The organism is Janthinobacterium sp. GW456P, assembly GCF_002127655.1.
Lineage (GTDB): Bacteria > Pseudomonadota > Gammaproteobacteria > Burkholderiales > Burkholderiaceae_D > Janthinobacterium.
The window spans coordinates 95,645-152,508 of the sequence record NZ_NEHB01000013.1 but is presented as its reverse complement, the minus strand read 5'-3'; the positions used below and the strand labels follow the sequence as shown (position 1 = coordinate 152,508).

The following is a 56,864-nucleotide window of genomic DNA, read 5'->3' as shown; positions in this document are numbered from 1 at the left end:
CGTCGCATTGATGCCGGCCGTGGCAGAGCCGTAGCCTGCGGCCGGGAAGGTGGCGGACTGGCTCAGCACCGATTTGCTGCTGGTCATGCTCGACATGGCGCTCTGGAAGGCCGAGATGGCCGACTTCAGGTTGCCCAGCGCCGTGCTGGTATTACTGGCCAGCGTGTTCTGCGCTTGCAGGGCTGCCTTCTGCGCAGCGACAGCCTTGGTCGCCAGTTTTTCGGCCGTTGGGATCGGATCGTATTGCGGTGCAGTAATTACGCTTGCCATGCCTGACTCCTGAATAAAGGGATATACCGGTACAAGGCGACCCCTATTCCCGTTTTGTGAAGTTTTCCTGAAAGAAACTTACACCAAGCTCATTTTACCTGCCCGCGGAACCAGAATTGCGTCGCCAGCTCGTCTTGCCGCTTGGCATCGACACGTTGTTGCTCATTTGCAACATATTTTTGTTTTTGCGTCAGCACCTGGTCCAGCACTTCGCGCTTGGCCCAGGCCGTATTGAGCGCGCGTTGCGAAACGGCCATGTTGGCTTCGTGCAAATGCAGGTCGGTACGGTGCTGGTCGGCCATCTGCATGACGGCTTGCTTGAAGTTGCCGCAGTTGACGGACAGGGCCAGGGGCAGGGCGCCGCTGGGGCCGCTATCCGTGTACAGGCCCGTCAGGCGCTCCAGGTTTTTCTGGTAGCGCTCGCGCACGGCCGTCTGCGCCGCCATTTCGCCTTGCAGGCGTTCCACTTCGGTGCTGCGCAGGCCGACCAGGGTGGTCAGGTTGCGGATGGTATGCGCGTCGCTCACGTATGCTCCTAAGCCATGATCTGTTCAAGTTGTTCGATGCACGGCCCCATCGGCGCCTCTTCCTTCGTGCCCTGGCACAGGAAGGCTTCGATGGGCGCGTGCAACTGCACGGCGCGGTCGGTGATCGGGTCGGCGCCGGGCACGTAGGCGCCCAGCGGGATCAGGTCGCGCACGCGCGCATGGCGCGCCATCGATGCTTTCAGCGCGCGCGCCGCCTGCATGTGGGGGGGCGTGATCACCTGCGCCATGCAGCGGCTGATCGAGGCGGCGATATCGATGGCGGGGTAGTGGCCCCGCTCGGCCAGTTCGCGCGTGAGCACGATGTGGCCGTCGAGAATCGCGCGCGCCGTGTCGACCACGGGGTCTTGCTGGTCGTCGCCTTCGGCCAGCACCGTGTAGATGGCGCTCATGCTGCCGTCAGGGTGGGTGCCGTTGCCGGCGCTTTCCACCAGTTGCGGCAAGTTCGAGAAGACGGACGGCGGGTAGCCGCGCGTGGCCGGCGGTTCGCCCAGGGCCAGCGCCACTTCGCGCAAGGCCATCGCATAGCGCGTGAGCGAGTCGACCAGCAGCAGCACGTGCTTGCCCTGGTCGCGGTAATGGGCGGCGATCGAATGGCACAGTTCGGTGGCCATGATGCGCATCAAGGGCGATTCGTCGGCCGGCGCGATCACCAGCACGGCTTTTTTCAAGCCTTCGGCGCCCAGCGATTTTTCCACGAATTCGCGCACTTCGCGGCCCCGTTCGCCGATCAGGCCGACGACGACCACATCGGCCACGGTCTGGCGCGTGATCAGGCCCAGCAGCACGCTCTTGCCCACGCCGGAGCCGGCCATCAGGCCCACGCGCTGGCCCTTGCCCAGGGTCAGCATGCTGTTAATCGCCCGCACGCCCACGTCCAGCGGTTCGACCACCGGTTGTTTCTTCAGCGGGTTGATCTTCGGCGGCGTGACTTCCAGGACGTGTTCGCCGCCGAGGCGGCCCAGGTCGTCGATCGGTTCGCCCAGGCCATTGACCATGCGGCCCAGCCACGACGGGCCGATCTGCAGGCTGGCCTTGTCGGGCAGGGGTAGCACCCGCGCGCCCGTGGTCAGGCCCGTGGCCTTCTTGAACGGCATCAGATAGGAGAGTTTTTCGCGGAAACCGACGACTTGCGCATCAAGCCATTCGCCATTGACTGTTTCAATTTGACAACGCTGGCCCGTGTGCAGGCGGCAGCCGGCGCTTTCCAGCAGCAGGCCGGAGGCGCCGACCAGGCGGCCGGTCGGCGTCGCGACCGGGATATCGCCGATCTCGAAGCTGCGCAGCGTGTCGGCGATCATGCAGGCGCGCCCTGGTCCGCGTGTTCGGCGGCCAGCGCCAGGTGGCTGCTGACCTGCTCCATGCAGGCCGACAGGCGCTGATGGCAGCCGGCGTCGACTTCATTGTCGCCGGCCTTGATGCGGCATTCGCCCGCGTCGAGGCGCGCGTCGGCGATCAGGTTCCAGCGCTTGGCGCGCTTCGGATCGAGTTCGCTGATGCGTTTGAGTTCTTCCGGATTGAGGAAGACGTCGATTTCCTCGCGCGTGGGCGGCATCGAGGCCAGGGTTTCGTCGACCAGGGCCAGCAATTGCACCGGCTGCAGCGCCAGTTCCGCGCGGATCACCTGGCGCGCCACCTTGGCCACCAGGTCGACCACTTCCTTGCGCTGCGCTTCGCGGTAATCGGCGCGTACTTTTTTCAGGTCGCGCAAGATGGCGTCGACGGGGCGCGCCAGGCGGTCCAGCGCCACCAGCGTTTCATTGCGGCCTTCTTCGCGGCCCTGCGCCATGCCGTCGCTGCGGCCGGCGTCGTAGCCGTCCTGCTGGCCTTGCACCAGGCCCACTTCATAGCCGTCGCGCTGGCCCTGCTCGAAACCTTCCGAGACGGACGCCTGCCACTGGCCATCCGTGTCCTCGTTGGAGGCACGCTGGCCGGCGGCGATGAATTGCGACAGCGGCGGGAAACGATACGAGCGGAAGTGTTTCATTCGATCACCGCTTCGGCAAACAACTGCACTTCGATCTCGCCCGCGTCGGCGAGGCCCTTGACGGTGGCCATGATTTCCTGGCGCGTCTGTTCGATGCGCGACAGGGGCACGGGGCCGGAGCGGCGCATCATGTCTTCGAAGCTCTGCGCCTGGCGGCGCGGCATGGTTTTCAGCACGGCGTCGCGGATCGACGGTTCCGCACCCTTCAGTGCGATCGCCCACTGTTCCATCGGCACGTCTTCCAGGATGCGCGTGAGCGTGACATCGCTCTGCGTGGCCAGGATCAGGAAGTCGTACATGCTCAGTTCGATTTCCGACACGACGTCCGGGTCGTGCGCGCGCAGCAGTTCGACCAGCGCGGCGCGGTTGCCCGGCATGCGGTTGAGAATCTCGGCCGCCTGGCGGATGCCTTCCACGCTGGTGCTTTGCGTGTCGAGCGCGCCCAGGCAGCGGCCCACCAGTTCGTCGAGCTCGACCAGCAGGTCGCGGTCGATCTCGTCCAGGCGCGCCAGGTTCAGCAAGACCAGGTCGCGGCCTTCGACGGGCAGGGCGTCGAGGATCTGGCCGGCCAGCGCGGGCGGCAGGAAGGCCAGGAACACGGCTTGCATCTGCACGTGCTCGTTGACGATGTATTCGGCCAGCCATTTTGGCGAGGCCCATTGCAGGCGCGCCATTTTGGGACGGATGGCGTCGCCGTAAATATTGTTCAGGACGCTGTTGGCGATATCGCTGCCCAGCGCCATGTCCAGCGAGCGTTTCAGGTAGCTGCGCGAGGCGCCATGCACGCCACTTTGCTGGCGGTAGTCGTCGAAGAAGGTCTGCATGGCCGTTTTCACGGATTCGACCTTGATGCCGCTCATGCGCGACATCACTTGCGTGACTTCCAGCAATTCTTCGCGCGATAGGCAGCGCAACACATTGGCGGCCTGTTCTTCGCCGATGCTCAGCAGCACGATGGCGGCCTGTTCCACGGGATTCAGGCTGGCGCTTTCGTATTCGGCGCCGTCGGGGAGATTACTGTTGTTGAGTTCGGCCATTTTTCTGCATCCATTGTTTGACGACTTCGGCGACACGCTCGGGTTCTTTTTCCGCCAGCACTTTCAGGTGGTCGACCATCACGTCGACCGCCGAGCCTGGTGGCGGCAAGTCATAATTTTCCAGCAGCGGCACGACCGGCATGGCGTTGCCGGCGGCGGCTTCGCCCTCGAGCGCCAGCGGGCTGCCATTCACGCCCAAGGCCGGCGCGCTGGCGGCGGCCACGCCATTGGCGGCGGCGTTGCTGCCGCCCAGCGCCAGGGCCGGATCGAGCTGTTTCAGTGCTGGCGGCGCCAGGCGCGTGGTCAGCAGGCGCAGCAGCGGGCGCAGGATCAGGAAGTAGCCGAGCACGGCGCCCAGGGCGTACAGCAGCCAGCTGCTGAAATCGACGACGGTGTCGCGCTCTTCCCACCATTGCGCCACGGGCGGTTTGGCAGGGAAGGCCAGCGCCGTCAGGCTCAGGCTGTCGCCGCGCTGGGTGTTGATGCCCAGGCCGCTGTTCAGCATTTTTTCGATATTGCCCAGTTCGGCTGGTGTCCAGCCCGTTTTCGGGTTCGGTGCGGCGGCGCTGTTGAGGACGACGGCGACGCTGAGTTTTTCCAGGCGGCCACGGCTGCGCTTGATCTGCGTGATGCTGCGGTCATATGCGTACTGGCGCGTGGTGGCGTTCTTGCGGGCCGTGCCATCGTCGGACGGCTTCGGCGCGCCATCGGCGGGTGCGGCGCCGGCGGCATCGGCCGGTGCCGGCACGGCGGCCGCTGGCGGACGGTTCGACAGGCTGCCGGGAATGCCGGCCACGGTGCGGTTGCGTTCCTGCTCTTCGCGCATCGCTTCGCTCGTCACTTTCGGGGCTTCGCCGTATTTTTCCAGCGTTTCGTTCACGCGGTCGTTGTTCACGGCGGCCGTCACGCTGAGCTTGAAGTTGTCTTCGCCGATGACGGGACCGAGCAAGCCCGTGACGTTGCGGCGGATTTCATCCTGGAAGCGTTTTGCACCCTCATTGCCGGCGGCCGAGGCGTCGAAGCCGTCCGTCAGGTCGACGTGCGAGGAGAGCAGGTTGCCGCCCTGGTCGACCAGGCTCACGCGCGTGGGCGCCAGGCTGGCGACGCTGCCGGCCACCATGTTGATGACGGCGGCGATCTGTTCCGGCGCCAGGGTGCGGCCCGGTTTCAGCGCCACGACGATGGAGGCTGACGATTTGTCGCCGTCGCTGGCGACAAACGACGTCGACTTGGCAATCGACAGATGGACGCGCGCCGAAGCGATCGCGTCCATCGTCATGATGCTTTGCGCCAGTTCGCCTTCCAGGCCGCGGCGGAAGCGCACGTCCTGCACGAATTGCGACACGCCCAGCGGGTCATTCTTGTCCATCAGTTCCAGGCCGGCCGGCAGCTGCGCCGTCACGCCCTTCGAGGCGAGCAGCATGCGTACCTTGCCCAGCATGGCGTCGGGCACCAGCACCTGGCCGCTGTCCGGATGCAAGCGGTAGGGGATGTGCTCGGCGTCCAGCGTGGCCATCATGTCCGTCACGGCCACTTTTTCGCGCGCGCCAAACACCGGCTTGTAGTTGGCCTGGTCGCGCCAGGCATACATGGTCACCATGGCGGTGATGCCGATGGCCAGCACGACGATGGGAACCAGGTTTTTCAGCAGGGCGGGCGGGATGGCGGGCTGGGCGCCAGGGCGCCAGCGCGCAAATGCGGACTTCATGGTGGTAATCACTTGGGGTAACTTTCGCTGGGAGGCTGGGCGTGGATCAGGACGTGAAGATTACAGAGGCAGTTTGATGAGTTCGTCGACCGCGCCCATGACCTTGTTGCGCACTTGCATCAACATGGAAAAGGACAGGCTCGCTTCCTGGCTGGCCAGCATGGCGCCGACCATGTCGTCGCTCTTGCCGCTGTCGACGTCGCTCATTTTTTGTGCAGCCATGCGGTCATCGCCGTTGACCTTGCCGATGGCGTCTTTCATGCTTTGCGCAAACGAGAAGCCGGATTGTTCCGGTGCGCCGAACTGGGCGGCCGGCGCGATGCTGGCGCCCAGGGCGCGCGCGTCATTGCTCAGTGCTGCCAGATCGGCCTTGATCAGACCTGCGAGTTCGTTGCTCATCTTGCCCTCTACTTTCAATATGCGGTGACGTATCAATCAGAAATTACTGGTGTTGCCATTCCGGCAGGCATTACATCCAATGCCATCTTGCCCGGCCCAATTGACAGAGCCCATCAGTTTTATCAGTTGCCACACCATCCGCTCAAGCAGATTCAAACAAACCCGGCAGAACCGCGCCGAATGATTTACATGGCCATGACAACTAATAATTATCTGATAAAAGTTTCTTCTGGTGGCAATAAGAGGGGCTGGAAACTGCCATAAAAACCGGAATCAGGTAAGCGGAATGGCGCACTGCAAATCACTTTTTTCTCGCTATAAGCTTACCTCGGGGCAACTATAAAGTAAAGAGAGGATTGCCTCAAGGAATATTGATACATGGCAATATTTTGCTTTTTCATGTATTGTTCAGCACCGTAGTCATCCAGCATGCGATACGATGCGCAATCGTTTGCTCGCCGGCCGGTTGGCAAGGCCAAGATGATGCTGTATTTAATTTCGGGCGATCCGTATAATTTGTTCTGCCACCGCAATACCGACATGACCACTACATGACAATCATTACCAAGACAGATCAAACTGTGCGCCATCAAGTCCTCGATTCCTGTCTGCTTGGACGTCCTGTCCATTTGCTGCATGTATTCGGCGCCCAGCTGCGCGACGACCTGGCCGTGGCCCTGCGCCAGCCGATGAGCCGGCGCTACTGGGGCAATTTCCAGATCGATGCCGTGACCTTGTCGCGCGTGGAGAGCGAGGACAGCGCGAATCGCTGGCTGAGTTTTTCCACGCCGGCTGGTCAGCCGGGCTTTGCGCTCGAACGGCAGATCCTCTTGAGCGTGCTGAACTATCGCTACGGTAGTGCCGGCGCCAAGGGCGCGCGGCCCGATCCGGCGCAAGTGCGCGTGACGGCCACGGAAGAGCGCCTCGCTGTGGTGCTGGGACAACAGTTGGTGAACAGTTTGTTCACGCGCATCCACAAGAATTTGCAAACTCTGGGCAAGAGCAGCGACATCGACACCAGTGCCGAGGTGGCCGTGCAGTCCGGCGTGCACCCGGCGCGCGGCAGCTGGATCGTCACGGTGTCGCTCAGCGACGTCGAGGCGGGGCAGAGCGGCCAGTTCTGGTTCTCGCTGGACAAGCGCCTGATGGCCGATGTGCTGCGCGGCCTGCTGCCCGAACGCGCGCAAGCGAAGAAAGCCTTGCGTGGCAGCGTGCGCCCGCTCGCTTCGCGCCTGCAAGTGACCCTGGAAGGCCGGCTCGTCAGCAAGCAGATGCAGCTGGGCGCCTTGTTCGACCTGCGCGTGGGCGACGTGATTCCCGTCAGTCTGAGCCGTACTGACGTCATGCTAGACGATTCCCGTTTATTTACAGCGGCTGTTTCCGAACACAAGGGCAAGCTCTGTTTAACCTCATTTGAAGATGTCGAATAATATGAATATGACCGATACCAACCAGAGCGAAACCCTGCTGGAAGACCTGGGCGATGACATGATCATCGACCAGGGCGACGTCGCCGACGTGGCCAGCACCCGCGCGCGCCGCGACATTCCGCAAATGATGCGCAAGATTCCCGTCACCCTGACCCTGGAAGTGGGCTCGGCCCGCATTTCACTGGAAGAGTTGATGGCCATCGGCCCGGAAAGCGTGATTGAACTCGACATGCTGGCCGGCGAACCGCTGGTGATCAAGGTCAATGGCACGCCGATCGGCCGTGCCGAAGTGGTGGTGGCCGGCGAGAACTATGGCCTGAAAGTCATCGACCTCGACGGCCTCAATCTCGACCTGATGACAGCATGAAGCTGGCGGTACCCGGCTTGAGCCGGCGCCGCGGCGCGCTGGCTGCCGCGCTGGCTGTCCCTGTTCTGATGCTGTGCTGCGGCGCCGCCGGCGCGCAGGACCTGCTCGCCGGCGTGGTGCCGGGCGCGAAAACCGACCTGTCGGTGAAGATGCAGATCCTCGTCGTCATGACCCTGCTCGGGCTGCTGCCCGTGATGGTCATGATGATGACCAGCTTTACCCGCTTCGTCATCGTGCTGTCCCTGCTGCGCCAGGCCCTGGGCCTGCAGCAGGGCTTGCCCAACCGTATCGTCACCGGCATCGCCCTGATTCTCACCTTGCTGGTCATGCGTCCCATCGGCGACCAGGTGTGGAAAGACGCGTTCGTGCCCTATGACCGCGACCAGATCGGCATGCAGGAAGCGCTGAAGATCGCCGAAGTGCCGATTTCGCGCTTCATGCTGGCGCAGACGAGCAAGGCCGCGCTGGCGCAGATCGCGCACCTGGCCGGCGAACCGTCGAGCATGCGTCCGCAAGACCACAGTTTCACGGTCAAGCTGGCCGCGTTCGTGTTGTCCGAACTCAAGACAGCGTTCCAGATCGGCTGCATGCTGTTCATCCCCTTCCTCATCATCGACCTGGTGGTGGCGTCCGTGCTGATGGCCATGGGCATGATGATGCTCTCGCCGCTCGTCATCTCGCTGCCGTTCAAGCTGCTGCTGTTCGTGCTGGTCGACGGCTGGACGCTGACCGTCAACACCTTAGTTACCAGCATACAGGGCTATTGACCGATGTTTACCCCTGAAGTCGCCGTCGACCTGATCATCGAAGCGCTGCATGTCGTCATGCTGCTGGTGGTGATCCTGGTCGTGCCAGGTTTGCTCATGGGCTTGCTGGTCGCGCTGGTGCAGGCGGCCACCTCGATCAATGAACAGACCATGAGTTTCCTGCCGCGCCTGCTGGTCACCCTGCTGGCCCTGATCCTGGCCGGACGCTGGATGGCCGGTTACCTGATGGATTATTGCGTGTCCATTTTTCAGCGCGCGGCCACCCTGGTCGGATAGCGCCGCGCGCCATGGATCAGATTTTCAATCAGGTGCTGCCGTTTCTGCTGGCCGTGTGGTGGCCGTTCTGCCGCATCCTGGCCATGCTCAGCGCTTCGCCCGTGATCGGCGACGCCATGGTGCCCGTCCCCGTGCGGGTGCTGCTGTCGCTGGTGCTGGCGATCCTGATGCTGCCCGTCATGCAGGCCTCGGGCGTGTCGCAGGACTTGTTGAAGATCGATCCGTTTTCCCTGCACGCCCTTGTCGCCACCCTCGAGCAGGCCGTCATCGGCTTCGTCCTGGGCCTGGCTTTCCACTTCGCCATGTCCGTCATGTCGGTGCTCGGTTACCTCGTGTCGAGCCAGGTGGGCTTTTCCATGGCCGTCATGAACGATCCGCTCAACGGCACCTCGTCGGACGTGATCACGGGGATGCTCACCATCATGTGCATGATCGTGTTTTTCGCCATCGACGGCCACCTTGTGCTGACGGGCGTGATCGGCGCCAGTTTCAAGGCCTGGCCCGTGGGGCAGGGCTACGGGCCGCTGCTGCTGCAGACGGTGGCGTATAACGTGGCGTGGATCTTCGCCGCCGCCATGCTGCTGGCCTTGCCCATCGTTTTTTCCACCATGGTGGTGCAGCTGGGCTTTGGCTTCCTGAACCGCGTGGCGCCGTCGCTGAACCTGTTTTCGCTGGGCTTTTCCATGATCACCATGTTCGGCCTGCTGATGCTGGGACAGATCGTGCGCTTTATCCCGGAGCACTACATCGCCATGACGAACCGCGTGCTCGACATGATCGCCGAACAGATGCGGGTGGCCCATGGATAGCGCACGTACCAACAAGCTACTGCGCAGTCCACTTCCGGGCATCCGTTGCTCGCTGTACCTCCGTACAGCTGCGCTACTCAACCCGGCATTGAACTTGCTCGCTACGCTTGTGGGGCACGTGCGGAAAGGTGCGGCCCATGGCGGATAGCAGCACGGGCGACAAGACAGAAAAGGCGTCAGCGCAGAAGCTGAAGAAATCGCGCCAGGAAGGGCAGGTGGTGCGTTCGCGCGACCTGTCGACGGCGCTGGGCATTCTGATCAGCATGAAGGTCTTCATTTACCTGCTGCCCGGCTATCTGGTGAGCTTTCGCGAGCTGTTCGCCATGGCCTTCATGCCGCTCGACAGCAAGGGTGCGCTGGACAATGCCATGTCGATGGCGTTTACCACGTCCGTGGGCTTGCTGATCAAGATGATCGTGCCGCTGTTCTGCGTGCCCTTGTTCGTTGTGCTCGGCTCATTGGTCCCTGGCGGCTGGGTCATCAGCACGAAGAACTGGATGCCGAAGATGGAGCGCCTGAGTCCGGCCAAGAACCTGGGCCGCCTGGTGTCGCCCAAGCATGGCTTTGAATTCGGCTTGTCGATCGCCAAGGCCGCCGTGCTGGGCATGGTGCTCGTGCATGTGAGCCGCTCCAGCCTGACACAGTACGTGGATCTGCAGCACCGGCCCCTGCAGCAAGCCATGCTCGACGGCTCGGCGCTGATGCTCGACGGCCTGATGGCCCTCATTTCCGTTTTCGTCCTGTTTGCCATCATCGACGTGCCGGCGCAGGCGTTTTTCTTTGCCCGCAACCAGCGCATGAGCAAGCAGGACGTCAAGGAAGAACATAAAAGCAGCGAAGGGCGGCCCGAAGTGCGCCAGCGCATCCGCCAGCTGCAGCAGCAGATCGGCCGGCGCAGCGTGCGCAAGACCGTGCCCGACGCCGACGTGGTGATCGTCAACCCCGAGCATTACGCCGTCGCGCTCAAGTATGACCAGGACCGCGCCGAGGCGCCGTTTGTCGTTGCCAAGGGCGTCGACGAGATGGCGCTGTATATCCGGCAGGTAGCGAAGGAACACAACATCGAAACGCTGGAGTTGCCGCCGCTGGCGCGCGCCATCTACAACACCAGCCAGGTGCAGCAGCAGATTCCCGTGCAGCTGTACCAGGCCGTGTCGCAGGTGCTCAACTACATCCTGCAGCTGAAAGCATTCCGTACTGGGCAGCGCGCCGCCCAGCCCCCATTTCCCACCGAGGTGGTCGTGCCATCTCATTTGAGCGAGGTAGTACCTTCATGAATTTCCTGAACCGGTTGGTTGCCGAAATGCGCCGCCACAAGTTCGCCACGCCGCTGTTCCTGCTGGTGATCCTGGCGATGATCATCCTGCCGCTGCCGCCCGTGCTGCTCGATATCTTGTTCACTTTCAATATCGTGCTGGCACTGATCGTCATCCTCGTCAGCGTGTCTGCCAAGCGGCCGCTCGATTTCTCCGTCTTCCCGACGGTGATCCTGGCGACCACCATGCTCAGGCTGACCCTCAATGTGGCGTCCACGCGCGTGGTACTGCTGCACGGCCATACAGGCGCCGATGCTGCCGGTAAGGTGATCGAGGCGTTTGGTAACGTGGTCATCGGCGGCAACTTCGTCGTCGGTATCGTGGTCTTCGTGATCTTGATGATCATCAACTTCGCCGTCGTCACCAAGGGCGCCGAGCGTATTTCCGAAGTGTCCGCGCGTTTTACCCTCGATGCCTTGCCGGGCAAGCAGATGGCGATCGACGCCGACCTGAATGCCGGCCTGATCAACCAGGAAAAAGCCCAGATCCGCCGCAAGGACGTGGCCGCCGAAGCCGATTTCTATGGCGCCATGGACGGCGCGTCGAAGTTCGTGCGCGGCGACGCCGTCGCCAGTATCCTGATTTTGATCATCAACATGGTCGGCGGCGTGGCCATCGGCTCGCTGATGCACGACCTGTCGTTCGGCGACGCCTTCCGTCAGTACGCACTGCTGACCATCGGCGATGGCCTGGTGGCGCAGATTCCGGCGCTGCTGCTGTCAGCCGCCGCCGCCATCCTGGTGACCCGCATCAGCGATTCGGGCGATTTCGAGCAGCAAGTGGCCGGCCAGGTATTGACGTCGCCGACGGTGATCTTCAGTGCGGCCGGCATGATGGTGGCACTGGCCCTGATTCCGGGCATGCCGTGGTTCATGTTCATGACCTTTGCCGCCGTGCTGGCCTTTGTTGCCTGGCGCCTGAGCAAGCGCGTGAAGGGGCCCGACGCGGCCGGCATGGCAGCCATCGAGGCGGCCTTGCGCGACGACAAGCCTGCCGAACTGGAATGGCAGCAACTGCCCGCCGTGCAGCCCTTGATGGTGATGCTCGGCTACAAGCTGGTCGGCATGGTGGATAAAACCCAGGGCGAACCTTTGACCAAGCGCGTCAAGGGCGTGCGCCAGAGCCTGTCCGAAGCGATGGGTTTGCTGCTGCCGAATATCGGCGTGCGCGACGATCTGGCCCTGAAACCGTCGCAGTACGCGATCGTGCTGTCGGGCACCGTGGTGGCGCAGGCGGAAGTGCAGGCCGACCGCCTGATGGCGATCCCGTCGCCGAACGTGTACGGCCAGCTCGACGGCATTCCCGGCATCGAACCGGCCTACGGCATGCCCGTCACGTGGATCGAGCCGAGTGAAAAGGCGCATGCGCTGGGCCTCGGTTACCAGGTCATCGAGGCGCCCAGCGTGATCGCCACGCACTTGTCGAAAATGGTGCGCGAATACCTGCCGGAACTGTTCCGCCACGAAGACGTGTCGAACCTGATGGAGCGCCTGACGGCCCTGTCGCCGAAGCTGGCCGGCGCGCTGGACAAGGCGCTGACGCACACGCAGATGCTGCGCGTGTTCCGCGTCTTGTTGGCGGAAAATGTGTCACTGAAGGATATCGTGCCCATCGCCACCACCTTGCTCGACAGTTCGGAAACCACCAAGGATCCGATCCTGCTGGCGGCCGAGGTGCGCTGCGCGTTGCGGCGCCAGATCGTTAGCGGCCTGTTCGGCCAGAAGATGGAAATGCAGGCATTCAACCTGGGTGGCGAACTGGAAAACATGCTGCTCGGTTCCTTGAACCAGGCGCGCCAGGCGGGCAAGGTGACCTTGGATAACTATCCGATCGACCCGCATCTGCTGTCGCAGCTGCAAGTGAACATGCCGGTGGCACGCGAGCAGATGAAGCAGCAGGCGACGCCGCCGCTGCTGCTGGTGCTGCCGCAGATCCGTCCGCTGCTGGCCCGCTACGCGCGCCTGTTCGCGCCGGGCCTGCACGTGCTGTCATACAACGAAATTCCGGAAAACCGCGAAGTGAGCATCATCGGCACGGTGGGATAAAATGCAGGAACGATAAAAAAAACGGCGCTTCAGGCGCCGTTTTTTTATGTTGTATTAATCCTGTTACATCAATCCTGCTCGTCGATGGGCGGCAGCAGCTCGTGCTCCTGGCCGTCGGCCAGCAGCAGCACGGTGCCGCCCTGGGCCGCGTCTTCCTCGTCGCCATAGTCGTAACCGAGCGGCGCCGCCACTTCCTTCGAGATAAAGATGGCCTCCTCTTCGGCTTCGGCCGCGGCAGCCGCGGGTGCATCGGGATCGGCCGCCGCCTCCGCTTCCGGCTGCGTCAGCAGCAGGGCCACTTCGGCCATGGCGCGGAACAGGGGCAGGGACAGCGCAGCGGCGCCCGCCTGCATCGGGTAATTGCCGTGCATGCGCTGTGCATGCAGCTGGCGGTTCAGGCGGCAGCGCACCAGGCGCAGGCCCGCGCGCCGCACGGCGTCGGCGATCTCGGGCAGGGCCAGGCGCAGATGGCGCAGCGCGGCTTCCTCGTCGGCGGCCAGTTCCAGCAGCACGCCGTCGCCGGACGGCTCCATCTGGATCACGACCCGGCCGATGCCGATGATGATCAGCTCGACGCGCAGCGCCACCTTGCCGCGCCGCCTCGGCGTTGTCTCTTCGTCTTCGTCGCTGGCCAGCACGCGCAGCAGCAGGCGTTGGCCGCCCCAGCCATACACGGCAAAGCGCCACGCTTCGCTGTCGACCGTCAGCGGCGGACGGGCGCCTTCGCGCAGCAGCGCCGGTTGCTGCTCGGCCATGAAGAGGTTGCCCGGCACGTGCTGGCCGCGCGCTTGTTCCTGCAGGGCCGCATATTGTTCGCCATAGGTCCTGATCATTACGCGCCACGAGGCGGCCAGCTGCGCCGCGTCGGGCGGCTGCCAGACCAGCTGGCGCGTGAAGAACAGCTGATTGACCTGCATGGCGCTGCTGTCGCGCGGCAAGGCGCCACCCGTGCCGTCGGCGTTGGGCTTGATGAGGGACGCCAGGCTGTCCTGGCCCTGCTGCTGCAGCTGGGCGGGCAGGGTGCCGGCGTCGGGCGCGGGCGCCATGTAGGGGCCGATCGGCACCAGCGGCTGCACCACGCCCGGTACCATCGGCGTGGCGGGGCTGACGTCGAAGCGCTGGGTAATCAGGGGAACCGGGTTGCCCGATGAAATGCGGTCTATCGCCATGCCACTATGTCCAGAAGAAAGTCTATAAAAGCCGGTGCATCAGCCAGCATCAGCCATCATGGCTGCAACAGCGACAGTATCATTTTCTGCATGCTCTGGCTTTGCTTGAGCATCGCCGTGCTGGCCTGCAGCAGCATTTGCGCCGACACCATGTTGGCGCTTTCCGCCGCGTAATCGACATCCATGATGCGGCCGATGGCGGCCTTGGTATTGGTGACCATGTTGGCCAGGTTGTTGTGCACGTGGTCGAGGCGGTTGGCCGCCGCGCCCAGGGCCGAGCGCACGCCGCCGACTTGGTCGAGCGCCGCCGCCAGCTGGTCGATCATGCTGTTGGCGCCGCCATTCGTGCCAATTTCGCTGCCTGCCGTGCCGGCGGCGGCAAAGTTGGCGGAAATGGCTTTCAGTAAGGTATCCAGGCTGCCCATCTTGCCTGACACGTCGAACTGCATGGTTTCGCTGCTGCTGGCGCCGATCTGGAAGGTCATCGCCTCCGACAAGGTGCCCTTGCCGGTGCCACCGTTGCCCAGCAGCAGGTTGCCGCCGTAGGTGGTGTTGGTCATGACGTTGTACAGCTCGAGTCCCAGCGCATCGTATTCGGACTGCATGGCGTCGCGGTCGGTCTGGTTGGACGAAGCGTCGGCCGCCTGCGTGGCCAGGTCTTTCATGCGTACCAGCATGCTTGTCACTTCGCCAAACGCGCCTTCGGCCGTCTGCAGCATCGAGGTGCTGTTCTGCGTGTTGCGCATGGCCACCGTCATGCCGCTCACCTGGGCACTGAGGCGCGTGGCGATCTGCAAGCCAGCGGCGTCGTCCATGGCCGAGTTGATGCGAAAGCCGGTGGCGAGACGCTGCATCGATGTTGCCAGCCGGCTTTGCGCACTGGCGGCGGCGCTTTGGGCGTACATTGCGGCGATATTGGTGTGAATGCTCAGCACGTGGCTGCTCCGGTGGGCGGTGAGGGTGAGTCGGGTCTATCTTGTATAGGCGACTGCGCCGCCAGCATTGTTAAATCGAAAGGCAATATAGTCAAATAGATACGTTTTTCGCATAAAAAAAGCCAGACCGCAGTCTGGCTTTGTTTGCTGGCCGCAAGCGGCCGGGCCAAAATTATTGCAGCAAGGACATGACCATCGAGGACATGCTGTTGCTTTGTTTCAGCATCGCGGTGCCGGCTTGCAGCAGCATTTGCGACGAGGTCATGTTCGAGCTTTCGGTGGCGAAGTCGACGTCCATGATGCGGCCGGTCGCGGCCTTGGTGTTGGTGGCGATGTTCGACAGGTTGCTGTTGACGTGGTCGAGGCGGTTGGCGGCGGCGCCCAGGGAGGAGCGGATCGTACCGACATTGTCGATGGCATTTTTCAGCAGGTCGATCGTGGCGTTTGCCGTGCCGGTCAGTTCCGTGCCGACGCCGGCGCTGGCTGCCTTGAAGTTGTTGGCGGACAGGCCTTTCAGTGCGCCGTCCAGCGTGACCATGCCTGCTTGCACGGTGAAGTCCATGGTTTCCGACTTGGCGGCGCCGATCTGGAATGTCATCTTGGCTTCCGACAGGGTGCCCTTGCCGGTCGTGCCGTCGCCCAGCAGATTCTGGCCGCCGAACGTGGTATTGGTCATCACGTTATACAGTTCCAGGCCCAGCGCGTCGTATTCGGCTTGCATGGCGGTCTTGTCGGCCGTGTTCGACGAAGCATCGGCAGCTTGCGTTGCCAGATCTTTCATGCGCACCAGCATGTTGGTGACTTCGCCGAACGCGCCTTCAGCCGTTTGCAGCATCGAGGTGCTGTTTTGCGTGTTGCTCATGGCGACCGTCATGCCGCTGGTCTGTGCTTTCAGGCGGGTAGCGATCTGCAGGCCGGCAGCGTCGTNTTTGCGTGTTGCTCATGGCGACCGTCATGCCGCTGGTCTGTGCTTTCAGGCGGGTAGCGATCTGCAGGCCGGCAGCGTCGTCCATTGCCGAGTTGATGCGGTAGCCGGTCGACAGGCGGGTCATCGAGGTCGACAGTTGCGATTGGGTTTTGGCGATCGAGTTCTGTGCGGACAGCGATGCGTTGTTGGTGTGAAGGCTCAGCATTGTATTGCTCCTGGTAAGTGAATTCGTCGAGCGGCAGGTAATTTCTTGCCCTCACCCCTACAAGGCGACAGGAGAACACCTTTCATTAAATTCCACACGGAAATTTTTTATCTGGCGCGCTGCCATGAAAAAAAGCCCSGGCAATCGCTTGCCGGGGCTTTCRTGCAGCGCGAGGCGCCRGTGATTATTGCAGCAGGGACATGACCATCGAGGACATGCTGTTGCTTTGTTTCAGCATCGCGGTGCCGGCTTGCAGCAGCATTTGCGACGAGGTCATGTTCGAGCTTTCGGTGGCGAAGTCAACGTCCATGATGCGGCCGGTAGCGGCCTTGGTGTTGGTCGAGATGTTCGACAGGTTGCTGTTGACGTGGTCGAGGCGGTTGGCGGCGGCGCCCAGTGCCGAACGTACCACGCCGATGCTGTCGATGGCCGANTTTCGGTGGCGAAGTCAACGTCCATGATGCGGCCGGTAGCGGCCTTGGTGTTGGTCGAGATGTTCGACAGGTTGCTGTTGACGTGGTCGAGGCGGTTGGCGGCGGCGCCCAGTGCCGAACGTACCACGCCGATGCTGTCGATGGCCGAAACCAGGCTGCCGATGGCGGCGTTGGCGCTGGCGGTCAGTTCGGTGCCCAGGCCGGCGGTGCCGAAGTTGGCGCTGGCCGAACCCAGTGCAGCGGTGATGCTGCCCATCGAAGTGGACAGGTTGATACTCATCGTTTCCGATTTCGCGGCGCCGATCTGGAACGTCATGGCGTTGGCGATGGTGCCGCCGGTCAGCAGAGTTTGGCCGCCGAACGTGGTGTTTTTCATCACGTTGGACAATTCCAGGCCCAGTGCGTCGTACTCGGCTTGCATGGCGTCCTTGTCGGCCGTGTTCGACGAAGCATCGGCAGCTTGCGTTGCCAGATCTTTCATGCGCACCAGCATGTTGGTGACTTCGCCGAACGCGCCTTCAGCCGTTTGCAGCATCGAGGTGCTGTTTTGCGTGTTGCTCATGGCGACCGTCATGNTTTCGGTGGCGAAGTCAACGTCCATGATGCGGCCGGTAGCGGCCTTGGTGTTGGTCGAGATGTTCGACAGGTTGCTGTTGACGTGGTCGAGGCGGTTGGCGGCGGCGCCCAGTGCCGAACGTACCACGCCGATGCTGTCGATGGCCGAGATCAGGCTGCCGATGGCCGTGTTGGCCAGGGTTTTCAGTTCGGTGCCGCCGGCGGTGCCGGCGAAGTTGGCGGTGGCCGAACCCAGTGCGGTGGCGACGCTGCCCATCGAGGTGGTCAGGTTGATGGTCATCGTTTCCGACTTCGCGGCGCCAATCTGGAACGTCATGGCGCCGGCGATGGTGCCGCCGGTCAGCAGAGCTTGGCCGCCGAACGTGGTGTTGTTCATCACGTTGGACAATTCCAGGCCCAGTGCGTCGTACTCGGCTTGCATGGCGTCCTTGTCGGCCGTGTTCGACGAAGCATCGGCAGCTTGCGTTGCCAGATCTTTCATGCGTACCAGCATGTTGGTGACTTCGCCGAACGCGCCTTCAGCCGTTTGCAGCATCGAGGTGCTGTTTTGCGTGTTGCTCATGGCGACCGTCATGCCGCTGGTCTGTGCTTTCAGGCGGGTAGCGATCTGCAGGCCGGCAGCGTCGTCCATTGTTTTGCGTGTTGCTCATGGCGACCGTCATGCCGCTGGTCTGTGCTTTCAGGCGGGTAGCGATCTGCAGGCCGGCAGCGTCGTCCATTGCCGAGTTGATGCGGTAGCCGGTCGACAGGCGGGTCATCGAGGTCGACAGTTGCGATTGGGTYTTGGCGATCGAGTTTTGTGCGGACAGCGATGCGTTATTGGTGTGAAGGCTCAGCATTGTATTGCTCCTGTAGGATATATTCAGCGAGACGCGCTATTTTTCTGCTCTCACAAGCACAAGGCGGCTATTTCTGCTTAAGAATTAAATGCTACATGGAAATATTTTTTTATCGTGCCGCTAGCGTGCGATGATTTTTATTTTTATGGAAATTATGTCTAAAAATGTACTTTTAACTATTTTGCACGGTATTCCGCGCGCGCAATTGCTCTTCAGCAATTAACAGCCCTTGGTCGCGGTTTTTGATACGCTTCGCCGGTGTGCCCGCATAGATACCCCACGCCGGCAGGGACTTGGTGACCAGGCTAAGCGCGCCCACGGCGACGCCTTCGCCAAGTTGCGCACCGGGCAGCACTACGCTGCCCGAGCCGATGATGACGTGCCTGCCCAGGTGGACGGCGCCGCTTTTGCAGTTTGTAAATTCCGCCGGCACGGTGGGGTTAGTCATGCTGGCTCCGCTGTAGTCATCGGTCTTGCTGTACAGGCGCACGCCTTGCGACAAGCCGGCGTAGTCTTCCAGCGTGATGCCGGCGCCGCCGGAGAGAAAGCCGCCGCCGCCAATGTGAACGTAGCTGCCGATGCGGATATGGCCGCCCGCCGCTACCAGCGTGCTGTAGCCATCGATGCGCACGTTGTTGCCGATCGCAATATTTTCAATGCCGATGATGACGCAGTTCCTGGCGATGCGCACGTTGTGGCCGAGGCTGCGAAACCCCGCGCCGTGCAAGTCTTCTTCTGTGTAATAGCCGGGATTGAAAAGTTCAGACATGGTCATCCTTGTGCGGGTGCGTGGCGCCGGCTTCCAGGTGGCGGCGCTTGCTTTCTGCCAGTTCGGCAATGACGCGCAGCGCCTCGCCGTCGTCGGCCGTCATATCTTGCAGGAAATGCGCATTATTCTCGCGTATCCAGCTCAGTGGCAGTTCCCACCAGGCCAGCGCCTGCAGGGCTGCGCGTACTTCCTTGCTGAAGCGGAAGCGCAGCAGTCGCGCGGGCGTCCCGGCGTAAATGCCGTATGGTTCGCTACGGAAATTGGGCGGCACCAGCGTGCGCGCACCGATGACGCAGCCATTCTCGATGACCGCGCCGCCCAATATCATCGCCTCGTCGCCGATCCACACATCGTTCTTGATAACCGTATCGGCATATTGGGGAATCGGGCTGTTTTCCAGGCCCATGCCGCCCAATGCCAGAAGATACGTCGAAATGGTGCGCATGTCGTGCTGGCCGTTGAGGATGAAGCGCAGATTTGCGCCGCCTGAAACGTAGCGCCCGATTTGCAGGTGCTGCGCGGTCGAATCGTATTTGGCTTGCGAACCGATGCCGATGCCGGAACAGCGGCCGATGGTAAATTGCCCGAAGTCTGGCTCATTGCCCAGCCAGTTACGGAAAAACCCATGCGGTATCAGGGTCTGTCCACCACTTTTATAGGACAGCACGGTAAATTGTGCCGCCCAGCGATGGTCGTCAATGGTGCCAAAAAAGTCGCTGTCTGTGGAAATATTCATGGGGTCAGGCACACCTGTGCATGCCGCTCGACGATGGCGCAGATGGCATCGACCTGATCGAGGCCCAGGCCTGGATAGATAGGCAGGCAGATGATTTGCCGCGATGCCTGCAGTGCGTTCGGCAGATTGCTGTGGGCAGCGGTCGGCATGCTGCGGTACATGGGGAAGTCGCTGATGAGCGGATAGAAATAGCGGCGCGCATAGATATCCTGGTCCCGCAGCAGCTGGAACAGTGCGTCGCGGCTGCTGCCGTAGGCTTCCTTGACGAGAATGGGGAAGTAGGAATGGTTGGCCGATTCTTCCTCTCCAGCGGGCAGGCAGTCGATGCCGGCGATGGCCGCCAGGCGTTCCCGGTAGCGGGCATCGATGGCGCGCCGCCGCAGGCGAGCCGCGTCAATGCCCTTCAATTGCAAGAGGCCGAATGCGGCGTTGATCTCGCTCATCTTGCCGTTGATGCCGGGCGCCACCACCGTCACTTCGTCGACGAAGCCGAAATTTTTCAAATGGTCGATGCGTTGCTTGGTCTTGGCGTCGGGGCAGACGATCGCGCCCCCTTCAAAGGTATTGAAAATCTTGGTGGCGTGAAAACTCAGCACGGACAGGTCGCCGCAATTGAGCACGCTGCTGCCCTTGTGCCGCACGCCGAACGCATGCGCCGCGTCGTAGATGACTTTCAAGCCATAGTTGTCGGCGATCTTTTCGATGCGTTCCACGTCGCACGGGCGGCCATAGCAGTGCACCGGCATGATGGCGGTGGTGTGCGGCGTGATGGCTGCCTCGATCCTGGCGGGATCCATATTCAGGCTCAGCGGGTCGATATCGACAAAAATGGGTTTGATGCCATTCCACAGGAGCGAATGGGCGGTGGCGACGAAGGAATAGGGCGTGGTGATCACTTCGCCGGTGATGCGCAGCGCCTGCAGGGCCGTGATCAGCGCCAGCGTGCCATTGGTAAACAGGCAGATGTGCTTGACGCCCAGATAGTCGCACAGCGCCTGTTCCAGTTGCTGGTGAAACGGGCCGCCGTTGGTGAGGATTTTATTTTCCCAGATCTCTTCCAGATACGGCAGGAAGTCTTGCAAATCCGGCATGAGCGGCTGCGTGACGTAAATGGGCTTCTTGTCGCTCATGACGGCACTGCCTGCTTGTTGGCGTCGTCGGGCGTAATGGCGAACGATACCGGCGGCAAGCCGCCGCACCAGCGCTGCCACATGGTGCGGAAAGCGTGTTCCATATTTTGGGCAATGGCCCGGGAGTCGGCCAGTGCTGACACTTGCATGCGGTTGCGCAAGTCCGCGCGCAGGACGGCCAGTTGCATGATGTTGTTAGACAAGAATATTCCTTTCCGGACGAAATCGTCGTCGTCGGCCGCGATGAAGGCGTCGAGACCCACATGCTGCAAGATGCAGGCGCCGGCGTGGCTCGGTACGCTTGTGCCCTTAAGTGTCAGCGTAGGCACGCCCATCCACAACGCGTGCAGCGTGGTGGTGCCGCCCGTGTATGGGAAGGTGTCGAGGCAAAGGTCGATTTTCTGATGCAGGGCCAGATAGCCGCCCAGGTGAGTGCGGCTGTGGAAGGTCAGGCGGTCGGCGGCGATGCCTTCCTGGGCGAACCAGGCTTGCAAGGTGGCGATGTCGCTGTCCTTTTGCATGGCAGCCAGATGCATTTTCGCTTCGGGTAGGGCACGCAGCAGCTTTGCCCAGCGGGCGATGACGCCTGGATTGAGTTTGCTGAGCCGATTGAAGCTGCCGAAGGTCAGGTAGCCGTTGCCCAGCGCTGGCGCGCGGACCAGCTCCGGGGAATCCGACGATGGCAGGAAGGGCACGCTGGCGGGCAGCAACACGACTTTTTCCGTGAAGTACTTTTCATCCACGTCGAATTGCGGGTCCGTCAGATAATAATCCATGGTTTTCAGGCCTGTTGTGCCAGGATAGGCGATCCAGCTGACCTGAATCGGCGCCAGTTTGCGGCCAAAGGCCGTCAGGCGGTTGAAGGCCGTATGGCTGGACAAGTCGACCAGAATATCGATGCCGTCTTCGCGGATCTTTTCCTGCAAGTTGCTGTCGCTCACCTCGATTATGTTTCGCCAATGCGGGAAATAGCCGCGCAGGCGCTGCGTGACGGCGTCTTCCAGCGTATTGTTGTAATAGGCATACAGACTCAAGCCGGGACTGGCGCTCAGGTGCGCTATCACGGGCACGACGAAATTGGACACCACGTGTGAATTGAAGTCGCCCGAGACAAAGCCGACCCTGATGCGCCGCGTGGGCTCGTTGTCGTTGTCGAAACCGTGGCCTTCCGCTGTACCGGTCGAGGACGGGCGGTCGAAGGCGTCGCCGAAGCGGCAATGCTCGTCAAACAGGCTTTGGGCGTCGATATCGATGCTATGGCTGAGGCAAAACAGCAGACCGCTGTGGCTTTCCGGAATATGCGGCGCCGCCGTCCGTGCGCGATAGCCGCTGGCGATGGCTTCCTCCAGGTGGCCTTCTGCATGGAGTAGCGAGCACAGGTTGATTTCCGCCGCTGCGTAGTCGGGCCGGATTTCCAGGGCGCGCTGGAACGCGGCCAGCGCTTCCTTGCTTTTGCCCATGGTGCGCATGACATTACCTAAATGAAAATGCAATTCTTCATCATCTGGTTCGGATTCCATGGCCGTGTTGATGCACGTCAATACATCCTGATACTGTTTCAGCGCCAGGTAGGCGGCGATCAGATTGTTCCGTGCCGCTCGGTAATCGGGTTTGATCTGCAGCGCGCGCTGGAAGCTGCGCACGGCGTCCTGCACATTTTTGTTTTCGTGCAGCGCCAGGCCGAGCCGGTTATGCGCTTCGGCGTCGTCGGGCAAGGCAAGGGTGGCGGCGCGGAAGCTGTCGGCAGCGGCGCCAAACTGTTTCTGGCCCAGCAGCGCATTGCCCAGGTTAAATGCCGCCAGCGCGTAGTCCGGCTTCAAGGCAAGGGCGCGGCGGTAGCTCGCCACGGCCTCGTCCAGCCTGTTTTCCGCCTGGAGCAGGTTGCCCAGGTTGCAGTGCACCTCGGCGAACGCCGGCTCGATTTCCAGCGCCCGCAGGTAGCAGTCGCGGGCTGCATCGAGTTTTCCTGCCGTTTGCCATGCATTGCCTAAGTGGCCATGCGCCTGCGCATCGTGCGGCGTCAGTTCCACCGTCCGCTGCAGCGTGGCGAGGGCATCCTTGCCTTGCACTTGCAGGGCCGTGCCCAGCACGCTCCAGCCGAATGGCGAGTCGGGATAAGTTGCCAGCAATTGCCGGCAGGCTGCCTCCATCTGCACATGCTGGCCTGCCTGGTACAGCTGTACGATGTGGTCCATTTCCGGCTGCGACGGCGACAGGGCCGCCAGCGCGACGGCCTCCTTTGCCTGCCGGTGCAGCGCTTGCGAAGCATCATTGTCCAGTCCGCGGCCGATGGCGGTGTCGACGATGTCGAGCGCTTCGTCGGGCTGTCCCGCCTGCAGCAATCCCTGCGCATAAGACAGCCAGAACTGGCCTTCGTCCGGGGCAACGGACAGCGCCTTGCGCAAATACGGCAGGCTGGCCACGTGCTGGCCTATCTGCCCGGCCAGCAAGCCCAGGTTGTGGTTGGCGATGGCATGGTAGGGATCGGCCTGCAGGATCGACAGGTAAGTCTCTTCCGCCTCGGCAAAACGCCCCGCTTGGTGTTCAGCGATGGCTTGCTGTAATTCGATGTCGGGAGAGACTGTGGGAGGGGGAGGCGGGTGCATGGGCTGAGGCTGGCAGAAATGTTTAGTAACGGGAATTGTAACTGGTGACAGTGCCCGTGAGAAACTTTCTGAGAGGAATTTGTTGATGCACGCCGTGAGAATGCGCATTTGCTGTTGCAGTTGGTCCAAAGTGCGGGCAATTCTGATCCTTCCCACAAAAAAACAGCGCACTGCCGGACGGGAGTGCGCTGTTCTGGCCAATTGTTAGCCGTTGCTGCGGAGCCTTGCGATTACATATTCGGATAGTTCGGTCCGCCGCCGCCTTCCGGTGTCACCCACACGATGTTCTGCGTCGGGTCCTTGATGTCGCAGGTCTTGCAGTGCACGCAGTTTTGCGCATTGATCTGCAGGCGTTCGGCGCCGTCGTCGTTCTTCACGAATTCGTACACGCCAGCGGGACAGTAACGCGCTTCCGGACCCGCGTACGTGGCCAGGTTGACATCGACGGGCACGCTGGCGTTCTTCAACGTCAGGTGGATCGGCTGGTCTTCCGCGTGGTTCGTGTTCGAGATGAAGACGGACGACATCTTGTCGAAGGTCAGCTTGCCGTCGGGTTTCGGATACACGATCTTTTTCGACTGGGCCGCCGGTTTCAGGCATTCGTGGTCGCCATGCGAGTGGTGCAGGGTCCACGGCGCCTTGCCGCGGAAGATCAGCTGGTCGATGCCCGTCATCAGGCTGCCCAGGTACAGGCCTTTCGACAGCCATGGCTTGACGTTGCGCGCCACGTGCAGCTCTTCATGCAGCCACGATTGTTCAAAGGCGACAGGGTAGCTCGTCAGTTCGTCGTGCTGGCGCTGTTCGCCCAGCGCGCCGAAGGCCGCGTCCGCCGCCAGCATGCCGCTCTTGATGGCCGCGTGGCTGCCCTTGATGCGGCTCATGTTCAAAAAGCCCGCATCGCAGCCGATCAGCGCGCCGCCGGCAAACACCAGTTTCGGCAACGATTGCAGGCCGCCGGCCGCGATCGCGCGCGCGCCGTACGAGATGCGCTTGCCGCCTTCGAAGAACTTGCGGATTTCCGGATGCGTTTTATAGCGCTGGAATTCCTCGTACGGCGACAGGTAGGGGTTTTCGTAGTTCAGGCCCACCACGTAGCCGACCATCACCTGGTTGTTTTCCAGGTGGTACAGGAAGGAACCGCCATAGGTTTTCGTGTCCAGCGGCCAGCCGCTCGAGTGGATCACCAGGCCCGGCTTGTGCTGGGCCGGGTCGATTTCCCACAATTCCTTGATGCCGATGCCGTACGATTGCGGATCCTTGCCGGCGTTCAAGTCATACTTGGCCATTAATTGCTTGCCCAGGTGGCCGCGCGCGCCTTCGGCGAACAGCGTGTACTTGGCGTGCAATTCCATGCCCAGCTGGAAATCGGGGCCGGGCTGGCCGTCGCGCTTGACGCCCATGTTGCCGGTGGCCACGCCTTTCACGGAGCCGTCGTCGTTGTAGAGGATTTCCGCGGCCGGGAAGCCGGGGAAGATTTCCACGCCCAGGTTTTCCGCCTGCTGGCCCATCCAGCGCACCACATTGCCCAAGGAGACGATGTAGTTGCCATGGTTTTCAAAGCAGGCCGGCACGGCGAAGCCTGGCGTCTTATACGCTTTCGTTTCGGTCAGGAACAGGATGCGGTCTTCCGTCACTTCGGTGTTCAGGGGCGCGCCCAGTTCTTTCCAGTTCGGAATCAGTTCCGTCAGCGCTTTCGGGTCCATGATGGCGCCCGACAGGATATGCGCGCCCAGTTCGCCGCCTTTTTCCAGCACGCAGACGGACACCTCCTGGCTCTTATCTAAGGCCAGCTGCTTCAGGCGGATCGCCGCGGCCAAGCCTGCGGGGCCACCGCCGACGATCACCACGTCATACTCCATGGTCTCGCGCGGTCCGTACTGTTCAACTAAGTTATTAGGCTGTGTCATGGTCTCGATTTATAGTCACTCAATTAGGTAGCAAGGATAGGGAATAAAGCATCATCGGGGAAATTTAAGCACGAGTGTGCTTGTTTTTGACGAGGATTGCAACTTTGGCGCCATTTTGCGTGACATTGCCCCTCGCCGCAATCTAAATCCGGCCATTTTGTGTAATGATGGCGTTTAGTTTTGCTCGAGTGCGCTGCGGGGGAATTTGCCCGATTGCCATGGGCATGGCGTAAAGTGTTGTTTAAAACAAAACAGGAGTAGCTCGTGGGCATAGAAGTCAATTTCGAGGGCAAGATTGCCCTGATTACCGGCGCATCGAGCGGCCTCGGCGCGCGCTTTGCGAAAGTGCTGGCCCAGGCCGGCGCGCAGGTCGTGCTGGCGTCGCGCCGCACCGAACGCCTGAAGGAATTGCGCGCCGAGATCGAAGCGGACGGCGGCGCCGCGCACGTGGTCTCGCTCGACGTGACCGACTTCGCCAGCATCAAGTCGGCCATCGCGCACGCGGAAACGGAAGCGGGTCCCATCGATATCCTCGTGAATAACTCAGGTGTGTCCACCACGCAACGTCTGGTCGACGTCACGCCAGAAGACTACTCGTTCGTGATGGACACCAATCTGCGCGGATCGTTCTTCGTGGCCCAGCAAACGGCCAAGCGCATGATCGCGCGCGCCAAGGGCGATCCGAAGAAGCAGCACCGCATCATCAATATTGCCTCGATGGCCGGCTTGCAGGTGCTGCCGCAGATCGGCGTGTACTGCATGAGCAAGGCGGGCATGGTGCACATGACGCGCGCCATGGCCGTGGAATGGGGTAAATATGGCATCAACACCAACGCCATCTGCCCCGGCTACATTTCCACCGAGATCAATGAAGATTATTTCGCTACCGAGCAGGGCAAGAAGCTGATCGAAATGCTGCCGAATAAACGGCCGGGCAAGCCGGAGGACCTCGACGGCCTGCTGCTGTTGCTGGCGGGCGAGGACTCGCACTTCATCAATGGCGCGATTATCTCCGCCGATGGTGGCATGAGCACGTTTTAACGCCATAAAACCTGCTGCGCGTCGCGCTTTGCGGCCTGCGATGCTTGCTGTACTTAAGTACGGTTGCGCTTCTCGACCACAAGGGAGCGCCGAGCCTCGCTGCCGCTCGCGGCGGTTTTACTTGACTTTACCCTATAGTCACCTGGCTGCAGCCCTAGCGCTGCAGCTGCAAGCCCACCAGCTTGTGCACCAGCTCCGACGATGTCGAGGCGGCGAACTTGCGCATCAGCTTGGCGCGATGCATTTCCACCGTGCGGGGGCTGAGGTCGATCTGGCGGGCGATGACCTTGCTGGTCTTGCCTTCCACCAGCAGGGCGGCGATTTCGCGCTCGCGCGGGGTCAGCTCCGCCGTCACGGGACGTTTCTCGCTGACATCTTCGAACGTCCAGATGCCCGCTCCCAGCGGTTTGTTCGGCAGCATGGCGTGTCCCGTGACGTGGCACCAGAACAATTCTCCATTGCTGCGGCGCATGATGCGCTCGTCCGAATAGCGGCCCCTGGCGTTCATGATGGGAATGATGCGGTCACCGGTGCGCAGGAATTCGTCGTGCGTGGGGTAAAGTACTTCGAAGGACTGGTCGTCGAGCTGGGCGCGCGCATAGCCGAACATGGCCGCCAGCGCTTCGTTGCAGCTGCGCATGATGCGGTTTTCCGACATGCACATGCCCACGGGCGCGTGCAGGAAGATGCTTTCATAATCGATGGCTGACGCGGCGTTCATCTGATACGTATCACTCTCACAGGGGGATGGCCGGCACGGCGCCGGTAGTTCTACGGTATTGTACTTTCCACTCGCGTATTTTATGCTGAGACGCTGCCTGAGTCATGGACTCAAGACCAAAGCTTAACAAAAGATAGAGGGACACCCATGAATAAAGTTTATCCTGACGCCGCCTCGGCGCTGGCCGGTATCGTCCAAGATGGCCAGACCATCGCCGTCGGCGGCTTCGGCCTGTGCGGCATTCCCGAAGCCCTGATCGGCGCCTTGCGCGATTCGGGCGTGACGGGCCTGACGGCCATTTCCAACAACGCCGGCGTGGACGGTTTCGGCCTGGGCCAGCTGCTCACCACGCGCCAGATCAAGAAAATGATCGCCTCCTATGTGGGCGAAAACAAGGAATTCGCGCGCCAGTACCTGGCCGGCGAGCTGGAACTGGAATTCACGCCGCAAGGCACGCTGGCCGAGAAACTGCGTGCCGGCGGCGCCGGCATTCCCGCCTTCTTCACCAAGACGGGCGTGGGCACCATCGTTGCCGACGGCAAGGAGCTGCGCGAATTCGACGGCGAACAATACGTGATGGAACGCAGCCTCGTGGCCGATGTGGCCCTGGTCAAAGCCTACATGGCCGACCGCGCGGGCAATTTGGTCTACCGCAAGACGGCGCGCAATTTCAACCCGAACGTGGCCATGGCCGGCAAGATCACCATCGTCGAAGTGGAAAAGCTGGTCGAAGTGGGCGAGATCGACCCGGACCAGGTGCATACGCCGAGCATCTTCGTGCACCGCATCGTGGTCAACGCGAACCCGGAAAAACGCATCGAGCAGCGCACCGTGCGCACTGAAGCATAAAAGAATACGGAGATTATTATGGCTTGGACACGTGACGAAATGGCCGCGCGCGCGGCGAAAGAATTGCAGGATGGCTTTTATGTGAACCTGGGCATCGGCTTGCCGACCCTGGTGGCCAACTATGTGCCGGACAACATCGAGGTATTCCTGCAGTCGGAAAACGGTTTATTGGGCATCGGCCCGTTCCCGACCGACGAGGAAGTCGATGCCGATCTGATCAACGCGGGCAAGCAGACGGTGACGGCCTTGCCCGGTGCTGCCTACTTCAGCTCGGCCGATTCGTTCGGCATGATTCGTGGCGGCAAGATCAACCTGGCCATCCTGGGCGCCATGCAAGTGTCGGAAAAGGGTGACCTGGCGAACTGGATGATTCCAGGCAAGATGGTCAAGGGCATGGGCGGCGCCATGGACCTGGTTGCCGGCGTCAAGCGTGTCGTCGTGCTGATGGAACACGTGGCCACGGCCAAGGATGGCACGACGTCGCACAAGCTGCTCAAGCAGTGCGACCTGCCGCTGACGGGCGTGGGCGTGGTCGACGTTATCATCAGCGACCTGGGCGTGATCGACGTGACGGAAAACGGCCTGAAGCTGGTGGAACTGGCGCCGGGCGTGACCAAGGAGCAGGTGCAGGCGGCCACGGGCGCGGAACTGGACGTTTCCGCCGTATAAACGGATCGTTGCATGCATAAAAAAAGCGGACAGCGATGTCCGCTTTTTTTTTGCCGGGCACGCACTACGTCTGCGCCATGTCTAAGGCTGTCCCTGGAGTGTGCCTATGCTGGAACGGTGCAGGGCAGACGAAGTCACGACAAGGAGCAGTCATGAAGGCAAACTGGTACGCATCGCCGTTACTGAGGCGCATGGCAGGGAGTGTGTTGGCAGCGGGCTTGGCGGCGTTGCTGTCCGCCTGTGCCGCCGCCGGCGGCGAGCACGTCAACCCGGTGGTGACGGAGAAAGTGTTTACGGGCGATCCCGCCCTGGCAAAAAACATCTTTGTTTTTCTGGATGGGACGCGCAATGACAGCGCCTCCGGGACCAATGTGCGCCGGGTCTTTGATGCGGTGCTCAATGCCGACGAGGCGCAGACCAGCGCCATCTATATCGAAGGCGTGGGCAGCGTCGAAAGTCCCGTGCTGGGCGCCAGCCTCGGCCTTGGCATGGAGCCGCGTATCCTGCGCGGCTATGACTTTATCGCGCAGGCGTTTCGCCCCGGCGACAAGCTCTACATTTTGGGCTTCAGCCGTGGCGCCCACCAAGCCCGCGCACTGGCTGGCCTGATCGCCTACGCGGGCGTGCCGGCCAGGTCGGAAGACGATATCGAACAACGGCTTGGGCGCGATAACGCCATCCTCGAAGTGGTCAAGCGCAAGAATGATGACGCCTATGTGGATACGTGGAAGGCGTGGCGGCCGGGACAGGAGCCGATCGCCGCTAAAGAACTGCGCGAACGTTTCAAGGTAGCCGTGGTGCCGGTGGAAATCCAATTTCTCGGGCTGTGGGATACCGTGCCCGGTTCCCTGTTCAAGGACTTCGGCGTGTGCAAGGAAATGAGCGATGGCAGGGACGGCGACCGCTACAAGTCCGATTCCTATCCGCCGATCCGCCGCATCCTGCACGCCGTGTCGCGTGATGAAAAGCGCAGCCGCTTCCATCCCATCTTGCTGTGTCCGCCCATTAATGCGGACTACACGAGTGTCAGCGAACTCTGGTTTCCCGGATCGCATGCCGATATCGGTGGTGGTTACGCCGATTCACGGGCGTTGTCCGACCTGTCGCTGGCGTGGATGCTGACGGGCCTGGCGCAAGACTATGCGCTTCCGCCGTTGCAGCTGGCTGGCGATCCGCTGGGCCTGGCGCATTGGTCGATCGGCGACCGGCCGGCCAATTTGTTCAGCCATTGCGAGGACAGGGTATTGCCCGACGGCGCCATGCAGGCCCCGGCCCTGCAAGTGAGGACCGTTGCTGGCAGCGCGCCGTTGCGCATGCAGGGTGTGATCGAGCAGCGGCCCTATCCTTTGGAGTGCTCGCGCTAGCCCGGTCGTTTATGCGGCGCCGGCCTTGCCGCGCAAGCCGTCCAGGCTGTAGGCACCAGCGCCTGCAACTGCGAAGTACAGGAAGGTGAAGCAGTACATCACGGCCATTTCGCCGCCGTTCAGGATCGGTAAAAAGCCGGCAGGCGCATGCGCGATGAAATAGGCGGCTGCCATCTGGCCCGACAGGATGAAGGCGACGGGGCGCGTGAACAGGCCGACCAGCAGCAAGCTACCGCCCACCAGCTCGATGACGCCGGCCGCACCCATCAGCGAGAGTAGTTGCAAGCCGTCGAACATGGCTACGTGCGGCGCACCGAACAGTTTTGCCGTGCCATGTTGCAGGAAAAGGAAGCCAAGGATGATGCGCAGCAGGCCCAGCAAGCGTGGGGACCAGGTGGCGTAGAAGGCGGGCGAGAGGGACATGGCGTACTCCATTCAAAGGTGGATGGTTCGGTGTCTGGCTTGCATTAACGCAATGTCATTATGCGGGAGCCGGGCGGCGAACAAGAGACAGTACTGTAATAGTTTTTCATTCATTGATCATCCGATGAAATATTGATGCATGATTTACCATATGTTGATGATGCGGTAAAAAACCCCTCGCGCATGCAAAAAGCCCCGCGGATCGCTCCGCGGGGCTTTTCAATGTTGAGTACCGTTTACTTGACGATATTCACGGCCGGTGCCACGTAGGCGTCGTCGGCAGGGTGGGTAGGGTGGGCCAGTTCGCTGTGCAGCTTGTCCATGTCCAGTTCCTTTTCCCATTTCGACACGACGATGGTGGCCACGCCGTTACCGACGAAGTTGGTCAGCGCGCGGCATTCGCTCATGAAGCGGTCGATGCCCAGGATCAGCGCCATGCCGGCCACGGGAATCGTCGGCACCACGGCCAGGGTGGCGGCCAGGGTGATGAAGCCGGCGCCCGTGATGCCGGACGCGCCTTTCGACGTCAGCATCGCCACGCCCAGGATGGTGAGCTCTTGCCAGATCGTCAGTTCCGTGTTGGTTGCCTGTGCCACGAACAGGGCGGCCATGGTCATGTAGATATTGGTGCCGTCCAGGTTGAACGAGTAGCCGGTCGGCACGACCAGGCCGACGACTGGCTTGGAGCAGCCCAGGCGCTCGAGTTTCTTCATCAGGGCCGGCAAGGCCGATTCCGACGAGCTGGTACCGAGTACGATCAGCAGTTCTTCCTTGATGTACAGCAGGAAGCGGCCGATGGAGAAGCCCGTGTATTTGGCGATCACGCCCAGCACGACGAAGACGAACAGGAAGCAGGTCAGGTAGAACGAACCCATCAGTTTTGCCAGCGGGATCAGCGACGCCAGGCCGTATTTACCGATGGTAAAGGCCATCGCGCCGAACGCGCCGATCGGTGCGACTTTCATGATGATGTTGACCATGCCGAAGATGGCATGCGACAGCTCGTCGATCAGCTTGGTGACAGGACGGCCGCGTTCGCCCAGCAGGGACAGCGAAAAGCCGAACAGGATGGCGATCAGCAGCACTTGCAGGATGTCGCCCTTGGCGAAGGCATCGACGAAGGTCTTCGGGATGATATTCATCAGGAAGTCCACCGTCGACATGCCTTCGGCGTGCGTGTATTGCGCGATCGACTTGGCATCGAGGTGAGCCGGATCGGCGTTGAAGCCGGCGCCCGGTTTGAGGATGTTAGCAACCAGCAAACCGATGGCCAGCGCGAAGGTGGAGACCACTTCGAAGTACAGCAGCGCCTTGCCGCCCACGCGGCCGATTTTCTTCACGTCCTGCATGCCGGCGATGCCGGAGACCACCGTACAGAAGATCACGGGGGCGATGATCATCTTGATCAGTTTGATAAAGCCGTCGCCCAGCGGTTTCATGTCGACGGCGTTCGAAGGATAGAACACCCCCAGCAGCACGCCAGCCACGATGGCGAACAGCACCTGTACGTACAGGATTTTATAGAATGGTTTTTTCACGAGTGGTCTCCTCTTGCGGGTTGATGCTGCGAATCATCCGCCCATTGGCAGGCGTGCTCAATTGTGGATAACCGCAGATATGCAGTTTCGCTATATCGGGTATTGCGCCATGGCGGGCGTGCCAATGCTGTGCTGCGGCGCAGCAATTCAGGCGCGCGCTTGGAGCATTGCCCGCGCTGCGCTACACTGCCGTAGCGTCGCGCGCGAGGCAGCCGGCAAATCGCCGGTTTCTTTGTTTTTTACTACCAAATAACGACACCGGACAAAACCGTAGCGAGCGGAAGGGAGTTGTGGCCGAGAAGCGCAACCGTACTGAAGTACGGTGAGCATCGCAGGCCGCAACCACCGCCGCGCAGTAGGTTTTCTCCGGTGTTATAAGGAATGGCATGATTGAAGCGAGCATCAAATCAGTGCAATGCATCTCCCCCGCAGGCCTGCATACCATGTCGTACAAGGAGTGGGGCGCACCCGACAATCCGAACGTGCTCGTCTGCGCCCACGGCGTGACGCGCGTGGCGGACGACTTTGACAACCTGGCGCGCGCCATGGCCAGCGATTACCGCGTGATCTGCCCCGACGTGGTGGGGCGCGGGCGCTCGGGCTGGCTGGCCAATCCCCAGTTTTACCGCGTGCCCCAGTATGTGAGCGACATGGTGACCCTGCTGGCACGCGTGCTGGCCAATGGCGAGCGCCAGACGGTGGACTGGTTCGGCACCTCGATGGGCGGCTTGATCGGCCTGGGCCTGGCCTCGTTGCCGCACAGCCCGATCAGCAAGCTGGTGCTGAACGATATCGGCCCGACCCTGGCGCCCGAAGCCTTGCAGCGCATCGGCGACTACATCGGCCAGGACTTGCGTTTCGAAACCTTCGAGCAGGGCGCCAAATTTGTGCGCGACGTGTCCGCCAGCTTCGGCCCGCACACGGATGCGGAATGGCATAAACTGGCAGTCGATGTGCTGCGGCAAGACAAGGATGGCCATTGGCGCCGTCACTATGATATGGGACTGGCCATGCCGTTCCGTTCGGCCACGCCGGAATCGGCGGCCAGCGACGAAGCCATGCTGTGGGCCGCGTATGATGCCGTGCGCTGCCCCACCTTGCTGGTGCGCGGCTCGGAATCCGATCTGCTGTCGCACGAGACGGCGCAGATCATGCTGGGCCGCGGTCCAAAGGCGGAACTGGTGGAAATCGCCGGCGTGGGCCATGCGCCCACTTTCGTCCACGACGACCAGATCGCCATTGCGCGCAAGTTTTTGCTGGGCGAGTAAGAAGGCAACAAGTAATACCGCTGTACAGATTTTGAAACAACCGAAAGAAGAAGCATGGAAATTACACGACTGCACGTAGGCAAACGCCTCTCCGAAGTAGCGATACACAACAACACCATCTACCTGGCGGGCCAGATCGCGGAAGACACCACGCAAGGCATCGTCGGCCAGACGCGCGAAGTGCTCGGTCACGTCGACCGTTTGCTGATGGAAGCGGGCAGCGACAAGACGTGCATCCTGTCGTGCCAGATCTACATCGCCGACATGAAGGATTTCGACGGCATGAATGAAGTGTGGGATGACTGGGTCGCTTCCGGCCACACGCCGCCGCGCGCCACGGTGGAAGCGAAACTGGCCAATCCGGCTTGCTTGGTGGAAATCGTCATCATCGCTGCAGAGCGCTAAGTTATTCAGTTATTGAGTTGTTAAGTTTATAAGGTATCACATGGTTTCCATCTCGGCCCCGAATAGCGCCACCTCGGAACAACTGGTAGAGGGCTTGAGTGCGCCGGACTGCGCGCGCGTGCTGGACGCGCTCGCGTATGCCACCGCAGCGTATGGCGACAAGCAGACCTTTGCCGGCCGCTCCGCGCTGGACTTCGCCATCGGCGTGGCCACCACCCTGGCGTTCCTGCGCAGCGATGCGGAAACACGCATCGCCGGCCTGATGTTCGAGCTGACCTTGCTGGAACCCGATACGGCGGCCGACATCGAGCCGCGCTTCGGCAAGCAGGTGTGCGACCTGGCGACAGGCGTGCGCCAGCTGATCCGTTTGCGCGCGCTGACCCAGGCGCAGCACGGCGGCGCTGCCGGTCGCGGCAAGAATGCTGCGCAGCAAGCCGTGGCCCAGGTGGAAACCTTGCGCAAGATGTTGCTGGCGATGGCGTCCGACATGCGTGTCGTGCTGGTGCGCCTGGCCGCCTGCGTGACGACCTTGCGTTACTTTGCCGATTTAAAGCTGTTCAACGAAATGACCTACGAATACGGCAAGGAAACGCTGGATTTGTACGCGCCGCTGGCCAACCGTCTCGGCATCTGGCAGCTGAAGTGGGAACTGGAAGATTTGTCGTTCCGTTTCATCGAACCGGAAGCATATAAACGCATCGCCAAGATGCTGGAAGAAAAGCGCATGATGCGCGAGGGCTTTGTCTCCTCGGCGATTCTGCGCCTGCAGACGGAACTGGCTTCGGCCGGTATCCAGGCGGAAGTATTTGGCCGCCCGAAACATATTTACAGCATCTGGAACAAGATGCGCGGCAAGGAACTCGATTTCACGGCCCTGTACGATGTGCGCGCCTTCCGCGTCATCGTCGCCGACGTAAAAACTTGCTACACGGTGCTGGGCGTGGTCCACAATATCTGGACCCCCATCCCGAAGGAATTCGATGATTACATTTCGCGGCCGAAACCCAACGGTTACCAGTCGCTGCACACCGTGGTGACGGCCGAGGACGGCCGCCCGCTGGAAGTGCAAATCCGCACCAATGAAATGCACAGCTTTGCCGAATACGGCGTGGCCGCGCACTGGCGCTACAAGGAAGAGGGCGGCTCGAACTTTGCCGGCCAGAAGTACGACGAAAAGATCGCCTGGCTGCGCCAGCTGCTGGCCTGGAAAACGGAAGTGGCCGACGCCGTCGTGGGGCAGGAAGAAATCCAGCGCGAATGGGTGGAAAAGTTGAAATCGGCCACCCTGGACGACCGCATCTTCGTCATGACGCCGCAGGCGCGCGTGCTGGAATTGCCTGTCGGCGCCACGCCCGTCGATTTTGCGTATCACCTGCACACGGACGTGGGCCACCGCTGCCGCGGCGCCAAGGTCGACGGCATCATGGTGCCGTTGAATACGCAATTAAAAAATGGCCAGACCTGCGAAATCATCACGGCCAAGGGTGCGCCAGGCACGGCCGGGCCGTCGCGTGACTGGCTCAGTGCCGGCTACGCCGTCAGCACGCGTACGCGCTCGAAGATACGCGCCTGGTTCCACGCCATCGACATGCAGGAAACCCTGGCCCACGGCCGCGCGCTGGTGGAGAAATCCTTGCAGCGCGAAGGCAAGACGGCTGTCAACCTCGAGGCGCTGGCGCAAAAGCTGGGCTTTGCCAAGGTCGACGAACTGTTCCTGTCCGTCGGCAAGGATGAATTCAGCCTGCGCCACGTGGAGCAGGCGCTGCACGACAATGGCGAAGTGGTAGTGCCGGAAGACGCCGTGCTGGTCGGCAAGAGCCGCGCTTCCAGCGTGGAGCAGGGCGCCAAGTCCGGCGTGCTGGTGGTGGGCACGGAAGGCCTCATGACAGTGCTGGCCAAGTGCTGCAAGCCGGCGCCGCCGGACAGCATCGTCGGCTTTGTGACGCGCGGCAAGGGCGTCTCCATTCACCGCGCCACCTGCAAGAACTTCGAGGAAATGCGCGCCAAGGCGCCCGAACGCGTGATCTTCACGGAGTGGGGCAGCACGGGCGGGCACGACACCGTGTATCCGGTCGACATTTTTATTTTGGCTGGCGACCGCCAAGGCTTGCTGCGCGACATCTCCGAAATTTTCTCGCGCGAAAAGATCAACGTCATCGGCGTCAACACCCAAAGCGCCAAGGGCCAGGCCCGCATGACGTTTACGGCCGAGATCAGCTCGACGGCGCAGCTATTAAAAGCGCTGAATGTGATCAAGGACGTGAGCGGGGTGTTGGAAGCCCGCCGCAGTTAGCGCTTTGGGACTTATGCGGCGTTACAACACCTGATAAAACCGTAGCGAGCGGCAGTGATTTTTGGCCGAGAAGCGCAATCGTACGCCAGTACGGTGAGCATCGCCGGCCGCAAAGCGCGACGCGCAGTAGGTTTGATCAGGTGTTTTCGTGCAAGCCCGCCATCGTCGCCGTCTCCGGCTGCAGGGTGATGTGGTCGATGCCATGCTTGGCCAGCAACATCTTCTTGATCGCCCGCAAGACCTTCGGCCAATGGTCGAGGTGTTCGATTTCCACGTGGCCGATCAGCGCCGGCTGGCCCGGCGACATGTCCCACACATGCAGATCGTGCACGGCAATCACGCCGTCCACCTGTTCCACATCCGTGCCCACTTCGATGTAGTCGATGTGGTGCGGCACGCCTTCCATCAGGAAGTGGTATGACTCTTTCAATACCCCGAAAGTCGATTTCAGGATCAGCAGCGATACCAGCACGGACAGCAGCGGGTCGATCTGCATCCAGCCCGTAAAGTAAATCACGGCGCCGGCGATGATGGCGGTGACCGAGCCGAGCAAGTCGCCCATCACGTGCACGAGGGCCGCGCGCGTGTTCACGCTTTGCTTGTCTTTCGACAGTACCCACGCCACCACCACGTTGATCGCCAGGCCGATGAAGGCGACGATGAAGACCATGCCGCCCTTGACGGGTTGCGGGGCGGAAAAGCGCAGCACGGCTTCATAGCAGATCCAGCCCACCACGCACAGCATGGCCAGGCCGTTGACGAAAGCGGCCAGCGCTTCGGCGCGGCCAAAGCCGAACGAGTGGCGCGGCGACGGGGGGCGGCGCGCGATCAGTTGCGCCAGCAGGGCCAGGCCCAGCGCGGCCGCGTCCGTGACCATGTGGCCCGCGTCGGAAATCAGGGCAAGCGAATTGGACAGGAAGCCGGCCGCCACCTCGATGCCGGCAAATGACAGGGTCAGGCCCAGCGCCCACGCGAGTATGCTCTGGCTGCGTCCCTCGAACGAGTGGGTGTGCTTGGCGTCGCCCTTCAGGTGGGCGTGCAAATGGGTGGCGTCGTGGTCGGTGTGCGTCGGTTGCATGGAATGCTTTGTTGAATGAGGTTGCCGTCAGTGTAATTGAAAAGCAACAAAATAGTCGGCGCAAAAAAACCTGCAGGCCCGGAGGCGCTGCAGGTTTTATCTGGATCAAGCAATGTTACTGTGCCGCCGTCTCGCCAAACTTGCCTTCACGGAAATCCTGTACGGCCTGGAATACTTCCGCCTGGGTATTCATGACAAACGGACCGTACTGCGCGATGGGTTCGTTCAAGGGCTGGCCGGCGACGAGGATCACACGGCCGCCTGCGGGCGCTTCGATGCGCACGCCGTCGCTGCCGGGCGTATTGGCGAAGATCGCCATGCGCAGGGCGGGAACGGCCTTGCCATCGACCCGCACTTCGCCACGGAACGTGTACAGGAAGGCGTTATGGCCTGGTGGCAAGGGCTGCTCGAAGCTGGCGCCGGCCGGCAAGTCGATGTCGAGGTAAAGCGGTTCCGTCAGCTCGCGTTGCACGGCGCCCGTCACGCCATGGCTCTCGCCGGCGATCACCTGCACCGCCACTCCCGCATCCGTCGTGTAGCGGGGGATTTCGCTGCTCGTGAAATCGCGGTACCACGGCGTGCGCATCTTGTCGCGCGCTGGCAGGTTCAGCCACAGCTGAAAACCTTCCATCACGCCTTCTTCCTGTTCCGGCATTTCCGAGTGGATCACGCCGCTGCCGGCCGTCATCCATTGCACGCCGCCCGAGGTCAGCAAGCCTTCGTGGCCCGCGCTGTCCTTGTGGCGCATGCGCCCCGTGATCATGTACGACACCGTCTCGAAACCCCGGTGCGGATGCTCGGGGAAGCCGGCGATATAGTCGTTCGGCTGGTCGCTGGCAAAGTTGTCGAGCATCAAAAACGGGTCGAGACGGCGCTGCAGCTGCTGCGTCAGTACGCGGTTGATCTTCACGCCGGCGCCATCCATGACGGCCTGGCCGGCGATCACGCGCTCGACGGCGCGCGGGTTCGTGACGGTGGTGATGTCGCTCATTGCTTTCTCCTCTAGGCCGGGACGGCGCCAGTGCGCCGCCCCATTCACTGCTGGGGATTACACCAGGATCGCGTTGATCTCGGCGTCCGCCTGGGCTTGCGCCTTGGCCACGGCTTCCGGGCCCATGCCCATGCCTTCCGAATACACATATTGCACGTCGGTCATGCCCAGGAAGCCGAACATGGTGTTCAGGTACGGCACCTGGCTATCGTTGGCGCTGTCGCGGTGCAAGCCGCCGCGGGACAGGCCCACGTAGACTTTCTTGCCGCTCAACAGGCCCACGGGACCGTTTTCCGTGTACTTGAAGGTGACGTTGGCGCGGGCAATCGCGTCGAACCAGCTTTTCAGTTGCACGGTGATGCCGAAGTTGTACATCGGCGCGCCGATGACGATGACGTCGGCCGCTTGCACTTGCGCAATCAGCGCGTCATCGAGGGCGATGCGGGCCGCTTGCTCCGGCGTGCGCTTGTCGGCTGGCGTGAACAGCGCTTGCAGGGTCGGCTCGTCGAGCACGGGATGCGGTTGAGCGGCCAGGTCGCGGCGCGCCAGGGTGGCGCCAGGATTGGCGGCTTGCACGCGGGCAACGATGGCGTCAGCCAGGCGGGTCGAGGCGGAACCGGTGCTGCGGGCGCTGGAATTGATTTGCAGGATGTTCATCTTGTTTTCTCCGTGGTGAGGTGTCTTGCGATGGATGAACTATAGCAATTCCAAAAATGATCCGGAAGCCGTTAAAATGGATAACATTAATCCACCAATGGAACAATGAGGTCTGTATGGATATCGATCCCGGAGATTTGCTGCTGTTCGCCCGCGTCGTCGAATGCGGCAGTTTCTCGCGCGCCGCCGTGCGCGTGGACTTGCCCAAGTCGACCCTGTCGCGCCGCATCTCGCTGCTGGAAGCGAAGTTGGGCGAACGGCTGTTGTTGCGCACCACGCGCAAGCTGGCGCTGACGGAGTTTGGTGCCAGCCTGCTCGAACATGCGCGCAAGGTGGTGGAGGAAACGGAGGCGGCCGGCGCGCTGGCGCAGCACCGGCAAGCCGGCCCCAGCGGCTTGCTGCGCATTTCCATGCCGGCCGACTTTGGCGACGCGCTGATGCGCCAGGTATTGGCCGAGTTCGTGCGCCGCTACCCGGCCATTTCGCTGGAACTGGATTTATCGGCGCGCCGCGTGGATTTGCTGGAAGAGAACTTCGACCTGGCCATCCGCATGGGCAACCTGCCCGACGATGCCAGCCTGTCCGCGCGCCGCGTGGCCTTCAGCACCCTGGCCTTGTATGCTTCGCCGCAATACACGAGCGTGCACGGCTTGCCCGAGCATCCCGACGATTTATATGGCCATGATCTGCTCAGCTTGCCCCGCGCCGTACACGGCCTCGTGCATTGGACTTTGATACGCGGCAAGACGACGTGGGAGCGCGACTTGCCCGTGCGCCTGCTGGCGAACTCGCCGGAATTGCTGGTGCGCATGGCCTGCACGGGCGTGGGCATCGCGGCCAGCACGGACCGCTTTGCCAAGGCCTATGTGGCAACGGGGGAACTGGTGCGCGTGCTGCCGGAGTGGAGTTTCCCGCTGGTCACGGGCTGGGCCGTGTTTCCCGGCCGGCGTTTGATGCCGGCCAAGACGCGCGCATTTCTGGATTTGATGGAGGAGATGTATCGCACGGATGCGCCCGTGTAGGCGCGCATCCTGTTGGCTTACCTGGGCAAGTTGCCCATGACTTCGCCCAGCTGCACGGGGCCGGCCGGTTGCCAGTTGGCATTGAATTGCACGGTGTCTTTCGGGAACAGCATCACGACGGTCGAACCCAGCAGGAAGCGGCCCAGCTCTTCGCCCTGTTTCAGCACCACATTGTCGTTGGCATAGCTCCAGTCGCGGATCTCACCCGTGCGGGGCGGGTTGACGACGCCGTGCCAGACGGTGGCCATGCTGCCGACGATGGTCGCGCCGACCAGGGTCATGACGAAGGGGCCGTTGGCCGTGTCGAACACGCAGACGACGCGCTCGTTGCGGGCGAACAGGCCGGGAATGCCGCGCGCCGTCGTCGGGTTGACGGAAAACAGTTCGCCGGGTACATAAATCATGCGCGTCAAACGGCCGTCGCAGGGCATGTGGATGCGGTGGTAGTCGCGCGGGCTCAGGTACAGATTGGCGAAGCTGCCATGTTCGAACTGCGCCGCCAGGGCCGCGTCGCCGCCCACCAGGGCCGTGGTGCTGAAGTTGTGGCCCTTGGCCTGGAAGATCTGATCCTTGTCGATCGTGCCGAACTGGCTGATGCGGCCATCGACGGGACAGATGTAGTCGGCCTTGGCCAGCGGACGGGCATCGGGGCGCAGCGCGCGCGTGAAAAAGTCGTTGAAGCTCGTGTAATGCGTGATGTCCGGGTCCAGCGCCTCATCCATGTTGACGTTGTAACGGCCGACGAACCAGCGGATCAACCGCGTCGTCATGGCGCCGCCCTTGGCGCCGGCGACCCGGCCGGCAAAGTTGGTCAACGCTCCTTTTGGAAGCAGATATTGAGGCAGGACGGCAAGACGGTCAGACACGATGGGAAGCCTTTGACGGGGTGATGGGAGCAATGGTGAAAACGCATTATAGCGGCGATGTGGCGCGCAATGATATGCGCCGTATGCAAGGGGGCGTATCGCCGCCTGCCGCCGAATTTAATTCGCTATAGGAAGTATTTTCAGGAAACTGTGTCAGTCAGAAAAAATTACAGCACAATACGGCGGCCTGTTTTTTAGCTTTCAGCCATTTTTATTCAGCCAACTTTTTTCAGTCAGGTCATGATGCCACGCCGTTGCCTCCGCCTCACCGTCCTTTGTTCCGCCGTTTTACTTGCATGGAATACCCATGCCCAGCAATCCGAAACGCCGGCCGTTGATACCGCCGCCGTGCCGTTGAAGGCCGAAAAGGCTGAAAATCCCATGCAAACCGTGGAAGTCAAGGGCAGCGGCTATGATCCGCGCCGCGACGATACGGCCAGCAAGATGATCGTGGGCAGCGAGGAAATCCTCAAGTATGGCGACACGAACGTCACCGACGTGCTCAAGCGCTTGCCCGGCATTACCGTGTCCGGCGCGGCCGGGCGCTCGGGCGGCGAAATCCGCATGCGCGGGCTGGGCAGCGGCTACACGCAGATCCTGCTCAACGGCGAACGGGCGCCGGCCGGTTTTTCACTCGACACCCTGTCGCCGGACGTGATCGAGCGCATCGAGATCCTGCACGCGGCCAGCGCCGAGTACAGCACGCAATCGATCGCCGGCACCATCAATGTGGTTCTCAAGAAAGCTGTGAAGACGGCGCAGCGCGAACTCAAGCTGGGCGTGCAGGGCAGCGACGTGAGCTTTTCGCCCAGCGTGAATCTGCAACTGTCCGACCGCGATGGCAATTTTTCATACTCGCTGGCCGCTTCGCTGTACCGCTACGACTACCATTACGACAATCCAGGCCTGGAACTGGGCTACGCGCCCGACGGCCGGCAAAACCTGCTGCGCCGCACGAACGGCACGGGCGATGGCCGCCCGGAAGGCATCAATCTGTCGCCGCGCCTGAACTGGGTGCTGGCCAACGGCGACAACGTGACGGCGCAATTGTTCTTCAACGGTGGGCGCTCGAATCACCGCAATTTCAGCCGCGCGGAAACGGAGCAGGGCGTGCGCCCCGACTACGACACGAACACGGGCAGCTCCAGCAACCACAATGCCTTCGGCCGCAGCGACCTGACGTGGATGCACAAGCTGGCCGGCGGCGCCAAACTGGAACTGAAGATCGGCGCCTCGGCCGCCCGCAACACGTCCGACAGCCTGCAGCAAGGCTTTATCGACGGCGGCGGCCTGGCGCTCGAACGCAAGGTGGGCGTGAAGGCGACGGAAAACGGCGTCAGTTCCACCGGCAAGTATTCCTCGCCCCTGCTGCCCGGCCATGCCCTCTCGATGGGCTGGGACGGCGCGTATACCGAGCGCGAGGAAACGCGCCGGCAGCGCGAAGCGGCGCTGGGCGTGCGTCCGCCCGTCAACAGCGACGAGGGTTTCGACGCCACCATCAAGCGCCTGGCCCTGTATGTGCAGGATGAATGGGAAATCACGCCGCGCTGGTCCATGTATGCGGGCGTGCGCTGGGAAGGCATCGATACGCGCAGCGCGGGCGACACCTACGACGAAGTGAACCAGCGCACCAGCGTGTGGAGCCCGCTGCTGCAAACCCTGTGGAAGTTGCCCGATACCAAGGGTGACCAGGTGCGCCTGGCCCTGACGCGCACCTACAAGGCGCAGCCCACGGCGAGCCTGATTCCGCGCCGCAATACCTCGACGAATAACAGCCAGACCGACCCCGACCGCGAAGGCAATCCGTATCTGAAACCGGAGCTGGCGCTGGGTATCGACGCTTCGTACGAGCACTACTGGGCCGAAGGCGCCTTGCTCAGCGCGCGCGCCTCGGCCCGCCGTATCGACGGCTATACGCGCCAGGGTTTGCTGTTCCTCGATGACCGTTGGGTCTCCACGCCCGTCAACGACGGCCGCGCGAATACGCAGACACTGGAACTGGAAGCGAAGTTCCCGCTGCGCGCCGTGCTGGCCGCGCCCGTACCGGCCATCGACCTGCGCGCCAGCGTCAGCCGCAACTGGTCGCAAGTGGAGCAGGTGCCGGGGCCGAACAACCGGCTCGACCAGCAAACCCCCGTCAGCGGCAATTTCGGCCTCGACTACAAGACGCCGGACGGCGTGCTGACCACGGGCGGCAGTTTTAACTTCCGCAATGGCGGCCCCGTGCGCATCACCGAGCGCCAGAGCGCCTACACGTCGCCGCGGCGCGACCTCGACATTTATGCCCTGTGGAAATTCGATGCGAAGAACCAGCTGCGCCTGGCCGTGTCGAACCTGCTGGCGCAGGACTTCGAAAGCGACACCACATATACGGACGCCAGCGGCACCATCGTGCGCAACAGCATTTCACCGAGTTCGCCGCAGGCGCGCGCAACGCTGGAAATGAAGTTCTGACGTGTTTGTTTTAACGGTGAAACCCCGGCCGGCATCCGCGCTGGCCTATAATCTCGGCAATCGCGCGCACGGCCAGCCCGTGCGCGCCGCCTTTTCCTTTGCCAAGATTGCTTTTCCCATGACGTTTTCCTCCCTCGGCCTGATCGATCCCCTGGTCCGCAAACTTGACGAGCTCGGCTATGCCAAGCCCACGCCCGTGCAGGCGCAAGCGATTCCCGCCGTGCTGGCCGGGCGCGACCTGATGGCCGCCGCCCAGACGGGCACGGGCAAGACGGCCGGCTTTGCCGTGCCGCTGCTGCAGCGCCTGACACTGGAAGGTGTGGTGTCGCCCCAGTGCGTGCGCGTGCTGGTGCTGGTGCCCACGCGCGAACTGGCCGAGCAAGTCTATGCGAGCTTCCGCAGCTATGGCGGCAACTTGCCGCTGCGCAGCTTCGTCGCCTATGGCGGCGTGCCCATCGAGCCGCAGATCAGCAAGCTGCGCAAGGGCCTCGACGTGCTGGTGGCCACGCCGGGCCGTTTGCTGGACTTGCAGACGCAGGGCGCCGTCAAGTTCGAGCAGGTACAGACGCTGGTGCTGGACGAAGCGGACCGCATGCTGGACCTGGGCTTCGAGCGCGAGCTCGATATATTGCTGATGACCATGCCCAAGCAGCGCCAGACCCTGCTGTTCTCGGCCACCTTCTCGGACGCCATCCGCGCCATGGCGAAAACCATGCTGAAAGACCCGGTTTCGGTGGAAGTGAGCGCGCGCAACAGCACGGTGAAAGCCGTGAAACAGTCGGTCATCGTGTGCGACAAGAAACGCAAGCCGGAACTGTTCTTGCACTTGTTGAAGAAAAAGCGCTGGGGCCAGGTATTGGTCTTCGTCAAGACGCGCAAGGGGGTCGAACTGCTGGTGAACACCTTGCTGAAGCAGGGCGTGCGCGCCGATGCCATCCACGGCGACAAGACCCAGCCGAACCGCTTGCGCGCGCTGGCCCGTTTCAAGTCGGCGGAAGTGCAGGTGCTGGTGGCCACCGACGTGGCCGCCCGTGGCCTGGACATCGATCAATTGCCCGTCGTCGTCAATTTCGATTTGCCGACGGTGGCGGAAGACTATATCCACCGCATCGGCCGCACGGGCCGGGCGGGCGCCTCGGGCGAGGCGATTTCCCTCGTCTGTGCCGATGAAGTCGAATTGCTGTCCGCCGTGGAAGCGCTGACGCGGCAAACCCTCAAACGCAATGAAGAGCCCGGTTACGAGGCGGAGCACCGCGTGCCGGGCACGTCCGCCGGCGGCACGATTCAGAAAAAAATCGTGAAAGTGCTGGCGCCGAAGGCGGCGGAGCGGGCCAAGAAAAGGCGCTTCTACAAATAATCGGCGCAGTTGGCCAGGCAGGGCAAGGCGCGCAGCACGGATATCGCATTCGTGCCATCATGCGCCATGACCTCGATACCTTTGTTCCCGCTCAATACGGTGCTGTATCCCGATGGCTATCTGCCCCTGCAGATCTTCGAGGTACGCTATCTGGACATGATACGTCAGTGCATCATGGGTGAGCAGCCGTTCGGCGTGGTGCAGCTGCTGGACGGCGCGGAAGTGCGCAAGCCGGGCCAGCAGGAAACCCTGGCGCCCGTGGGCACCCTGGCGCGCATCGTCGACTGGGCCGCGCCCTTGTCGGGCTTGCTGCAAATCAAATGCATGGGCATGCAGCGCTTTCACATCGTCTCCAGCGAACAGTTGAAGCACGGCTTGTGGATGGCGCAGGTCGAAACCTTGCCGCCCGATAAAACGATTCCCATTCCGCAAGAGCAGCAGAACGTGGCCGACGCGCTCGGCGCCCTGATCCGCACCTTGCAGGAGCAAAAGATTCCGCCCGAGCAGATGCCCTTGCAGCCGCCTTTCCGCCTCGATGAGTGCGGCTGGGTGGCGAACCGCTGGTGCGAGCTGCTGTCCCTGAGCGCCATGCAAAAGCAATTGCTCCTGAGCCAGGACAATCCCGTGCTGCGCCTGGAACTGGTGCAGGATATGCTGACGGAGAATGGCTTGCTGGAGGAGTAAAACACGCCAGCCCGCATGTTTTCTCGCGCTTCCGTTGTGCAATTGCAATTTCTATTGAGAAATACTTTACGCTTTGCCGCCGCTGGCATAAGATAATGCCCCTGGGCAAGATTGCCCTGGGCAACATTCAAGAGCAGACGACATGGCAAAAGTAAGCGCGGAACAGATCAATGCGGCAATGGAAGCGATGGCCGGCGAAGGCCAGGCCATCACGGTGCGCGCCTTGCGCGAACGGTTGGGCAACGGCGCCTGCCTGGGCACCATCAGCAAGCTTTTGCAGCGCCGCAAGGCGGGTGCGCAGCGCCAGATCGCCGCCGCCGCCGAACTGTCGCCCGTGCTGCAGCAAGCTATCCTCGATTATGTAGGACAGGAATTAAGCGCCAGCAACAGCGCGCATGAAGCCGAGATGAACGACAATCAACAGGAATTGATGGACCTGGCCAGCGAGAACGAGCGCCAGCAAGAGTTGCTCGACCTGCAGGCGGGCGAGCTGGAAACCTTGCGCGAGGAACTCGAACGCGAGCGGCAGGTGGCGAACCAGGCTAGAACGGACCTGGCCAAGGCGCAGCTGCGCCTGGAAGGCTTGCCGCGCCTGGAAGAGGCGGCCGAGCAGGCGCGCATGGACCTGGCCAAGGCGCAATTCAAGCTCGAAGGCATCCCGCGCCTGGAAGAAGCGGCAGAGGCGGCGCGCGCCGAACTGATCCAGGCCCAGCTGAAGCTGGAAAGCCTGACGCGCGTCGAAACGGAACTGGCGGCCGCGCGCCTGGAACTGGAAGCGGAACGCGAAGAGCTGGGCGAAACGCGCGCCGAGCTCGATGAAGAGCGCACCTTGCGCATCAAGGCGCAGCAGTTTATCGTCGATCCCATCTTCAAAACCCCTGTGTAGGAACACCTGACCAAACCTGCTGCGCGTCGCGCTTTGCGGCCTGCGATGCTCACCGCACTTCAGTGCGGTTGCGCTTCTTAGCCACAAATCACTGCCGCTCGCGACGGTTTTGTCAGGTGTCGATGCGTCCTGGGGAGTCTGTCATGCGTGCTGAAGGGGCTTTGCTGGCTTAAAATGGCGCACTGTCGCGCTAAACCGTGCGACGCCTCGATCGCAAAGAAGGTTTATGTCTGTAGAAAAAGAAGTGCCGCTCCCGCTCGCGGCCACCCCCATATCGCCGCGCGCCTTGCCGCCCCGGCCGCCAGCCGAATACAGTTCGCCCGAAGCAGCCCTGGCGCATAAGCAGGCGCGCGAAGACAAGGATGCGCAGGTGCGCGGCGTCACTTCCATCGATGCCATGCGCGAGGCCATCAAGCTGGCGGCGCGCGGCTTGCCTGCCATCGCCGAGGTGCCGCGCCTGGCCATGCTGGGTGCCGCCGCGTTCCGCGCGCGCGCCGCGCTGGGCCTGCCTTTCCTGATGCGCGGGCTGGTGCGGCGCTGGCCCTTGTCGCAGCTGGAACCCGCGGTCTTGCGCGAACAGTTCAGCCACGTGCCCGTGCGCGCGCGGGTGGGCGACTATATCAGCACGGCGTTCGCGGCCGACCGCGCCATGCAGGATATGTCGATGGGGCAATATCTGGATCTGGTGGAAGCAGGGACGCATGCGTTGCCGCCGTACCTGGGCAACCTGGAATTGCGCGAGCTGAACCGCCTGTGCCACTGGCCCACGTATTTCGACAAGATGGGCCCGCCGCGCTTCTGGGTGGGGCCGGCCGGCACGGTGACGCCCCTGCATTGCGATTACGACGACAATATCTTCGCCCAGGTGTGGGGTCGCAAGCGCATCATTTTATCGCCGCCGCACCATGACGATTTTCTCTACCCGACCGTAGCGAATGCCATCCTGTTCGGTTCGCCGTTCGACCCGGAAGCGCCCGACTTCGACAAGTTTCCCTTGGCGCGCCAGGCCAGCATGATCGAATGCATCGTCGAGCCGGGCGACATGCTGTACGTGCCCGCCGGCTGGTACCACCAGGTGCGCGCGCTGACGTTTTCGCTGTCCTCGAACCGCTGGGCCAGGGCCATGCCGCTGGCCCTGCATGGCGGGAAGGCGCTGCGGCGGGCCACCGATTGACCCCTCATTGTTAAACCACTACTGGAGCAGCATATCGATACCCTGGCCCGCGCACTGATACTTGCCACCACTTACATCGAAGGCCAGGACGAAGGCGATCCTGATGCCGATATTGCCGCACTGGAATCGGTCGCGGCCGAATTGCGACATGCCAGTGCGGAAGAACAAGCGAGCCTGGTGCGGGCCGCCCATGCGCTGGGCGTGCCTGGCTGGCTGGACGAGATGGGTGTGCGCTGAAAGTCCGGCACGCCTGGTCGATGCTGGCTGCTTGATGTTCCTCAATGCCGACCATCCATGCCGGCTTAAGGTTGCACCGCCTTGGCTGTATCGGGCACGCGGCGCTTGGGGCGCCACTCGCTGAGGATGCCCGCAGCGATAATCAGGATCGCGCCCACTATGGCCAGGGCCGGCAGGCGTTCGCCGGCGATACGGCCGATGACGCCAGCCCACACGGGTTCGCCTGCATAGATCAAGGTGGCCTTGGTGGCGGAAATGCGCTTTTGCGCCCAGTTCATCACATATTGGATCAGTGCGCTGGCGCAGCCGAGGGCCAGCATGCTGAGGATGAACGTCTTGCTGAGCACGGGTGGTGTTTCGCCCATGACGGGCATCAGCAGCAGGGCGATCAATGAGGCCGTGGCCAGTTGCACGATGGTCACGCGCAAGATGTTCAGCTGCACCGAGACGCGGCTGATGAGGATGATTTCCAGGGCAATGGCGATGGCGCCCACGGCCGTGATCAGCTCGCCCGTGCCGAAGGCCATGCTCAAACCATCCGTGCCGGTGAGCAGCAGCAAACCGACGAACGCCAGCACGACGGCCGCCCACACGGCAGGGTGGGGCCGCTGCTTGAAGACCAGCCATTGCACCAGCGGCACGATGGGCACATAAAAGGCCGTGATGAAGGCCGATTTGCTGCTGGAAATATGCATCAGGCCATAGGTTTGCAGCGCATAGCCGCCAAAGATGCTCACGCCAATGCCCATGCCCGTCAGCAATTCGGTCCTCGTCAGATGGCGCAGCTGGCCGCGGCACATCAGGGCGCCGATGCCGGCGGCCACGGCAAAGCGGGCGGCGACAAACGCCAGTGGGCCGCTGACCGTCACGGCATGCTGCACGATGAGAAACGTGCCGCCCCAAATGAACGTAATGGCGATCAGGGCCAGTTCGGGCAGGCCGAAGGCGGGCGGGGGACTTGCGTGTGTTTTCATGGGAGGCTATGCTGTGAGCAAAATATTTCCCATCATCATAGGAGCAATATATTGCGCAGTCAAGCCGAGGCCGGTGGCGTGCTGGCACACCTGGCCACAAATCTGCGGCGCCTGCGCCTTGCCGCCGGCCTCAGCCAGGAGGAACTGGCGCGCCAGTCCGGCCTGAGCCGGCGCATGGTCAATGGCGTCGAGGCGGGCAACACCAACATCAGTCTGGCCAACCTCGACCACGTGGCTGCCGCCTTGAACGTGGCCTTTGTCGACCTGGTCCAGCCGCCGCAGCAGCCGCACGACAGCCTGCGCGTGTTGATGTGGCAAAGTGCCTCCCAGGCAAGCCAGGCCGTGCTGCTGGGCGCGGCGCCCGCCAGCCGCCAGGTGGAACTGTGGTCATGGACCCTGGCGCCGGGCGAACGCTACGAGGCGCGAGCCGATCCGGCCGGCTTCAGCGAAATGCTCTATGTGCTGGAGGGGGAGCTACAGCTGGTGCTGGCGGCGGAAACCAGGCAACTGGCCACCGGCGATTTTTTCGTCTTCAGCAGCGCGCAAGCGTATGCCTACGTCAATGCGGGCGCATCCACCTTGCGCTTTACACGCAATGTGGCCAGCTAGAAATCAAGGGAAAATCATGATGGAGTCAACTTTGTACAAGCCAACTTTACACAAGCGCTATCTGGGCGCCTTGCTGGGACTTGCCTGCGGCGATGCCGTCGGCACCAGCGTGGAATTTTCTCCGCGCGGCAGCTTTGCACCTGTGACAGGCATGACTGGCGGCGGTCCATTCGGCTTGCAGCCGGGACAATGGACGGACGATACGTCGATGGCGCTGTGCCTGGCCGAAAGCCTGGTCCAGAAAGGGGCGTTCGATGCGGCGGACCAGATGGTGCGGTACTTGAACTGGTGGCAATGGGGCTACCTGAGTTCCACCGGCACCTGCTTCGATATCGGCGGCACGGTAAGGAGCGCGCTGGCCAGTTTCCAGGCAACGGGTGATCCGTACAGCGGCTCCACCGCGAATGACACGGCGGGCAATGGTTCGCTCATGCGCCTGGCGCCCGTCGTGCTGTTCGCCTATCCCGATGCCGCAGCGGCCGTGGCCTGCGCCGCCGACAGTTCGCGCACCACCCACGCGGCGCCGGAAGCCGTCGAAAGCTGCCAGTTGCTCGCCGCCTTGATGTGCAGCGCGCTGGCGGGCACGGCGAAAGACGCGTTGCTGGGCAGTATCGCGTTCCGGCCTGCGCAACCGAAGCTGGTGGAACTGGCCAGCGGCAGTTTCCTCGCTAAAACGGAGCAGCAGATACGCGGCAGCGGTTATTGTGTGGAATCGCTGGAAGCGGCGCTCTGGTGCTTCTTCCATACCGACTCACTGGAAGCGGCCGTGTTGCGTGCCGTCAATCTGGGTGAAGATGCCGATACGACCGGCGCCATCGTCGGTCAGCTTGCCGGCGCGTATTATGGCGCGCAGGCGATTCCGCCGCTGTGGCTGGATGCGCTGGCCATGCGCGCCGATATCGAAGAACTGGCGGGCAAATTGTTCGAGCGGGCGCGGGACTAGCGCAGGCTGCACCCCACCAGCAGCAGCATCGGCCGTTCGCGCTCTTCCGCCAGGGCCGGCTGCTGCGCCACCTGTTCGTCGCTCGGCCCCCATTCTTCCACATGCTCCAGCTGGAAACCCGCTTGCAGCAGCGCATTGATGGTCGTGCCCAGGGTGCGGTGCTGCTTGATCACGCCGGGCGCCAGCCAGTCCGACATGCGCGGACCTTGCTGCTGGTAGCTGTCGACGGGCCAGCGCTTGCGGCCCTGTCCATCCGTCAGCCAGCCCGGCTGGCGCGGCGCCATGAAGATCGGGTGCTCGATGGAAAACACCAGCTTGCCGCCCGGCTTCAAGCCGTGGCGGATGGCGGCCAGCAAGGTGGCGAAATCCGCGATGTAGTGAAAGGCCAGCGAACTGTAGATCAGGTCGTAGCTGGCGGGCGGCAAGGCCAGTTGTTCCAGATCAAGCCGGGCATAGCTGACAGCCGCATATTCTCCCATGCCGCCTGCCTGCGCCAGCATCTTTTCCGACACGTCCACGCCCAATACCCGCGCCGCGCCCTGTTCTGCCGCCCAGCGGCAGAACCAGCCATAGCCGCAACCCAGGTCGAGTACTTGCTTGCCTTGCACGTCTGGCAGCATGGCGCGCAGGGCCGGCCATTCGGGGGCGCTGTCGAGGCCTCCGATGGAGCGGGGCAGCTGGCTGTAGGCCGTGAAAAAGGCGTCGTTGTCGTAGATGTTTTGTGTCATGGTTCAATATCCTGGCGGGCGCTGCGCTTGGCGTGGCCGCCCCGCTGCGCCCGGTATATGCCTGCGTGGCCGGAAAACAGGTAGGCCACGACGCAGGCGATGGCCGCGTACACGCCGATCTCGGCGCCGAACAGTTCCATCGCCATCAGGGTCGAGGCGATCGGCGTGTTGGCGGCGCCCGCGAATACGGCGACGAAGCCGATGGCCGCCAGCAGGGTGACGGGCTGGTGCAGTACAGGCCCCAGCGCATTGCCCAGGGTCGCGCCGATGAAGAACAGGGGCGTCACTTCTCCGCCCTTGAAGCCGGTGCCCAATGAAACAATGGTAAACGCCATCTTGCCGAGGAAATCCCAGGCGGGCAGCGGTTCCTTTAGGGCGTCGACGATGGTGGGGATACCCAGGCCGATATATTTGTCGGTGCCCAGCAACCACACGGCGAGCGCGACGGCGACGCCGCCCGCGAGCGGGCGCAGCGGGGCGTAGCCGATCCAGCGCTTCATCAGTGCGCTCAAACCGTGCGTGGCTTGCGCAAACAGTTTACCGGTCACGCCGAACAGCACGCCCGCGATGACCATGGCGGATAAAGTCCAGGCGGAGAGGGTGGGGATCAGCGGCGCGGCGTACTGCGTATGCCCAATGTGCAAAAGCGGCCCCCACAGCAGGACTACCTGGTCGGCGATGACGGCGGCGGCCAGGCAGGGCAGCATGGCTTCGTAGCGCAAGCGGCCGATGGCCAGCACTTCCAGGCCGAAGATGGCGCCCGCCAGCGGCGTGCCGAAGACGGAGGCAAAGCCGGCGCTGATGCCGGCCATCAGGATGATGCGGCGGTCTTCATTGTTCAGGCGAAACATGCGCGTGAGTTGGTCGGCCAGCGCGCCGCCCATCTGCACGGCCGTGCCTTCGCGTCCGACGGAGGCGCCGAACAGGTGCGAGATGACGGTGCCGCCCAGCACCAGCGGCGCCATGCGCAGCGGAATGAATTTTTTCGGATCGTGGATTTCATCGATGAGCAGGTTCGCACCGCCCTCGACACTGCTGCCGTAGCGCAGATACAGCCAGCCGACGGCAAAGCCCGCCACGGGCAGCAGCCAGATCATCCAGGCGTGCGCCAGGCGCGTGCGCGTGGCCCAGTCGAGGGCGTACAGGAAGCCGGCCGAGGCCGTGCCGGCCAAGACTGCAACAATGCTGGCCAGCAGCAGCCATTTCAACAGATGCTGTAACAGATCGGCGAGGGCGCTCAGGCGGTGCATCGGCATCCAGTCAAAGTTGTTGGGTAGAAATCCTTACATCCCCAGTTCGGTTACCAGCGCCTGTCCGATGGCCCGCTGTTCCGCCAGAATGGCGCGCAGGTGGTGGGGGCGCGTCTTGACATTCGTCATGACCACGCGCAGCACGTTGGTCGGGCCAGGGTAGCGCGTTGATTCGAGTACCGTGCGCGACACGAAGCTGTGGCCGTGCGCTTTTTGCCGGTTTTGCAGCTTGGCGTTCAAGGTGTTCAGTTGCTTGTTCAGTTCGGTCGCCGCGTCCACCTGGCCGCCGGCCAGCAAGGCGTCCATGCGCTGGCGCAAGGGGGCGGGCACGTAGCGGTAGGTCAGAATGAAGGTGTCGGAGCGCGTGACGAGTTCGAAATCCTGCTGGTCCGCCAGCAAGTCCTGCAACTGGCCCGACAAGGTGGCCGCCTGTTGCAGCAGGGTCGTGTAGCCGGACACGCCCAGCACCTTGAACGAGGTCCACAGTTTCAAGGCATCGAAGCGGCGCGAGCCTTCCAGCGATGTCTGGCCCAGGTCGCCCGAGTTGTCGCGCAAGATGTAGTTGGCGTTGTGCTTTAACAGGTTCAGGCTGGCGCTGTCCTTGAACAGCACCATGCTTTGCGCCATCGGCACCCACAGCAGCTTGTGCCCGTCGATGACGACAGAGTCGGCCAGGGCGATGCCGTCGTACAGGGTCCGGTACTGTTCCGCGATCAAGAGCGCGCCGCCCCAGGCCGCATCGACGTGGAACCAGATGGACTCGCGCGCGGCAATGGCCGCCATGGCGGCCAGCGGGTCGATGGCGCCCGTTTCCGTCGTGCCGGCGATGCCGATCATGGCGACGACCTTGATCTTGCGCGACTTCAAATCGGCAATGGTGGCTTCCAGCGCGGCGATGTCGATGCGGTTGTCGCGGTCGACGGCCACCAGGTGCAGGGCGTTTTCGCCGAGGCCCAGGGTCGCCAGCGCCTTTTTCACGGAATAATGACTGCGGGCCGAACCGATCACGGCCAGTCCCGCATGGCTAGAATCCTGCATGGCGGCAAACAAACCGCGCTTGCGCGTGCCGGGTAATTGTTTTTCCAGCGCCACGGCCAGCGCCGTCAGGTTGCCCATGGTGCCGCCATTGACGACATTGCCCAGCGCGCCGCTGGTGGCGGCCATCGCCTGCGTGTAGACGCTGTCGGCCTGCTGGTACACCTGGCGGTGCAGCCAGCCCAGGATCTGCTTTTCGATCAGGGTCGATACGTACGCTGTCTCGATCTTGACCTGGTTCTGGTTCAGGGTGGCCGTGAACGCTTCGGCCAGCACGCTGATCCACGGCAGGGCCTGGGTCATGTGGCCGATGTATTGCGGATGGTTCAGCTGGGCCGTATTGGCCAGCACGGTGGAATCGAGTTCTCGCAGGAAATCGGCCACATCCATGCCGTGCGCGGGCAGGCAGGTGTCGGACAGCTGCGTCAGCAGTTGCGCATACGGCGTGTGCGGATACGGTTCGGCGCGTTCGGCGGCCAGCCAGCCGCCCAGCATGCGCAGGGCCTGCAGCAGTGGCGCGGGTGCCTGCTGCAGCGCATCGATGGAAAAATGCTGCTGCAGCAGCTGTTCGATAGGGGTGTCGGTCATGGCGCGTTGTCTTTTCTACGGATTGCTGGTGCCACGGTGACAAACGAATTGCGCCCAGGCGGAAGCGGGATTTTACCCGACTCCGCCTGAGCGCATCAGTTTGCTATATCAGTTTGCTATTTCTGCTGGCGATCAGAAGTAGTTGAGGCCCAGCGCCGACTTGACTTCATCGGCCGTGCGGGCCGCCACTTCGCGCGCCTTGAAGGTGCCTTCCTTCAGCATCTGGATGACTTGTCCCTTGTCCTTGGCGAACTCTTCGCGGCGGGCGCGGATCGGCGCCAGCATTTCCTGCAATACCACGTCCAGGCGCTTCTTGACGATGCTGTCGCCCAGGCCGCCGCGCACGTAATGGGCCTTCATTTCGGCCAGCGCCGCTTTTTCCGGGTCGAAGGCGTCCAGGTAGGTAAACGCGATGTTGCCTTCCAGGTGGCCCGGGTCTTCCACGCGCAGGTGCAGCGGGTCCGTATAGACTTTTTTCACGGCGGCCGTGATTTCGGCCGGGGTCGCGCCCAGGTTGATGGTGTTGCCCAGCGACTTGCTCATCTTCGCCTTGCCGTCGATGCCGGGCAGGCGGCCGATGTCCGGCACCAGCGCCTTGCATTCCATCAGCACTTCGCGGTTGTACATGCGGTTGAAGCGGCGCACGATTTCATTCGTCTGCTCGATCATCGGGATCTGGTCTTCGCCCACGGGCACCACGCCGGCCTTGAAGGCCGTGATGTCGGCCGCCTGGCTGGCCGGGTAGGTCAGGAAACCGGCCGGGATGTCGCGCTCGAAGCCGCGCAAGCGGATTTCTTCCTTGACGGTGGGGTTGCGCTCGAGGCGCGCCACGGTGACGATGTTCAGGTAGTAGAAGGTCAGTTCGGCCAGTTCCGGAATCTGCGACTGGATGAACACCGTCGTCTTGCTCGGGTCGATGCCGACGGCCAGGTAGTCGAGCGCCACTTCGACGACGTTGCGGTGCACCTTGTCGATGTCGTCCATATTGTCCGTCAGCGCTTGCGCGTCGGCCAGCATGATGAATTGCTTGTAGCTGTTCTGATAGCGGACGCGGTCGCGCAGGCTGCCCACGTAGTGGCCCAGGTGCAGGGGGCCGGTCGGGCGGTCGCCCGTCAGGATCACGGATTGCGACGCGATGGCGGCGGGCGACAGCGGTGCTGACGGTGCGTCGTTCTGGTCTTGGGTATCTGGGGTGTTAGGCAAGCTCATCAAGTTTCCTTTTGAGCCGCCTGCATCGGGGATGATCCAGGCTGAGCCTGTTACGCCACCGATCGAGGCGGCGTGGATCAAATTCACATCACTAAAGAGTGGCCGCGCGAAAGTGAGCGGGACCACCAATTCAGGCAGGCGTGTTGTGACGGGGTAAATTTCATGGCGTTATGGTTGCAGTTCGGGCGCGTTCTGTCAAGTTGCGGCCGGATTTATCTGCTGCGCTGCGTCAGAGGCCAGCCTATTGCGGAACTTGCTTTCCGGGTACTATTGCCATTCGGCCACTTTTGCGTGGCATGAATCATTGGAGAATCGTATGCGCGTTGTCCCTTCCGTCCGGCACACCGGTCTGGCCCTCATTATCAGTTCACTGTGCAGTCCCCTTCTTGCCGCGTCGTGGCAGCCGCTAACGCCGCCCATGACGCCCGATATCGGCGCCAAGCTGGTGATGCCCGATATGAATGATTACGTCAAGCGCGTGGTGATGATCCCCATGCGCGACGGCGTCAAGCTGTACACGGTGATCGTCGTGCCGAAAGACGCCAAGCGGGCACCCATCATGCTCACGCGCACGCCGTACAACGCGGCGCGCCGCGCCCAGCGCGCCACCAGCGCGAGCATGCTGGCCACCTTGCCGCAGGGCGACGATACGCTGGTGGAGAACGGCTACATCCGCGTCTTCCAGGACGTGCGCGGCAAGCATGGCTCGGAAGGCGACTACGTGATGACGCGCCCCGTGCGCGGCCCACTGAACAATACCAAGGTCGACAATGTGACCGATGCGTGGGACACCATCGAGTGGTTGTCGAAAAATATTCCGGAAAGCAATGGCAAGGTGGGCATGCTCGGTTCCTCGTACGAGGGACATACGGTGCTGATGGCCCTGGTCGATCCGCATCCGGCGCTGAAGGTGGCCATTCCCATGAGCGCCATGGTCGACGGCTGGCGCGGCGACGACTGGTTCCATAACGGCGCCTTCCGCATGCCCAGCTTGTCTTATTTGGCGTGGCAGACGAGCGTGCGCGGCAGCGGCGATACGCCCGTGACGGGCGTCTACGACGATTACGACGCGTATCTGCGCATCGGCTCGGCGGGCGCTTTTGCAAAGAAATTTGGCATCGACAAGCTGACTTACACGAAAAAGCTGTTCGAGCATCCGGCCTATGACAGTTACTGGCAGGAACAGGCGCTCGATAAAATCCTCGCAAAACGCCCCTTGATCGTGCCCACCATGCACGTGGTGGGGCAGTGGGACCAGGAAGACATCTATGGCCCCTACGCCACCTACGCGGCGATGGAAGGGCGCGACAAGCACAACAACCTCAATTACCTGGCCATCGGCCCGTGGCGCCACAGCGGCGTCAACTATGAAGGTTCCAGCCTGGGCGCGCTGAAGTTTGACGGCGATACGGCGCGCCAGTTCCGCGAAAAAGTCATGCAGCCATTCCTCAATCAATACCTGAAGGATGGTGCGCCGGAAGCGAACACGGCACCCGTCGTGTCCTACCAGAGCGGCACCAACCAGTGGCAGCGCCTGCAGCAGTGGCCGCTGGCCTGCGAAACGTGCGACACCAAGCTGACGCCGATCTACCTGCAGGATGGCAACACGCTGGGTTTTGCGGCGCCATCGGGCGCTGCGGATGCGGCGGAAGGCGCCTTCGATGAATACGTGTCCGATCCCGCCAAGCCCGTGCCTTTCGTGCCCCGTCCCGTGCGCCTCGGCGATGCCGACGTGTGGAAACCGTGGCTGGTCAGCGACCAGCGCGGCTATGCGGACCGCACGGATGTGCTCAGCTACGTTTCCGAGCCATTGAAAACTGCCGTGCGCATCGCCGGCGCGCCCATGGTCAACCTGTTTGCCGCCACCAGCGGCACGGATGCCGACTGGGTGGTCAAACTGATCGACGTGTATCCGGACGAAGTGCCGTCGCAGCCGGCCATGGGCGGGTATCAATTGGGCGTGGCGATGGATATCTTCCGCGGCCGCTACCGCGACAGCTTCGAGCACCCGACGCCGATACCTCCGAGCAAAGTGGAGCGCTACCGCTTCGCCTTGCCGAACGCGAATCACGTCTTCCTGCCCGGCCACCGTATCGCCGTGCAAGTGCAGTCGAGCTGGTTCCCCCTGTACGACCGCAACCCGCAAAACTACGTGCCGAACATCTTCCTGGCCGACCCCGGCCATTATAGAAAGGCGACGCAGCGCGTGTACCACGCGGCAGGGGCGGCCAGCGCGATCGAGTTGCCGATCGCGCCGCTCGACGCCCGCTAGCCCATTCGCATGAGGATGGCGCCCGCCGCGATCAGGGCGATAGCCAGGTAGCGGCGGGGGCTGATTTTTTCGTGCAGGAACAGGGCCGC

General features: G+C 62.4%; 50 protein-coding genes and 4 pseudogenes (2 of these 54 running past the window's edge). 23 read left to right on the top strand and 31 right to left on the bottom strand.

The window, feature by feature from the left end; genetic code table 11:
* The 7 genes from fliD to CBW66_RS14100 all read right to left on the bottom strand — a co-directional run.
* A protein-coding gene (fliD, locus tag CBW66_RS14130) for a flagellar filament capping protein FliD (protein WP_086137681.1) crosses the window boundary here: on the bottom strand, positions 1-270 show its 5' end (the start). 1,140 nt of this gene lie to the left of the window's left edge; 270 of the gene's 1,410 nt are visible here — the first part of the coding sequence; the start codon lies at positions 268-270; the stop codon falls past the left edge of the window.
* Positions 271-359: 89 nt separating this feature from the next.
* Positions 360-797, bottom strand: coding sequence for a flagellar export protein FliJ (locus tag CBW66_RS14125; RefSeq protein WP_077403163.1), 438 nt, complete (start codon positions 795-797; stop codon positions 360-362).
* Between the two features lie 8 nt (positions 798-805).
* Positions 806-2,116 (bottom strand): flagellar protein export ATPase FliI, encoded by a 1,311-nt coding sequence (gene fliI, locus CBW66_RS14120; RefSeq protein WP_086137682.1) that lies wholly within the window; start codon positions 2,114-2,116, stop codon positions 806-808.
* Entirely contained in the window at positions 2,113-2,802 is a 690-nt protein-coding gene (gene fliH / locus CBW66_RS14115) for a flagellar assembly protein FliH (protein ID WP_086137683.1), read from the bottom strand. Before fliH ends, fliI begins: the two co-directional genes overlap by 4 nt.
* On the bottom strand, positions 2,799-3,839 hold the full coding sequence (locus tag CBW66_RS14110) for a flagellar motor switch protein FliG (protein ID WP_086137684.1): 1,041 nt from the start codon (positions 3,837-3,839) through the stop codon (positions 2,799-2,801). The genes fliH and CBW66_RS14110 overlap by 4 nt, the downstream gene beginning before the upstream one ends.
* On the bottom strand, positions 3,817-5,547 hold the full coding sequence (fliF, locus tag CBW66_RS14105; protein ID WP_086137685.1) for a flagellar basal-body MS-ring/collar protein FliF: 1,731 nt from the start codon (positions 5,545-5,547) through the stop codon (positions 3,817-3,819). Before fliF ends, CBW66_RS14110 begins: the two co-directional genes overlap by 23 nt.
* Positions 5,548-5,607: 60 nt before the next feature.
* On the bottom strand, positions 5,608-5,946 hold the full coding sequence (locus tag CBW66_RS14100; RefSeq protein ID WP_034787870.1) for a flagellar hook-basal body complex protein FliE: 339 nt from the start codon (positions 5,944-5,946) through the stop codon (positions 5,608-5,610).
* A 551-nt stretch (positions 5,947-6,497) separates the two neighbouring features.
* Between CBW66_RS14100 and CBW66_RS14090 the strand changes: the two genes are divergently transcribed.
* From CBW66_RS14090 to CBW66_RS14060, 7 genes are all read left to right on the top strand, one after another.
* Positions 6,498-7,376: a FliM/FliN family flagellar motor switch protein gene (locus CBW66_RS14090; protein WP_170932862.1), complete on the top strand. Its 879-nt coding sequence runs from the start codon at positions 6,498-6,500 to the stop codon at positions 7,374-7,376.
* A gap of 1 nt (position 7,377) precedes the next feature.
* On the top strand, positions 7,378-7,743 hold the full coding sequence (locus tag CBW66_RS14085) for a FliM/FliN family flagellar motor switch protein (RefSeq protein WP_070220030.1): 366 nt from the start codon (positions 7,378-7,380) through the stop codon (positions 7,741-7,743).
* Positions 7,740-8,510, top strand: a complete 771-nt coding sequence (gene fliP, locus CBW66_RS14080) for a flagellar type III secretion system pore protein FliP (RefSeq protein WP_086137688.1) — start codon at positions 7,740-7,742, stop codon at positions 8,508-8,510. The genes CBW66_RS14085 and fliP overlap by 4 nt, the downstream gene beginning before the upstream one ends.
* A 3-nt stretch (positions 8,511-8,513) precedes the next feature.
* Positions 8,514-8,786 carry a flagellar biosynthetic protein FliQ gene (locus CBW66_RS14075; protein ID WP_034757874.1) on the top strand — a complete coding sequence of 91 codons (273 nt, stop codon included), beginning with the start codon at positions 8,514-8,516 and terminating at the stop codon, positions 8,784-8,786.
* An 11-nt stretch (positions 8,787-8,797) separates the two neighbouring features.
* Positions 8,798-9,595 carry a flagellar biosynthetic protein FliR gene (locus CBW66_RS14070; protein WP_086137689.1) on the top strand — a complete coding sequence of 266 codons (798 nt, stop codon included), beginning with the start codon at positions 8,798-8,800 and terminating at the stop codon, positions 9,593-9,595.
* Between the two features lie 137 nt (positions 9,596-9,732).
* Positions 9,733-10,872: a flagellar biosynthesis protein FlhB gene (locus CBW66_RS14065; protein WP_070289078.1), complete on the top strand. Its 1,140-nt coding sequence runs from the start codon at positions 9,733-9,735 to the stop codon at positions 10,870-10,872.
* The gene (locus tag CBW66_RS14060; RefSeq protein ID WP_086137690.1) at positions 10,869-12,956 is read left to right on the top strand and encodes a flagellar biosynthesis protein FlhA; all 2,088 of its coding nucleotides are present in this window, start codon (positions 10,869-10,871) and stop codon (positions 12,954-12,956) included. Before CBW66_RS14065 ends, CBW66_RS14060 begins: the two co-directional genes overlap by 4 nt.
* Positions 12,957-13,024: 68 nt before the next feature.
* On the opposite strand, the gene CBW66_RS14055 is transcribed toward CBW66_RS14060, so the two are convergent.
* The 11 genes and pseudogenes from CBW66_RS14055 to CBW66_RS14010 form a co-directional block, all read right to left on the bottom strand.
* Positions 13,025-14,125 carry a hypothetical protein gene (locus tag CBW66_RS14055; RefSeq protein WP_205701125.1) on the bottom strand — a complete coding sequence of 367 codons (1,101 nt, stop codon included), beginning with the start codon at positions 14,123-14,125 and terminating at the stop codon, positions 13,025-13,027.
* A gap of 56 nt (positions 14,126-14,181) precedes the next feature.
* Positions 14,182-15,060: a flagellin gene (locus tag CBW66_RS14050; RefSeq protein WP_086137691.1), complete on the bottom strand. Its 879-nt coding sequence runs from the start codon at positions 15,058-15,060 to the stop codon at positions 14,182-14,184.
* A 172-nt stretch (positions 15,061-15,232) separates the two neighbouring features.
* Positions 15,233-16,193: pseudogene (locus tag CBW66_RS14045) on the bottom strand (flagellin).
* 184 nt (positions 16,194-16,377) lie between these two features.
* Positions 16,378-16,623 (bottom strand): annotated as a pseudogene (locus tag CBW66_RS14040) (flagellin); the annotation flags it as partial.
* A gap of 62 nt (positions 16,624-16,685) precedes the next feature.
* Positions 16,686-16,883, bottom strand: a pseudogene (locus CBW66_RS29420) (Lateral flagellin); the annotation flags it as partial.
* Positions 16,884-17,021: 138 nt separating this feature from the next.
* A pseudogene (locus CBW66_RS28990) lies at positions 17,022-18,042 on the bottom strand (flagellin); the annotation flags it as partial.
* Positions 18,043-18,214: 172 nt separating this feature from the next.
* A complete protein-coding gene (locus CBW66_RS14030; RefSeq protein ID WP_253251338.1) occupies positions 18,215-18,769 on the bottom strand; it encodes an acyltransferase in 555 nt (184 codons plus the stop codon).
* Between the two features lie 34 nt (positions 18,770-18,803).
* Positions 18,804-19,547 carry a CatB-related O-acetyltransferase gene (locus tag CBW66_RS14025; protein WP_086137692.1) on the bottom strand — a complete coding sequence of 248 codons (744 nt, stop codon included), beginning with the start codon at positions 19,545-19,547 and terminating at the stop codon, positions 18,804-18,806.
* Positions 19,544-20,677 (bottom strand): DegT/DnrJ/EryC1/StrS aminotransferase family protein, encoded by a 1,134-nt coding sequence (locus CBW66_RS14020; protein ID WP_086137693.1) that lies wholly within the window; start codon positions 20,675-20,677, stop codon positions 19,544-19,546. Before CBW66_RS14020 ends, CBW66_RS14025 begins: the two co-directional genes overlap by 4 nt.
* On the bottom strand, positions 20,674-23,283 hold the full coding sequence (locus CBW66_RS14015) for a tetratricopeptide repeat protein (RefSeq protein WP_170932863.1): 2,610 nt from the start codon (positions 23,281-23,283) through the stop codon (positions 20,674-20,676). Before CBW66_RS14015 ends, CBW66_RS14020 begins: the two co-directional genes overlap by 4 nt.
* 230 nt (positions 23,284-23,513) lie before the next feature.
* Complete coding sequence (locus tag CBW66_RS14010; RefSeq protein ID WP_170932864.1) at positions 23,514-25,190, bottom strand: electron transfer flavoprotein-ubiquinone oxidoreductase; 1,677 nt, start codon at positions 25,188-25,190, stop codon at positions 23,514-23,516.
* 264 nt (positions 25,191-25,454) lie between these two features.
* Between CBW66_RS14010 and CBW66_RS14005 the strand changes: the two genes are divergently transcribed.
* The gene (locus CBW66_RS14005) at positions 25,455-26,231 is read left to right on the top strand and encodes an SDR family oxidoreductase (RefSeq protein WP_034752351.1); all 777 of its coding nucleotides are present in this window, start codon (positions 25,455-25,457) and stop codon (positions 26,229-26,231) included.
* Positions 26,232-26,385: 154 nt separating this feature from the next.
* On the opposite strand, the gene CBW66_RS14000 is transcribed toward CBW66_RS14005, so the two are convergent.
* A complete protein-coding gene (locus tag CBW66_RS14000) occupies positions 26,386-26,952 on the bottom strand; it encodes a LuxR C-terminal-related transcriptional regulator (protein ID WP_086137696.1) in 567 nt (188 codons plus the stop codon).
* 147 nt (positions 26,953-27,099) lie between these two features.
* On the opposite strand from CBW66_RS14000, the gene CBW66_RS13995 reads away from it, so the two are divergent.
* The 3 genes from CBW66_RS13995 (at position 27,100) to CBW66_RS13985 (ending at position 29,834) form a co-directional block, all read left to right on the top strand.
* Complete coding sequence (locus CBW66_RS13995) at positions 27,100-27,801, top strand: CoA transferase subunit A (RefSeq protein ID WP_070303098.1); 702 nt, start codon at positions 27,100-27,102, stop codon at positions 27,799-27,801.
* 18 nt (positions 27,802-27,819) lie between these two features.
* Positions 27,820-28,470 carry a CoA transferase subunit B gene (locus CBW66_RS13990; protein WP_086137697.1) on the top strand — a complete coding sequence of 217 codons (651 nt, stop codon included), beginning with the start codon at positions 27,820-27,822 and terminating at the stop codon, positions 28,468-28,470.
* A gap of 206 nt (positions 28,471-28,676) precedes the next feature.
* Positions 28,677-29,834, top strand: coding sequence for a DUF2235 domain-containing protein (locus CBW66_RS13985; protein WP_170932865.1), 1,158 nt, complete (start codon positions 28,677-28,679; stop codon positions 29,832-29,834).
* Positions 29,835-29,843: 9 nt separating this feature from the next.
* Here the strand turns inward: CBW66_RS13985 and CBW66_RS13980 are convergent, their stop codons facing one another.
* Positions 29,844-30,257 (bottom strand): DoxX family protein, encoded by a 414-nt coding sequence (locus tag CBW66_RS13980; protein WP_086137781.1) that lies wholly within the window; start codon positions 30,255-30,257, stop codon positions 29,844-29,846.
* Between the two features lie 236 nt (positions 30,258-30,493).
* Positions 30,494-31,795: a dicarboxylate/amino acid:cation symporter gene (locus tag CBW66_RS13975; RefSeq protein ID WP_086137699.1), complete on the bottom strand. Its 1,302-nt coding sequence runs from the start codon at positions 31,793-31,795 to the stop codon at positions 30,494-30,496.
* A gap of 386 nt (positions 31,796-32,181) precedes the next feature.
* Between CBW66_RS13975 and CBW66_RS13970 the strand changes: the two genes are divergently transcribed.
* From CBW66_RS13970 to CBW66_RS13960, 3 genes are read left to right on the top strand one after another with little or no spacing between them, the layout of a single operon-like run.
* Positions 32,182-33,063 (top strand): alpha/beta fold hydrolase, encoded by an 882-nt coding sequence (locus CBW66_RS13970; protein ID WP_086137700.1) that lies wholly within the window; start codon positions 32,182-32,184, stop codon positions 33,061-33,063.
* A gap of 54 nt (positions 33,064-33,117) precedes the next feature.
* Complete coding sequence (locus CBW66_RS13965) at positions 33,118-33,468, top strand: RidA family protein (RefSeq protein WP_070221557.1); 351 nt, start codon at positions 33,118-33,120, stop codon at positions 33,466-33,468.
* Positions 33,469-33,508: 40 nt separating this feature from the next.
* Positions 33,509-35,761 (top strand): bifunctional (p)ppGpp synthetase/guanosine-3',5'-bis(diphosphate) 3'-pyrophosphohydrolase, encoded by a 2,253-nt coding sequence (locus tag CBW66_RS13960; RefSeq protein ID WP_086137701.1) that lies wholly within the window; start codon positions 33,509-33,511, stop codon positions 35,759-35,761.
* A 136-nt stretch (positions 35,762-35,897) separates the two neighbouring features.
* On the opposite strand, the gene CBW66_RS13955 is transcribed toward CBW66_RS13960, so the two are convergent.
* From CBW66_RS13955 to CBW66_RS13945, 3 genes are all read right to left on the bottom strand, one after another.
* On the bottom strand, positions 35,898-36,839 hold the full coding sequence (locus tag CBW66_RS13955) for a cation diffusion facilitator family transporter (RefSeq protein ID WP_086137702.1): 942 nt from the start codon (positions 36,837-36,839) through the stop codon (positions 35,898-35,900).
* A gap of 115 nt (positions 36,840-36,954) precedes the next feature.
* A complete protein-coding gene (locus tag CBW66_RS13950) occupies positions 36,955-37,830 on the bottom strand; it encodes a pirin family protein (RefSeq protein WP_086137703.1) in 876 nt (291 codons plus the stop codon).
* 57 nt (positions 37,831-37,887) lie between these two features.
* Complete coding sequence (locus CBW66_RS13945) at positions 37,888-38,487, bottom strand: FMN-dependent NADH-azoreductase (protein ID WP_086137704.1); 600 nt, start codon at positions 38,485-38,487, stop codon at positions 37,888-37,890.
* Between the two features lie 116 nt (positions 38,488-38,603).
* On the opposite strand from CBW66_RS13945, the gene CBW66_RS13940 reads away from it, so the two are divergent.
* Positions 38,604-39,509: a LysR family transcriptional regulator gene (locus tag CBW66_RS13940; protein WP_086137705.1), complete on the top strand. Its 906-nt coding sequence runs from the start codon at positions 38,604-38,606 to the stop codon at positions 39,507-39,509.
* A gap of 17 nt (positions 39,510-39,526) precedes the next feature.
* Here CBW66_RS13940 and asd read toward each other — a convergent pair whose 3' ends face one another.
* Positions 39,527-40,375 carry an archaetidylserine decarboxylase gene (gene asd, locus CBW66_RS13935; protein ID WP_086137706.1) on the bottom strand — a complete coding sequence of 283 codons (849 nt, stop codon included), beginning with the start codon at positions 40,373-40,375 and terminating at the stop codon, positions 39,527-39,529.
* A 381-nt stretch (positions 40,376-40,756) separates the two neighbouring features.
* On the opposite strand from asd, the gene CBW66_RS13930 reads away from it, so the two are divergent.
* The 5 genes from CBW66_RS13930 (at position 40,757) to CBW66_RS13910 (ending at position 46,930) form a co-directional block, all read left to right on the top strand.
* A complete protein-coding gene (locus CBW66_RS13930; protein WP_230492257.1) occupies positions 40,757-42,829 on the top strand; it encodes a TonB-dependent siderophore receptor in 2,073 nt (690 codons plus the stop codon).
* Positions 42,830-42,947: 118 nt separating this feature from the next.
* Complete coding sequence (locus CBW66_RS13925) at positions 42,948-44,186, top strand: DEAD/DEAH box helicase (protein WP_086137783.1); 1,239 nt, start codon at positions 42,948-42,950, stop codon at positions 44,184-44,186.
* A gap of 66 nt (positions 44,187-44,252) precedes the next feature.
* Entirely contained in the window at positions 44,253-44,870 is a 618-nt protein-coding gene (locus CBW66_RS13920) for an LON peptidase substrate-binding domain-containing protein (protein ID WP_086137784.1), read from the top strand.
* Between the two features lie 142 nt (positions 44,871-45,012).
* Complete coding sequence (locus CBW66_RS13915; RefSeq protein ID WP_086137707.1) at positions 45,013-45,756, top strand: DNA-binding protein; 744 nt, start codon at positions 45,013-45,015, stop codon at positions 45,754-45,756.
* Between the two features lie 226 nt (positions 45,757-45,982).
* Positions 45,983-46,930: a cupin-like domain-containing protein gene (locus CBW66_RS13910; protein ID WP_086137708.1), complete on the top strand. Its 948-nt coding sequence runs from the start codon at positions 45,983-45,985 to the stop codon at positions 46,928-46,930.
* 302 nt (positions 46,931-47,232) lie between these two features.
* Here CBW66_RS13910 and CBW66_RS13905 read toward each other — a convergent pair whose 3' ends face one another.
* Entirely contained in the window at positions 47,233-48,141 is a 909-nt protein-coding gene (locus tag CBW66_RS13905) for a DMT family transporter (protein WP_086137709.1), read from the bottom strand.
* 51 nt (positions 48,142-48,192) lie between these two features.
* Here CBW66_RS13905 and CBW66_RS13900 point away from each other — a divergent pair, with 51 nt between their 5' ends.
* Together CBW66_RS13900 and CBW66_RS13895 are read left to right on the top strand one after the other, a co-directional pair.
* A complete protein-coding gene (locus CBW66_RS13900) occupies positions 48,193-48,750 on the top strand; it encodes a helix-turn-helix domain-containing protein (protein WP_086137710.1) in 558 nt (185 codons plus the stop codon).
* A gap of 16 nt (positions 48,751-48,766) precedes the next feature.
* Positions 48,767-49,693 (top strand): ADP-ribosylglycohydrolase family protein, encoded by a 927-nt coding sequence (locus CBW66_RS13895; protein WP_230492258.1) that lies wholly within the window; start codon positions 48,767-48,769, stop codon positions 49,691-49,693.
* Here the strand turns inward: CBW66_RS13895 and CBW66_RS13890 are convergent.
* From CBW66_RS13890 to trpS, 4 genes are all read right to left on the bottom strand, one after another.
* Complete coding sequence (locus CBW66_RS13890) at positions 49,690-50,421, bottom strand: bifunctional 2-polyprenyl-6-hydroxyphenol methylase/3-demethylubiquinol 3-O-methyltransferase UbiG (RefSeq protein WP_086137711.1); 732 nt, start codon at positions 50,419-50,421, stop codon at positions 49,690-49,692. The two genes, CBW66_RS13895 and CBW66_RS13890, sit on opposite strands and share 4 nt — an antisense overlap.
* The gene (locus CBW66_RS13885) at positions 50,418-51,671 is read right to left on the bottom strand and encodes a voltage-gated chloride channel family protein (RefSeq protein WP_086137786.1); all 1,254 of its coding nucleotides are present in this window, start codon (positions 51,669-51,671) and stop codon (positions 50,418-50,420) included. Before CBW66_RS13885 ends, CBW66_RS13890 begins: the two co-directional genes overlap by 4 nt.
* A 33-nt stretch (positions 51,672-51,704) precedes the next feature.
* Positions 51,705-53,294 (bottom strand): pyridoxal-dependent decarboxylase, encoded by a 1,590-nt coding sequence (locus CBW66_RS13880; RefSeq protein WP_086137712.1) that lies wholly within the window; start codon positions 53,292-53,294, stop codon positions 51,705-51,707.
* A gap of 132 nt (positions 53,295-53,426) precedes the next feature.
* Positions 53,427-54,503 carry a tryptophan--tRNA ligase gene (gene trpS, locus CBW66_RS13875; protein ID WP_205701126.1) on the bottom strand — a complete coding sequence of 359 codons (1,077 nt, stop codon included), beginning with the start codon at positions 54,501-54,503 and terminating at the stop codon, positions 53,427-53,429.
* 418 nt (positions 54,504-54,921) lie between these two features.
* On the opposite strand from trpS, the gene CBW66_RS13870 reads away from it, so the two are divergent.
* Entirely contained in the window at positions 54,922-56,775 is a 1,854-nt protein-coding gene (locus tag CBW66_RS13870) for a CocE/NonD family hydrolase (RefSeq protein ID WP_230492259.1), read from the top strand.
* Here CBW66_RS13870 and CBW66_RS13865 read toward each other — a convergent pair.
* A protein-coding gene (locus tag CBW66_RS13865; RefSeq protein ID WP_086137714.1) for a DMT family transporter crosses the window boundary here: on the bottom strand, positions 56,772-56,864 show its 3' end. The gene runs 765 nt beyond the window's last position; the window shows 93 of its 858 coding nt (coding positions 766-858); its start codon lies off the right edge, out of view; its stop codon occupies positions 56,772-56,774. The genes CBW66_RS13870 and CBW66_RS13865 overlap by 4 nt on opposite strands.

Excerpts from the sequence above, each read along its gene's own strand:
- CBW66_RS13945 (WP_086137704.1), bottom strand. The coding sequence starts at position 38,487 with ATGAACATCCTGCAAATCAATTCCAGCGCCCGCAGCACCGGTTCCGCC.
- CBW66_RS13870 (WP_230492259.1), top strand. The coding sequence starts at position 54,922 with ATGACGCCCGATATCGGCGCCAAGCTGGTGATGCCCGATATGAATGAT.
- CBW66_RS13930 (WP_230492257.1), top strand. The coding sequence starts at position 40,757 with ATGCAAACCGTGGAAGTCAAGGGCAGCGGCTATGATCCGCGCCGCGAC.
- CBW66_RS13920 (WP_086137784.1), top strand. The coding sequence starts at position 44,253 with ATGACCTCGATACCTTTGTTCCCGCTCAATACGGTGCTGTATCCCGAT.
- fliP (WP_086137688.1), top strand. The coding sequence starts at position 7,740 with ATGAAGCTGGCGGTACCCGGCTTGAGCCGGCGCCGCGGCGCGCTGGCT.
- CBW66_RS13890 (WP_086137711.1), bottom strand. The coding sequence starts at position 50,421 with ATGACACAAAACATCTACGACAACGACGCCTTTTTCACGGCCTACAGC.
- CBW66_RS13980 (WP_086137781.1), bottom strand. The coding sequence starts at position 30,257 with ATGTCCCTCTCGCCCGCCTTCTACGCCACCTGGTCCCCACGCTTGCTG.
- CBW66_RS14010 (WP_170932864.1), bottom strand. The coding sequence starts at position 25,190 with ATGACACAGCCTAATAACTTAGTTGAACAGTACGGACCGCGCGAGACC.
- CBW66_RS14055 (WP_205701125.1), bottom strand. The coding sequence starts at position 14,125 with ATGGCGATAGACCGCATTTCATCGGGCAACCCGGTTCCCCTGATTACC.
- CBW66_RS14065 (WP_070289078.1), top strand. The coding sequence starts at position 9,733 with ATGGCGGATAGCAGCACGGGCGACAAGACAGAAAAGGCGTCAGCGCAG.
- CBW66_RS13990 (WP_086137697.1), top strand. The coding sequence starts at position 27,820 with ATGGCTTGGACACGTGACGAAATGGCCGCGCGCGCGGCGAAAGAATTG.
- CBW66_RS14100 (WP_034787870.1), bottom strand. The coding sequence starts at position 5,946 with ATGAGCAACGAACTCGCAGGTCTGATCAAGGCCGATCTGGCAGCACTG.
- CBW66_RS14020 (WP_086137693.1), bottom strand. The coding sequence starts at position 20,677 with ATGAGCGACAAGAAGCCCATTTACGTCACGCAGCCGCTCATGCCGGAT.
- CBW66_RS14070 (WP_086137689.1), top strand. The coding sequence starts at position 8,798 with ATGGATCAGATTTTCAATCAGGTGCTGCCGTTTCTGCTGGCCGTGTGG.
- CBW66_RS13940 (WP_086137705.1), top strand. The coding sequence starts at position 38,604 with ATGGATATCGATCCCGGAGATTTGCTGCTGTTCGCCCGCGTCGTCGAA.
- CBW66_RS14110 (WP_086137684.1), bottom strand. The coding sequence starts at position 3,839 with ATGGCCGAACTCAACAACAGTAATCTCCCCGACGGCGCCGAATACGAA.
- CBW66_RS13885 (WP_086137786.1), bottom strand. The coding sequence starts at position 51,671 with ATGCACCGCCTGAGCGCCCTCGCCGATCTGTTACAGCATCTGTTGAAA.
- CBW66_RS13925 (WP_086137783.1), top strand. The coding sequence starts at position 42,948 with ATGACGTTTTCCTCCCTCGGCCTGATCGATCCCCTGGTCCGCAAACTT.
- CBW66_RS13970 (WP_086137700.1), top strand. The coding sequence starts at position 32,182 with ATGATTGAAGCGAGCATCAAATCAGTGCAATGCATCTCCCCCGCAGGC.
- fliH (WP_086137683.1), bottom strand. The coding sequence starts at position 2,802 with ATGAAACACTTCCGCTCGTATCGTTTCCCGCCGCTGTCGCAATTCATC.
- CBW66_RS14075 (WP_034757874.1), top strand. The coding sequence starts at position 8,514 with ATGTTTACCCCTGAAGTCGCCGTCGACCTGATCATCGAAGCGCTGCAT.
- CBW66_RS14015 (WP_170932863.1), bottom strand. The coding sequence starts at position 23,283 with ATGCACCCGCCTCCCCCTCCCACAGTCTCTCCCGACATCGAATTACAG.
- CBW66_RS13950 (WP_086137703.1), bottom strand. The coding sequence starts at position 37,830 with ATGAGCGACATCACCACCGTCACGAACCCGCGCGCCGTCGAGCGCGTG.
- CBW66_RS13880 (WP_086137712.1), bottom strand. The coding sequence starts at position 53,294 with ATGACCGACACCCCTATCGAACAGCTGCTGCAGCAGCATTTTTCCATC.
- trpS (WP_205701126.1), bottom strand. The coding sequence starts at position 54,503 with ATGAGCTTGCCTAACACCCCAGATACCCAAGACCAGAACGACGCACCG.
- CBW66_RS14085 (WP_070220030.1), top strand. The coding sequence starts at position 7,378 with ATGAATATGACCGATACCAACCAGAGCGAAACCCTGCTGGAAGACCTG.
- CBW66_RS13965 (WP_070221557.1), top strand. The coding sequence starts at position 33,118 with ATGGAAATTACACGACTGCACGTAGGCAAACGCCTCTCCGAAGTAGCG.
- CBW66_RS14025 (WP_086137692.1), bottom strand. The coding sequence starts at position 19,547 with ATGAATATTTCCACAGACAGCGACTTTTTTGGCACCATTGACGACCAT.
- CBW66_RS14000 (WP_086137696.1), bottom strand. The coding sequence starts at position 26,952 with ATGAACGCCGCGTCAGCCATCGATTATGAAAGCATCTTCCTGCACGCG.
- CBW66_RS14060 (WP_086137690.1), top strand. The coding sequence starts at position 10,869 with ATGAATTTCCTGAACCGGTTGGTTGCCGAAATGCGCCGCCACAAGTTC.
- CBW66_RS13995 (WP_070303098.1), top strand. The coding sequence starts at position 27,100 with ATGAATAAAGTTTATCCTGACGCCGCCTCGGCGCTGGCCGGTATCGTC.
- CBW66_RS14090 (WP_170932862.1), top strand. The coding sequence starts at position 6,498 with ATGACAATCATTACCAAGACAGATCAAACTGTGCGCCATCAAGTCCTC.
- CBW66_RS13960 (WP_086137701.1), top strand. The coding sequence starts at position 33,509 with ATGGTTTCCATCTCGGCCCCGAATAGCGCCACCTCGGAACAACTGGTA.
- CBW66_RS13905 (WP_086137709.1), bottom strand. The coding sequence starts at position 48,141 with ATGAAAACACACGCAAGTCCCCCGCCCGCCTTCGGCCTGCCCGAACTG.
- fliI (WP_086137682.1), bottom strand. The coding sequence starts at position 2,116 with ATGATCGCCGACACGCTGCGCAGCTTCGAGATCGGCGATATCCCGGTC.
- CBW66_RS13895 (WP_230492258.1), top strand. The coding sequence starts at position 48,767 with ATGATGGAGTCAACTTTGTACAAGCCAACTTTACACAAGCGCTATCTG.
- fliF (WP_086137685.1), bottom strand. The coding sequence starts at position 5,547 with ATGAAGTCCGCATTTGCGCGCTGGCGCCCTGGCGCCCAGCCCGCCATC.
- CBW66_RS13915 (WP_086137707.1), top strand. The coding sequence starts at position 45,013 with ATGGCAAAAGTAAGCGCGGAACAGATCAATGCGGCAATGGAAGCGATG.
- CBW66_RS13955 (WP_086137702.1), bottom strand. The coding sequence starts at position 36,839 with ATGCAACCGACGCACACCGACCACGACGCCACCCATTTGCACGCCCAC.
- CBW66_RS13910 (WP_086137708.1), top strand. The coding sequence starts at position 45,983 with ATGTCTGTAGAAAAAGAAGTGCCGCTCCCGCTCGCGGCCACCCCCATA.